Origin of the sequence: Vagococcus entomophilus, from assembly GCF_003987595.1 — a bacterium.
Taxonomy (GTDB): domain Bacteria; phylum Bacillota; class Bacilli; order Lactobacillales; family Vagococcaceae; genus Vagococcus_E; species Vagococcus_E entomophilus.
Genome location: NZ_NGJZ01000002.1, coordinates 1 through 57671, shown reverse-complemented (window position 1 = coordinate 57671; position 57671 = coordinate 1). Strand labels below are relative to the sequence as shown.

Below are 57671 nucleotides of genomic sequence, written 5' to 3'. Positions count from 1 at the left end.
TTTTTTTATCTATTATATTTGCGCCCAAACACTTTCTAAAACGTTTGTTTGATTCCGATCAGGACCGACAGAAAAAGTTGAGATTCGAACCCCTACAAGCTCAGAGATACGATACACGTAATTACGCGCATTCTCAGGGAGATCATTCAATGTTTTACATTTTGTAATATCTTCATCCCAACCAGGTAATTCTTCATAGATTGGCTTACATCTTGATAATTCTTTTAAGCTTGCCGGATAATGGTAGATTTTTTTACCGTCTAACTCATAAGCTGTGCAAATTTTTACTGTTTTTAATCCACTCAGTACATCGATTGAGTTTAGTGATAAGTTTGTGATACCTGAAACACGTCTTGAGTGACGCATGACCACGCTATCATACCAGCCGACACGTCTAGGACGTCCTGTTGTGGTGCCGTATTCACGTCCAACCTCACGGATTTGTTCGCCGTTCTCATCAAAGAGCTCTGTTGGAAATGGTCCGTCTCCAACACGTGAAGTGTAGGCTTTACACACACCCACAACTTTATTAATCTTAGATGGTCCAACGCCACTCCCAATCGTTACACCCCCTGCAACAGGATTTGAAGAAGTAACAAATGGATAGGTTCCTTGATCGATATCAAGCATCACACCCTGTGCACCTTCAAACAGAACCCGCTTTCCATTATCCAACGCATCATTTAAAATAACAGATGTATCTGTTACATATTTTTTGATTTGTTGTCCGTATTCGTAGTATTCTTCAAAGATATCTTCAAAATCAAGCGGCGTACTATCAAACATCTTAACAAACTGTCGATTTTTTTCTTCTAAGTTAATCTTTAAGCGTTCTTCAAAAATTTCTTTATCTAATAAATCCGCAATTCGAATTCCGACACGTGCTGCTTTATCCATGTAGGCAGGTCCAATTCCCTTGATCGTTGTACCAATTTTATTTTCTCCCTTTGAATCTTCTTGGAGCTGATCTAGTTTGATATGATAGGGTAAAATAACATGCGCACGATCTGAAATGCGTAAATTATCCGTCGCAACATTTTTTTCTTCTAAATAAGCAAGTTCTTTTACTAGCGATTTAGGATTCACAACGACACCGTTACCGATCACACTAATCTTGTCTTTGTAAAAAATCCCTGAAGGAATCAAATGTAACTTATAAGTAACCTCATCAAATTGAATCGTGTGGCCAGCGTTATCCCCGCCTTGATAACGTGCGATCACTTCAGCATTTTCACTTAGAAAGTCAGTGATTTTTCCTTTCCCTTCGTCTCCCCATTGCGTACCTACTACAACTACAGATGGCATATGAACACCTCGTCCTTATTTTTATCTCATACTTACTTATTTTATCAATATCTGCTAAGATATTCAATAAAAATCGAATATTATTCTAATTTAGATAAAAAATCCACCCCATAAGCGAATGATAACTTTATGTGATTAAAAAAAATCTTAAAAAGACGAACAATGTCTTCCAAGCTTTATTCTACTCGTGGTGACAATGATGAAAACTTATTATACTCTTTGATAAAGAGTAACTCTACTGTCCCACGCGCCCCACTTCTATTTTTTTCAATAATCACTTCAATTATATTGTTTGGTTCAGATGCCTCATGATCATCATCTTCCCCATTTTCTCGGTCATAATAGTCATCACGATATAAGAAAGCCACGATATCGGCATCTTGCTCAATAGATCCAGACTCACGAATATCACTTAGAACCGGTCTCTTATCTTGTCTTTGCTCAACTCCCCGTGACAATTGGGACAAGGCAATCACTGGAACTTTTAGCTCCTTTGCAAGCTTTTTAAGTTGTCGTGAAATTTCGGATACCTCTTGCTGTCTATTTTCTCGTCCAGTTCCTTCAATTAACTGTAAATAATCAATCAAGATTAAACCCAAGTTTCCTTTTTCTTGTGCTAGTTTCCGACACTTCGCCCGAATTTCAGTAATCTTAATCCCAGGAGTATCATCAATATAAATATTGGCTTTTGAAAGACTCCCCATTGCCACAATTAAGTTCGACCATTCTTCTTCAGAGAGTTGTCCCGTCCGCAAATGCGCTGCTTCAATTGACCCCTCTGCACAAAGCATACGATTTACCAGCGATTCTGCACCCATTTCAAGACTGAAAATTGCAACCGACTTATCTGTTTTCGTTCCAACATTTTGTGCGATATTCAAAGCAAAAGCTGTCTTCCCAACGGCCGGCCGTGCAGCCAAGATGATTAGTTCTTCTTGTTGTAAACCAGCGGTCATTTTATCAAGTGCACTATATCCAGTTGGCAAACCAGTGATTTCTTCATTTTGTTGTGACAATTGATCAATTTGAGTAATGGTTGTATTCAATACATCCGCTATCGAAAGAAAACCACTACGATTTCTTTTTTCAGAAACTTCGAGAATCCTTCGTTCTGCTTCATCCAAGATGGTTTCAACATCTTCACCTTGTTCAAACCCTTTTGACACAATCTCAGTGGCAGTTTGTATCAAATTTCTTAGTAAAGACTTTTGCTCCACTATTTTAGCGTAATACCCAACATTTGCAGCCGTCGGTACAGCTAACGCTAATTCAGAAAGATAACTAATACCACCAATGTCTTCTAGCAAATTTAATTGCTCTAAACTATCCTTTACTGTAATCACATCAACGGCTTCATTGCGATCATTTAGTGCAATCATCGTTTGAAAAATCAATTGATGCCCCCGACGATAAAAGTCTTTTGGCTCTATATATTCCAATGCTTCCACAACAGCATCCGCATCTAGAAACACTGAACCAAGAACGGCTTGTTCAGCTTCTATATTTTGTGGGGGCAAACGATCTGGCCAGATTTCACTCATGCATTTTCTCTCCTCATTCAGCTCACTTCTATAGACTTTATTAGTATCCATCATTTGAAAAGAAAGCAATTCTAGCCTTTCCTAACGTATTTGTTTTAGCTTCGTTACTTTCTTACTCTTCTACAACATGCACTTTTAATGTTGCTGTTACTTCTTGATGTAATTTAATTGGAACATTCGTAAAACCTAGCGCGCGGATTGGTTGGGCCAAATCCATTTTTCTCTTATCAACTTTAATTTTGTGTTGCTTAGTTAAAGCATCGGCTATTTGTTTGGAAGGAATTGAACCAAATAAGCGACCATCTTCGCCAGATTTTGCTTTTATTTCAACATTAAATCCTTCAGCTTCAATTTTTTCTTTTAACGTTTCAGCTTCTTGTTTGATTTCAGCTTCTTGTTTTTGCTGCGCTTTTTTTTGACCTTGTAATTCGCTCACACTACTTCTAGTTGCTTCTTTTGCGAGTCCATTTTTGATCAGATAATTTTGGGCATAACCTGAGGCTACCTCTTTGATATCCCCTTTTTTCCCTTTTCCTTTTACATCTGCTAAAAAAATAACTTTCATCATAACCTCTCCTTCATGACTACCTATCTATAAATTCTTGCTAATCTACTATCTAATTTTAACATAAAAAGACCCAAGTAGCGACTGATTTTAATTGTTTCACGTGAAACAAAAAAGGCTGCATAGATTTCTCTATACTGCCTTCTTCTATGTTTTTAAGCTTCTTCTCCAACGAATGGTAGTAAGCCCATAATACGTGAACGTTTAATTGCAATCGTTAATTTACGTTGATATTTTGCTGAAGTACCTGTTACACGACGAGGTAAAATCTTTCCTCTTTCTGAAACAAATCTTTTTAGCAATTCAACATCTTTGTAATCGATATGATCGATATGGTTAGAAGTAAAGTAACAAACCTTACGACGTTTTTTTCCGCCTCTTCTTTGTTGTGCCATCATTTTCCCTCCTTATCAAATTTTAAATTAGAATGGTAAATCATCATCTGAAATATCAATTTGAGAAGAATCTCCAAACGGATCTGAAGTATTTCTTTCAAAACTTGGCGTTTCATTTTTTGTTGATTGACCTGAAGTTGGGGCAAATGACTGATTGGTATTATTTGATTGTGGCGCACCAAAATTGGATTGTCCATAATCAGAATAACTATTATCAGAATGTTGACGTTGTTCACTAGCAGCTTTTGACTCTAGCAATTGGAAGTTATCGCAGACCACTTCAGTTACATATACTCTTTGGCCCTGTTGATTTTCATAGTTTCTAGTCTGAATACGACCAGTCGCTCCCATCAAGGTACCTTTTTTCGCAATATTTGCCATTGTTTCAGCTGGTTTTCTCCAAATCACACAATTGATGAAATCAGCATCTCTATTTCCATTTTGGTTAGTAAAATTTCTGTTTACAGCCAAAGTAAAAGTAGCCACAGCTGTACCGCTAGCAGTATATCGTAAATCAGGATCTTTTGTTAGTCTTCCTACTAATACAACGTTATTAATCATTTGTCCAGCTCCTTCCTCTACAATGTTTCATGTGAAACATTCGGTATATACATGAATCTTTTTATGCTTCTTCTTTCACAACCATGTGACGTAAAATGTCTTCGTTGATTTTAGCTAAACGATCAAATTCGTTAATTCCATCAGCATTTTCAGAAGAAACTTTTACGATATGGTAGATACCTTCGCGGAAATTATTAATTTCGTACGCTAAACGGCGTTTTTCCCAATCTTTTGATTCTAGGACTTCAGCACCGTTGTCTTTTAAGATAGTATCAAAACGTGTTACTAAAGCAGTTTTTGCTTCTTCATCAATGTTCGGACGAATAATGTACATGATTTCATATTTCGTTGCTTGACTCATTGATTTTCACCTCCTCGTGGACTTTGGCTCTTTCTTTTAAAGAGCAAGGAGAGCTTGTCTTTGTATAGACTACTCACAAATATAAATTATACTACATCTCTATCAAAATTGCAATAACATATTGAATCTACAACATTTTATAAACCTCTTTTTTTAAACTTATCCAATCTATTTTATGTGCTTTTTTTATAAAAAAAGCATCTAACCCATCTATCCACATGTGGATAGATGGGTTAATCGTTATTTTTCTTGCTTTATCCACAATAAAAAAGTAGAGACGACAGGACAATCCCTTACGTCTCTACTCTGTTTAAATTCACTTAGCCTTCAGTACTGTCTGTTTCTACCTCTTCCAAGGATTCTTCTGCAGCTACTTTAGCCATGGTTGATACAATACTTTCTTTTTCTAAACGAATGAGCCTTACTCCTTGAGTCGAGCGCCCTGTTTGTGAAACAGAGTCGATGCCAAAGCGTATAATCACACCTTCATTGGTTATCAGCAATATATCCTCGCTGCCATCAACGGTGGTTAAACCTGCTAGTGGTCCATTTTTATCGGTAATATTGGCTGTTTTTATTCCTTTACCACCCCGACCTTTGACAGGATACTCACTGGCTGCCGTACGTTTTCCATAACCTTTTTCTGTGATGATCAGGACTTCAGAATTTTCTTCCAAAATGTCCATTCCCACGACATAATCTTCTTCTCTTAGTCGAATCCCTCGGACTCCTGAAGCGTTTCTTCCCATATCTCTTACAGCTGTCTCTGAAAAAGTGACCGAATATCCTTTATGCGTTCCAATAATAATGTGTTTGTTCCCATCTGTCAGGGTCACATTCATCAACTCGTCGTCCTCTTTTAGTGCAATCGCTTTTAGACCATTGCTACGAATATTGGAGAAGGCAGTGACAGTTGTTCGTTTCACTGTCCCTTTACGCGTTGTAAAAAATAGATACTGACCTTCTTCTGAAAGTCCCTCTACATTTATAATCGCTTGGATCGTTTCACTAGAATCAATTCCTAAGAGATTAATCACTGGTATCCCTTTGGCTGTACGACCGTATTCTGGAATTTCATAGCCTTTTGCACGATAGACTTTCCCGTTATTTGTAAAGAATAGGAGCGTATCGTGGGTCGAACAAGATACTAAATTCTCAACAAAATCGCCATCATGAACGCCCATGCCTTGAACGCCACGACCACCGCGACGTTGTGAACGAAACTCAGAGCTTGCCAAACGCTTGATATAGCCGTTGTGCGTCAATGTGATGACCACATCTTCTTCTTCTATCAAGTCCTCATCCTCAAGGCTTAAAACTTCTCCTACAAGCAATTCTGTCCGGCGTTCGTCACCGAACTTGCTCTGAATCTCTCTTAACTCTGTCTCAATGATTTCTAAAATTCGATGATGATTTGCTAGAATATCTGTCAAATCAGCAATCAATTTCATCAATTCTTGATATTCTTTTTCGATTTTATCTCTTTCCAAACCAGTTAAACGACGCAAACGCATGTCTAAGATAGCTTGTGCTTGTCGATCAGAAAAAGTAAAGCGTTCAATCAAAGCTACCTTGGCGACATCATCGGACTCAGAACCACGGATAATAGCAATAATCTCATCGATATGATCCAAAGCAATCCTTAAGCCTTCCAAAATATGCGCACGAGCTTCAGCCTTTTGTTTGTCAAATTCCGTACGACGACGAATGACTTCTTCTTGATGTTCCAAATAATATTCTAAAATCGGCTTCAAGCCCAAAACCTTTGGTACACCTTTTACGATAGCCAACATATTGAATCCAAAAGAGGTTTGTAACGCAGTCATTTTGTATAAATTATTTAAAATAACCGAAGCACTCACATCTCTTCTTACATCAATCACAATTCGCATTCCTTCACGAGAAGATTCATCACGTAAGTCGGTAATTCCTTCAATTCTTTTGTCTCTGGCAAGTTCTGCGATTCGCTCAATGAGTTTGGCTTTATTAACCATGTAAGGAAGTTCCGTTACCAATATCCGTTCTTTCCCGTTCTTCATCTCGCTCACATCGACTTTAGCTCGAACAATAATCGAGCCTCTACCTGTTTCATAGGCACGACGAATGCCAGATTTCCCCATCACAAGTCCACCCGTTGGAAAATCAGGACCAGGGAGTACTTCCATCAGATCAGCCGTAGTTGCCTCTGGATTTTTCATCAATACATGAATTGCTTCGATGACTTCTCCTAAATTATGAGGAGGAATATTTGTTGCCATTCCGACTGCAATCCCTGTTGTACCATTGACTAGCAGGTTAGGGAAACGTGCTGGTAAAACGTCTGGTTCGCGTTCCGTTTCATCATAGTTGCTATGAAAATCCACTGTATTTTTATTAATATCTCGCAGCATTTCAAGAGCTATTTTACTCATTCTTGCTTCTGTATACCGCATTGCTGCAGCGCCATCACCATCGACTGACCCAAAGTTCCCATGACCATCTACGAGCATCTTACGGTAGCTAAAAGGTTGGGCCATTCTAACCATTGACTCATAAATCGCACTATCACCATGTGGATGATATTTACCCATAACGTCCCCGACAATCCGGGCTGATTTTTTATGTGGTTTGTCAGGTGTCACCCCTAACTCATTCATGCCATATAAGATTCTTCTGTGCACAGGTTTTAAACCATCACGCACATCTGGCAATGCCCGGGCAACAATTACACTCATCGCATAATCTATAAACGATTCGCGCATCTCACTGGACAAGTTGACATCTTGAATATTCTTTCTTACTTCGTCTGTCATGTCACCTACTCCTTCATTTTACTAGATATCTAAATTCTTAACGTAACGCGCATTTTCTTCGATAAAGAGTCTTCTCGGCTCTACTTTATCCCCCATTAGCATTTCAAAGACACGATCGGCTTCAATCGCATCATCAACTGTCACACGTGACATCAGTCGATTTTCTGGGTCCATTGTCGTTTCCCATAGTTGATGGTCATCCATTTCACCAAGACCTTTGTAACGCTGAATAGACGGTTTAGGCGACGTTGGTAACTCTTTAATCACACGAGCCAACTCTTCATCTGCATGCTTACCAGATTGCACATAGGTGATATTCTTCCCTTGTTTGACACCATACAAAGGAGGTTGTGCAATGTATACATATCCAGCTTCTACAATAGGACGCATATAACGATAAAAAAGTGTTAACAATAATGTACGAATATGCGCACCGTCAACATCGGCATCCGTCATAATCACAAGCTTATGGTATCTCGCCTTGGATACCTCAAAATCAGCACCAAATCCTGTTCCCATCGCTGTAAATAATGAACGAATCTCTTCATTTGCTAGTATCTTATCCATACTTGCTTTTTCAACATTGAGGATTTTTCCACGAATCGGCAAAATTGCTTGGAATTCCCGACTACGTCCTTGTTTGGCAGATCCTCCCGCAGAGTCTCCTTCGACAATAAATAATTCACATTTTTCTGGTTCACGGCTAGAACAATCTGCTAATTTACCAGGAAGGTTACTAATTTCTAGTGCACCTTTTCTACGTGTTACTTCTCTTGCACGCTTGGCTGCTTGTCTTGCTTTTGCTGCTAGTATCCCTTTTTCAACTACTTTTTTTCCAACTGTAGGATTTTCTAGTAAAAATTTATTAAAAGCCTCAGAAAACAAACGGTCAGTTACAGTCCTAACTTCAGAATTTCCAAGTTTTGTCTTTGTTTGACCTTCAAATTGCGGATTGGGATGCTTGATGGAGATCACGGCTGTTAGACCTTCACGAACATCTTCCCCACTTAGGTTTTCATCGTTATCTTTCATTATCTTTTGTTTTCGAGCATAATCGTTAATCACACGCGTCAACGCTGTTTTAAATCCTGATTCGTGCGTTCCACCTTCATAAGTGTGAATGTTATTGGCAAAACTCATCACATTCGTATGGTAGCCATCTGTATATTGAATCGCCACTTCTACCGAAATGTCTTGTTGCTCGCCTTCAATATAAATCGGTTCTTCAAACAAAACTGTTTTCGTGTCATTTAAGAACTGAACATAACTCTTAATTCCGCCTTCAAAATGAAACTCTTTTTTTATTGGTTCTTCACTACGTAAATCTTCAATTGTTATTTTCAACCCACGATTTAAAAATGATAACTCACGAATTCTTGTCGCTAGCTTTTCAAACTCAAATTCAACTGTTTCTTTAAAAATCTCGGGATCAGGAATAAAGTGAACCGTCGTTCCATGACGTTCTGTTTCTCCAATAACTTTTAAATCGGCTACAACTGCCCCTTGATGATACTCTTGGTAATAGATTTTACCCTCTTTGTACACCTTTACATCTAATTGGGTCGAAAGGGCATTTACAACCGAAGACCCTACACCATGCAAGCCTCCTGATACTTTGTATCCGCCACCGCCAAATTTCCCTCCTGCATGTAGCACAGTAAAAACAGTCTCTACAGCTGGCCGACCTGTTTTAGCCTGAGTGCCAACTGGAATTCCACGTCCGTTATCAATAACTGTGATACTATTATCTTTTTCGATAATGACATTGATTTCATCACAAAAACCCGCTAAGGCCTCATCGATAGCATTGTCGACAATTTCCCACACAAGGTGATGCAAGCCTTGACCACTGGTAGAACCAATATACATACCTGGACGTTTTCGAACAGCCTCTAGCCCCTCTAAAACTTGAATCTGACTCGCATCATATTCTTGTGCGCGTTCTTTTAAGTTCTTTTCTTCTGTCAAATTTATTCACTTTTCCTTTCTATCTTACCCTCTGAAACATGAAAAATGGCAGGTTTGCTTTTCATTTTATCTTCGATGTGCGCCAAACTCGTTGTGGTTAAAAATGTTTGAACTTTTCCTTCAATTGCCGCCATCAGATGAATTTGACGTTCATCATCAAGCTCACTGAGCACATCATCTAAAAGTAATATCGGATATTCTCCTATTTCAGCATTCATTAATTCGATCTCAGCAAGCTTGATACTCAAAGCTGCTGTTCGTTGTTGACCTTGTGAACCAAACGTTTGAACATTTTGCTGATTGACTAAAAAGAGTAAATCATCTCGGTGAGGTCCCACAGAGGTTGTCTGTTTCATTAGATCCCTTGCTTGATTTTTTTTCAAAGCTTCCAGAAAAACAGCTTTTAATTCTTCACGTTCCATTGATTCATCAACCTTAATGCTTGGTTCATAGCAAATTGCTAAGTCTTCTTTTTGTTGCGAAATCGTTTCATGAATTTCGTTTGCCCAATGCATTAGTTTCTTTAAAAATTGATAGCGGTAAAAAAGAACGAAGCTGCCAGACTCTGCCAGCTGTTCTGCTAAAACTTCTAAAAAAACCTCATCTTTTTTCTTTGTTTCATTGATTCTCCGCAGATATTGATTACGCTGTTTGAGCAGTGTTTGGTACTGAGACAGCTGATACAGATAATTGGGATTGACTTGTCCAAGCTCCATATCAATAAATCTTCGTCTTACCTGTGGCGAACCTTTTACCAAAGATAAATCTTCTGGTGCAAAAAGAATCACATTTAAGAACCCTATATAATCACTTAGCCTACGTTGTTCCAAGTGATTAATTTTGGTTTTTTTTCCTTTGGCCGAGATCGCCATCTCAAGCTTGACTGAACTATTCCTCTTTTGAACATTTCCTTCAATCCGTGCAATATCTTCTCCCCAACGAATAAACTCTTTTTCGTTGTTCGTTCTATGGCTTCTTGTCATAGCGAGTACATAGATACTCTCAAGTAAATTGGTTTTTCCTTGCGCGTTTTCTCCTAGAAAAATTGTTAAATTGGGAGAAAAATCAAGCGCTAATTGCTCGTAATTCCGGTAATTTTCAAGATGAATATCCGTTAATTTCATTACGCTTGATCCTTATGATCATTCACTGAGCTCTTTTTTTTCTCCATAAAAAAAGTACCTACTTCAGGTATTTCAATCATCATGTTTTCATATAATTTACGACCTCTGCGGTTTTCAAGCTCGCCATCTACAAAAACAGTTTGTTCTTGTAAATACCACTTCGCCATCCCTCCGCTTGAAATTTCATTGATTTCTTTTAAAAATTGGCCTAAAGTAATATATTCTTTATTTAGTTTAAATGTTTGTTTCAATTTTGCACCTTCTTATCCAAAAAACTATACTTATATTATACCGTTAATTTTGAAGAAAAACAAATTTATCTGCATATTTTTCCATATAGAGCTTTTCAGACACAAAACGACAAATTTATCATTTTTTACTGACTTGCGCTCTTATCGAATTTTAGATAGCTTAAAAAAGAGAGACCCAAATTTATATTTGAGTCTCTCTTTTGTTTTGACTGGATATTAATTTGTACGAACCGGAGTAATCAACTGAACAAAAGCTGTTTCAGTATCAGTTGGCTCAAGCGTGAATGGTCGAATCGCGGAGATAAACTTAACAACAATCTCCCCTTCACCAAAAGCTTTTAAGGCTGCTTTCATATAATCGGGGTTAAAAGAGATATCTAGTGCCTCACCTTGAACGTTTTTATAGCTTAAGGCTTCTTCAACATTCCCAATTTCTGGCGAATTCCCGTAAAGAATCACACTATCTGGTGAGATAGATAATTTTACGATATTATTGCGTCCTTCATGTGAAAGTAAAGATGCACGATCAATTGCTGAGAGTAATTCAGGGACTTGAAACTCAATTTCTGTATTGAAGGAAGTTGGAATTAAACGATTTGTATCAGGATAGTTTCCTTCAAGTAAGCGTGAGTAAAAGTACATATTAGCCGTTTTAAACAACACTTGATTTTCCATAATACTAATTTCAACCAACTCTTCTTCATCTTTAAAAGATTTAGAAAGTTCTAGCAAGCTTTTTCCGGGAATCACAATATTAAAATCTTCAATTGCTTGTTCTACTGGAATCACCCGTTGGCTCAAGCGATGACTATCTGTTGCAACTGCTAAGAGTTCAGACGAATTTAACACAAAGTGTACGCCAGTTAAGATGGGACGACTCTCATGCATAGAAACAGCAAAAGTGGTTTCATTAATCAATTTATTAAGTACACGAACAGGTAATTTTAATTGATTCTTTTCATCAATTACAGGTAAATGCGGATAGCTCTCTGCATCCAAACCATTTACAGTAAAAGCAGCTTTCCCAGAAGTAATCGAAACTTGATTGTTACTAAGAACTTCTAAAGAGAGATGATTTTCTGGTAGTTTTCGAATAATTTCATTGAAAAATCTTGCTTGGAGGACAATAGCACCTGTTGTTTCAATGTGCATTTCAGCTTTTTCATCGGTTACAGGCAAGAAAGTTTCAATTGAAATATCCGCATTACTACCTGTAAGGGCTAGCCCTTCATCTGACAATACAATTTTTACACCGGTTAGGATTGGAATAGTGGTTTTGGAAGAAATTGCTCTTTGGACAGTAGCTAATTCTGCTAAAAACGCATTTCGATTCAATGTGACTTTCATTTTTATGTGCTCCTTTTTGATTGTTTATTATTAATTAAATAAAATAATAGTAGTAGTAGGGACTGTGGAATCTGTGGATAAGTTCTTTGAACGAGTAAGACATAAGGAGTTATCCACTGTGGATAAGTTGTGGATAAATTTTCATTTCTTATCGATTTATCCACATCATGATAGTAAGTGATTTTTGATTTCAGTTACTTCTTTTTGGATGGTCATATCTTTGACCATTAATTGTTGAATTTTTTCATGTGCATGAATGACAGTTGTATGATCTTTTCCGCCAAATTCTGCACCAATTTTAGGCAATGAATTGTCCGTCAACTCACGAGCTAAAAACATGGAAATTTGTCGCGGAACGACAATACTTTTCACTCTTTTTTTTCCTTTGAGATCTTTCAGCTGAACATGATAATAATTGCAAACTTCTTCTTGGATCGTTAGGATGGACAATTGATTGTTTTGTGTAGCTGGTTTCAGCGTTTTGAGCGCGTCTGCCGCTAAACTCGTAGAGATATCGTTGCCTTGCATGGTTGCAAAAGCTTGCACGCGCACAAGTGCTCCTTCCAACTCTCGAATATTAGAATCAATCTGGCCAGCAATATAACTGAGCGTATCGTCGGGAATCTCTAGACGTTCGGCATCGGCTTTTTTCCTTAAAATAGCAATCCGTGTTTCTAAGTCTGGTGGTGTAATATCTACTGAAAGTCCCCAAGCGAAGCGGGAGACTAAACGCTCTTGTAGTTTCGGAATTTCATTTGGCAAACGATCACTGGTTAGGACAATCTGTCTTCCTTCATTATATAAAGAATTAAAAGTATGAAAGAATTCCTCTTGAGTCCCCTCTTTGTCAGCAAAGAATTGGATATCATCTACCAAAAGCAAGTCAACATTGCGATATTCTTGGCGAAAAGCCTCAGAAGTTCGATTTTGGATAGAATTAATAAAATCATTCGCAAACGATTCGCTACTGACATATTTGACTTTTGCAGAAGGGGTATTTACGAGCATTTGATGTCCAATTGCATGCATTAAATGAGTTTTTCCAAGGCCAACGCCCCCGTAAAAAAATAAAGGATTGTAGGTTGATCCAGGATCTTCGGCAACCACTAATGCTGCTGCATGAGCCATTTGGTTGCCCTTACCAATTACAAAGGTATCGAATGTATACTTTGGATTTAACAAAGCTTTTTTGCTATTTTGTTTGGTTATGTCAGATATGAGTGGTTCTTCTTTTTTTAATGGTTCGCTGGGAGAAGCAAGTTCGTTATGAATGATGAACTGCGGTGTAATTTCCTCACCAGTTAGTCGAAAACCAGTTTCGACGATTTTAGATGCCAAATTTTTTTCCCAATATTCTTTATGGAGTGTAGAGGGGACTTCAATGGTTAATTGATTGTTTTCTAGACTCACAGGTCGTGCTTGCTCAATCCAGGCATTAAAACTTGGGGTGGTCAGAATTGTACGGTAGCTATCTTCTAATTCTTTCCATATGTATTCAATATTGGGCACATGTGTTTCCTCCTTTTTAAAAATTTCGTCATGTACCATTTTAGCACTTATAAAAAAAGTTTTCCACTGAATTTGAAAACCTGTGGAAAAAAAATTAACAAAAGAATAACAACTTTTCCACAGGTCTGTGAATAAGAGTGCTTTTTCTTCTGTCACTTAAAGTTATACACAGAAACATGTTAGAAACAAGCCCTTTATTTAAAAGAGTTTAGAGCACTTATAAACAGATCAAAATCCTCTTGTGGATAACTTTGTAACACCCTGTTTTTTTGTGTATAAATCTGTGATAGATGAAAAGTAACTTTCAAAATAAAAAAAGCTATCCACAGGCTAATGCCAAATAAAATAGTTTGATTGTGGATAAAAAATCGATTTTGTAATTTTATTTCCAAAATTGTTCTTTAGCGTCTGCTGTAAAAACAACGAAGAAATTAGGAGAATCTTCGGGCTTCTATTGACAAAATCGTTCTTTATTCGGTATACTGTTAAAGTCTGTCCGACTAGTTATAGAGGATAACAAAGAATTTAGGAGGTGGATGAAGATGAAAAGAACTTACCAACCAAACAAACGTAAAAGACAAAAAGTTCACGGATTCCGTAAACGTATGAGCACAAAAAATGGTCGTCGTGTAGTAGCTGCAAGACGTCGTAAAGGAAGAAAAGTGATTTCTGCATAAGCCACACGAGTATTTCCAGTGGTTTTGCTTAGCGAGTGCAACAAAGGTTTCTAAGCAAAAATAATATGAGTGCTATTTTTACGATAGCGAATAGTCAAAGCAATGTGGAGCGTGTCGTTCATATTGCTTTTTTGTTTTGCTATAGGGTGCGTGCAATAAGGAAGATGTTTATAAACGCTATAAGAGCTTTTCAAAGCTGGGGGTGCTTGTTTGCATGAGCGGAGTTTTCCAAAAAAAGAACAAGATTCTTGCACACTTTTGTGCTATTATATACCGTGTGGGCATGCATCTAATAGATGATTAAAATGAAAGGGTTGTCTTATGAGAAAGTCGTATCGTATAAAAAAAGAACAAGAATTTCAAAAGATTATACAAACAAGGCAATCGTTTGCGAACCGGAATTTCGTTGTCTATATAATGAAGAAAAATGTGCAACCTCATTTTCGTGTTGGAATATCTGTGGGAAAAAAAGTGGGGAATGCTGTGAGACGAAACCGTGTTAAGCGACAAATTCGTCAAGCATTATTCGAGTTGAAGGAAGACATTTCGTCTGAGTATAATTTTGTGGTGATTGCCAGACCAGCAGTAATCCATTTAAATACGCGCGAAGTGAAACAAAATATCCGGCATGTCTTAAAGTTAGCCAAAGTAATGAATAAATAAGAGAGAGGGAATGTAAGTGAAGTTTAGATTAAAGAAAAAATATCTACTAGTTTTAATGATGCTTGGATTGGTCTTGGTTTTGACCGCATGTGGGCAAGGAGAGATTAGTAAAAATAGTACTGGGATTTGGGATCGATACATTGTGTATTATTTTGCAATGGCCATCAAGGGGTTATCTTTTGGTAATTCTGGAATTGGGATTATTCTATTTACACTGATTATTCGGGTTATCTTGTTGCCGCTTATGCACTTTCAAAATAAAAGTATGCGAAAGACGCAAGAACTGCAGCCTAAAATCAAGGCGCTTCAAGAGCAGTATGCTTCTAAAGATGCAGAAACAAAAAGAAAACTGCAAGAAGAACAGCAAAAACTCTACAGCGAACATAACGTGAACCCATTAGCTGGCTGTTTACCGCTGCTAGTTCAAATGCCTATTATGATGGCATTGTGGCAAGCAATATCGCGCGAACCTAGTTTGACCAAAGGACATTTTTTATGGCTAGAATTAGGGCAAAAAGATCCGTACTTTATCTTGCCAATATTAGCAGCCATCTTTACCTTTGCAAGTACGAAACTAACGAGCATGAGTCAAATTGAGACAAATAGTAGTTTAAAGATGATGAATTATATGATGCCGGCTTTAATCTTGTTTATGGGAGTTAATTTAGCCAGTGGACTTTCCTTGTATTGGGTAGTCTCAAATGCCTTCCAAACTGCTCAAACTTTGTTGCTAAACAATCCTTACAAGATAAAAAAAGAGCGAGAAGAAGAAGAACAAAAACGACGTGACTTAGAACGAGCACTTCGCAAAGCTCAAAATCCTAGGAAGAAAAAGAAAAAAGGCTAAAGATACTGAGGAGGTTTGGACCATGAAAAAATTCGTTGGAGAAACTGTTGAGTCAGCCATTAAAAATGGTTTAGAAACTTTAAATTTATCGGCAGAAGAAGTAGATATTTCTATTATTCAAGTTGGAAAAAAAGGCTTTTTTGGAATCGGACATAAAGAGGCAGTGGTCTCGATGAAACCAAAAAAACTCGAACCAATAAATGAGGAGCCAGCTGTTTTCGAAGAATCTTTTTCACTCAATAAAACCAAGCCTTCTCAAGACTTAGAGCAAACTATTGAGCAAAAATTGCAACAATACTTAGAAGCTGTTACAGAAAAAATGGGCCTACCAACAACGGTTCAAGTTGTCAAGGAGCAAGAAGTGTTGAACGTCCAAATGGAGGCGGAGTCCTTGGGATACTTAATTGGAAAACATGGACGTATGCTCAATGCTTTTCAACAAATTGCTCAAGCTTTCGTTCATCATTTACTAGTTGAAAATGTAAAAGTTGTGGTGAATATCGGGAATTACCGGGAAAAAAGAGCGATAATGTTGGAAAACTTAGCCATAAAAGCAGCGAGCGAAGCCATTGCAACCAAACAGCCAGTGTTTTTGGAACCGATGCCTGCGTTTGAAAGAAAACAAGTTCATGCCATATTGAGTAAAAACAGTGAAGTTGTGACTCATTCTGAGGGACGTGAGCCATATAGATATTTGGTTGTAGAGAAAAGAACCAGTAAAAATTGAGATAGTTTTCTAAATGGAGCAACTTGAGGAGCTTTCATTTAGAAAACTATCTTTGTTTGGCTGCATACGTGCGAGTAGTTAAATCATGAGTCGAAAGTCAATATGTGCTATAATTGATTAAAAAGTGGAGGGAACAAAGGATGAAAAAAAGACGGATGTTGTTAGTTACGGCCTGCATTTGGATATTGACTTGGTTTTAAGCGCTTGACTAAGTTTTATGAATACATACGGGTAAGGTTAGAGAGAGTGTATCATGTCTTTTGGTGATGCCAAAAAGAGTGTGCAACAAAAGGGAGTATCCTTTTTGTTGCATGCTCTTTTTTATGGAGTGAGAGTGAGCTGATTTTAGGTAATTATCACCAAAATCTATTTTTTGATTGTTCGTATTTGAGTTAAAAGCGTAAACAAGTAAATCAAACTCAAATAAATCAGGTGTCTTTGAATATAGGTATAATTTACTATAAATGATTTTTAGATAAATAACCTCGAATATTAGAAAGCGCTTTATATACGAACGTTTGTGAATAGAAAAGTAATTTGTATTAGAGATTTACCTTTCTTGGGTTTTTATGTATAATGGCAGTGAAGGTCGAGGAGGAATGCATCATGCGCATGGTCGATATCATCGAAAAAAAGCGAAATGGACAATCATTATCTAAACAGGAAATTGATGAGATTATTCAAGGCTATACACAAAATGAAATTCCAGATTATCAGATGAGTGCCTTATTGATGACAATCTTTTATGAAGATATGTCTGATCAAGAGATTACAGACTTAACCATTGCAATGGCCAACTCTGGGGATAAAATTGATTTGTCTATGATTAAAGGGATTAAAGTGGACAAACACTCCACTGGTGGTGTAGGGGATACAACAACCATTGTATTAGCACCGTTAGTAGCGAGTGTCGGTGTTGCGGTAGCCAAGATGTCAGGTAGAGGACTAGGGCATACGGGTGGAACAATTGATAAGTTAGAATCTATCCCAAAGTTTCACGTGGAACTTTCTAATCGTCAGTTTATAGAGCTAGTTAACGAAACAGGCATTGCAATTACGGGTCAATCAGGGGATTTGGCCCCAGCAGATAAGAAGATGTACGCTTTAAGAGACGTGACGGCAACAGTTGATTCTTTACCACTGATTGCAAGTTCTATTATGAGTAAGAAAATTGCTTCAGGAGCAGATGCGATAGTCTTAGATGTTACGACAGGTGCTGGTGCATTTATGAAAGAGTTGAGTGCAGCACGTCGTTTAGCCAAAACAATGGTGAAAATTGGTCAATTAGCCAACATCAAAACAATGGCCATCATATCAGACATGTCTCAACCTCTTGGTGAAGCGATAGGTAATGGTTTAGAAATTATCGAAGCTATTGAAACGTTGAATGGGAAAGGTCCTAAAGATTTACAAGAAATGGTGTATGTACTAGGAAGTCAGATGGTTGTCTTGGCGGAAAAAGCGGATACCTTGGATGAGGCAAGAGTTCTTTTAGAAGAATCTATAAAAAGTGGAAACGCGCTAAAAAAATTCAAAGAAATGATCCAAAATCAAGGGGGAGACGCTTCGATTGTGGATACGCCAGAACTGCTGGCTGATGTCCCATATAAAGTGGAATTACCAGCAAAATCAAAAGGGTTTGTCCAAGCAATGGATGCTGATAAAATTGGAATTGCGGCAATGATGCTTGGCGCAGGTAGAAAAACAAAAGAAGATACGATTGACTATAATGTAGGGATTAAATTGCATAAAAAAATTGGGAATCCAGTAGCAAAAGGAGAATCATTGCTTACGATTTATGCGAACCAAAATGACCTTGAAGAAGTGAAGCATTTGCTTTATCAAACCATTCATATTGGCGCAACGGGTGACGAACCAAAACTCATACAAGAAATTATTACAGAATAGAGGAAAAGATAGTGAACACGAAGCAAGAATGGATTGATAAAGCAAGAGTTGCCTATCAAAAGGCATATGTCCCGTATTCGCATTTTCCAGTCGGGGCCTGCTTGGTAGCAAAAGATGGGACGACATTTACAGGTGTAAATATTGAAAATGCTTCTTTTGGATTAACCAATTGTGCAGAACGTACGGCAGTTTTTAAAGCAGTATCAGAGGGATACACCGAATTTCAGCATATTATCATCGCAGGGGAAACAGAAGCGCCAATTGCACCGTGCGGCGCTTGTAGGCAAGTCTTGAGTGAGTTTTGCTCGGCAGATATGCCTGTTACATTAGTTAATAAAGATGGGAAACTAAAAGAGTTGACTTTAGGTGAGTTATTGCCTTACTCATTTGCAACTTTAGATTAAACGGGGTTGTCACAGCTGTTCGTTAGCTGTTAAACATAAAAAGAAAATCATAGGGGGATTTTAAAACGATGAAAGCATCGAAAAAATTGGGTTTAGGGATAGTGTCTTTAGTAGCAGTTATGAGTTTGGCTGCATGTGGAGGAAGTACTAAATCAAGTTCTACAGGTAAGACGGATGCTGCACATTCTGCCGCACTGATTACAGATACAAACGGTGTGGATGATAAATCCTTTAACCAATCAGCTTGGGAAGGAATGAAAAAGTGGGGGAAATCTGAGGGGTTGAAAGAAGGAAAAGGTGGGTATGCTTATTTTTCTTCAAGTAGCGAGTCAGATTATAAACCAAACGTAGACCAAGCGGTAGCAGCTGGTTTTAAAACAATTTATGGTGTGGGCTATTTATTAAAAAATACTATTGAAGAAAGTGCTTCAAAGAATGCAGATACGAATTTTGTTATCATTGATGATGTGATTACCGGTAAGAAGAATGTTGTTTCAGCAACGTTTAAAGATAACGAATCTGCTTATTTAGCAGGAATTGCAGCAGCTAAGTCAACAAAAACAAAACAAGTTGGCTTTATTGGTGGGATTGAAGGAGAAGTTATTGACCGTTTTGAAGCAGGATTCAAAGCAGGAGTCAAGTCAGTAGATGCTTCAATTACTGTCAAATCACAATATGCAGGATCTTTTGGGGCTCCTGATAAAGGAAAAACGATTGCAGCAGCCATGTACCAATCAGGTTCAGATATTATCTATCAAGCCGCTGGTGCAACTGGAGCTGGGGTTTTCTCAGAGGCAAAAGCAATCAACACACAAGGAGACAAAACGGTGTGGGTGATTGGGGTTGACCGCGATCAACAAGCAGATGGAAGCTATACCGCAAAAGATGGAAAAAAAGCCAACTTTACCCTTACTTCTACGGTAAAAGGCGTAAATCAAGCAGTTGTAGATATCAATACTCAAGCTAAAAAAGATCAATTTCCTGGTGGCAAACATTTGGTTTATGGATTGAAAGAAAATGGTGTGAGTTTAACAGATGGTCAACTATCTGATACAGTCAAGGCAGCAGTGAAAGAAGCAAAAGAAAAGATTATTAGTGGAGCAATTACCGTTCCAGAAAAACCTTAATTACATCTAAAGAAGCTGGGTTTTATTTTACCCAGCTATTCTTTTATTAAAAATTTTCAAGAAAGATCGTTAGGGTAGTGCTTAATTATCTTTCTTGAAAACTTTCATCAAAAAATAGAAGAAAAGCAATGAAGGAGGATACTCTTGGAAAACGAAAAATATGTCATTGAGATGAAACAGATAACAAAAAAATTCGGGAATTTCAAAGCAAATGATGGGATTAACTTGCAAGTTCGACCAGGAGAAATCCATGCATTATTAGGCGAAAATGGTGCTGGAAAATCGACTCTGATGAATATTTTATCCGGTCTACTACAACCGACGTCAGGTGAAATCTATCTTTCAGGAAAAAAAGTAATAATTGAAAATCCAACCACAGCCAATCAATTGGGGATTGGAATGGTTCATCAACATTTTATGTTAATTGATGCCTTTACAGTTAGTGAAAATATTGTACTAGGAAGCGAACCCACCAAAAATGGTGTGTTGAAAAAGCGACAAGCAGAAAAAGAAATCGAACAATTGTCACAAAATTATGGATTGAAAATTGATCCTAAGGTGCTTGTACAGGATATTTCAATTGGGATGCAACAGCGAGTAGAAATTTTGAAGACGTTATATCGAGGAGCCAATATATTGATTTTTGATGAACCAACTGCCGTATTGACACCTCAAGAAATTAAAGAACTTATCAAAATAATGCGTGAACTTGTGAAAGAGGGAAAATCAATCATCTTAATCACACACAAGTTGGATGAAATCAAAGAAGTAGCGGATCGTTGCACGGTAATTAGAAGAGGGAAAAGTATTCAAACTGTTGATGTGAAAGATGTTTCCTCTCAAGATTTAGCAGAGATGATGGTAGGTAGATCCGTGTCATTTCGGACGGAAAAGACGAAAGCAAAGCCTGCAGGAGAGGTTTTGTCGATAAAAGATTTGGTTGTCAAAGAAAATCGTGGCGTGGAGGTGGTCAAATCTTTAAATTTATCCATTCGTGCAGGAGAAGTTGTCGGGATTGCGGGCATTGATGGGAATGGGCAATCTGAACTGATACAAGCTTTGACTGGTCTTAGAAAATGTGAAAGTGGCAAAATCTATCTGCATGGAAAAGAAATTACCAACCAAATGCCAAGATCTATTACAAATCAAGGGGTAGGGCATGTGCCAGAAGATCGACACCGGGATGGACTCATCCTTGAGCTGACATTAGCTGAAAATATGGCGTTACAAACCTACTACAAAGCTCCTATGAGTCAGCACGGGGTTTTGAGTTATCAAAATATTAACCAAAAATCCCGAGAGCTGATTCAAGAGTATGATGTCCGGACTCAAAGTGAACTAGTTCCTGCAAAAGCGTTATCTGGAGGCAACCAGCAAAAAGCAATTATTGCCCGTGAAATCGATCGGAATCCTGACGTGTTGATTGTATCACAGCCAACACGAGGGCTAGATGTAGGAGCAATTGAATATATTCATAAGCGGTTGATTGAGCAACGAAGTAAAGGAAAAGCAGTACTTCTTGTGAGTTTTGAGCTCGATGAAATCTTGAATGTTTCGGATCGAATTGCTGTGATTCATGATGGACAAATTGTTGGAATCGTTAATACCGATGAAACAAACGAACAAGAGTTGGGATTACTGATGGCTGGCAGTAAAAAAAGCAGCCTAAAAGAAATGAAAGTGGGGAATAAGAGTGACGCTTAAAAAAGAGTTGCGTAAAACAGTAGCGGTCTCATTACTCTCAGTTGTTTTTGGATTTATTCTTGGTGCGGTGATTATGCTGGTTTTTGGTTATGATCCGATTGCGGGATACACCTCAATGATTCGTTCTTCTCTAGGAACAACGAGAACGATTGGAGAAACCGTTAGTCAAGCAACGCCGCTGATTTTAACAGCATTGGGCTTTTCGGTCGCGAATTCTGCAGGCTTTTTCAATATTGGGCTTTCAGGACAAGCACTTTGTGGCTGGGTAGCTAGTGTATGGGTAGCCTTGGCATTCAATTCTTTGCCTGCGATTGTGTTAATTCCTCTTGCGATTTTTGTTGGTGCACTGGCAGGGGCTTTTGCCGCAGCGATTCCGGGTGTTTTAAGAGCATATTTTGGCACGAGTGAAGTGATTGTTACGATTATGCTGAATTATATTTTCTTATATCTCAGTACGTATATTGTGCACAATTCAATGGCAAAATCGATGCTTTCTAGTAAAGATAGTACCATTCAGGTTGGAAGTCATGCATCTCTTAGGATTAGTGCGTTGAGTGATTGGACCATGAATTCTAGTATCAATGGAGGAATCATTATTGCCTGTATTGCTCTATTTTTGATGTGGTTCGTGATGAAGAAAACGACTTTAGGTTTTGAAATCCGTTCAGTGGGTTTGAATCCTTTTGCCTCTGATTATGCAGGGATTAGTAGTAAGCGCACCATTATTGTTTCTATGATTTTGTCAGGTGCACTTGCAGGTCTTGCAGGAGTTGTCCAAGGGCTTGGAACCTATCAGAACTTTTTTGTTCAGGGTGGTTCTTTGTCCATTGGGTTTGACGGCATGGCAGTATCTCTTCTTGGTGCAGGAAGTGCAGTTGGAATTTTCTTTTCTGCTATATTGTTTAGTATTTTAAAGGTTGGAGGACTGGGTATGCCCCTAGATGCAGGGGTGCCCTTTGAACTTGTAAACATTGTCATTGCGAGCATTATTTTCTTTGTTGGAGTCAATTATCTGATTCGTTTGCTGCTAACAAGAAAAAAAAGGCGAGAAATAGTCGCCCAAGTGGATAGTCAGTCTAGGGAAGATGGACAAAATAAGCAAGAAGGAGGCATCCTATAATGAGTATTGTTGCAACGATTGCCTTAGTGGTTTCGTCGACACTGATCTATTCTACACCGCTGATTTTTACCGCACTTGGTGGAACTTTTTCTGAGCGTGGGGGAGTGGTCAATGTTGGATTAGAAGGAATCATGGTTATGGGAGCCTTCAGCTCAGTTGTCTTTAATTTGTCATTTAGTCAACAGTTGGGTGTATGGACGCCTTGGATTGGATGTTTTGTCGGTGGAATGATTGGACTGATTTTTTCATTGTTGCATGCGGTAGCGACAATCCATTTGCGCGCAGATCACATTATTAGCGGAACGGTTATCAATTTGATGGCACCTGCGCTAAGCGTCTTTTTGATAAAAGTGCTATATGGAAAAGGTCAAACGGACAACATTTCAGAATCTTTTGGCTACTTTAACTTTCCAATTCTTGCACGTATCCCAGTTCTTGGTCCAATCTTTTTTAAGAATACTTCGAGTGTCGCTTATGTCGCGATTGTGATTGCTATTTTATCTTGGTGTGTATTATACAAAACAAAGTTTGGTCTTCGTTTGCGTTCGGTAGGGGAAAATCCCCAAGCTGCTGATACGCTTGGAATTAATGTCTTGGGCATGAAGTATGCGGGAGTTTTAATTTCCGGTTTTCTTGGTGGCGTTGGCGGAGCAGTATTTGCACAATCAATCTCGGTTAATTTTTCTGCTTCTACAATTGCAGGTCAAGGGTTTATTGCAATGGCCGCTATGATTTTTGGGAAATGGAATCCACTAGGAGCTATGGGTGCTGCTTTGTTCTTTGGCTTTGCTCAGTGCTTAAGTATTATTAGTGCTCAGTTGCCACTAATTAACCGTATTCCAAATGAATTACTCCAAAGTGCTCCGTATCTCTTGACGATTTTGGTGTTAGTAGTTTTCTTTAGTAAAGCAAGAGGTCCCAAAGCGAATGGGCAGGTTTATGTGAAATCCAAATAGTCAAGCGAATGTAAAAGTCTAAATTTCTCAAGAGAAATTTAGACTTTTTTAAACTGATTAAGAGTATAGCAAGTTTGCGGAGTAGAAAGGATTAAATTTGACTAAGCAAACCTATCGTAAGACAGTTTTTTTTAGTATAATGAAGAAGAAGCGTCATGCACGATTAACGCTCATTCTAATGCGAATAAAAAGAAGAAAGAGGGATCATTATGTTTAAGCGTGTTCACTTAATAGTTATGGATTCTGTTGGGATTGGCGAAGCACCTGATGCAGAAAAATTTGGAGATGTAGGGAGCCATACATTAGGTCATATAGCTGAAAAAGCGGGTCTAACTATTCCGAATTTAGAAGAATTAGGCTTAGGTACGGTTGAGCCATTAAAAGGAGTAGCCGCTATCAAAGAGCAGCAAGGATATGCGACAAAATTAGAGGAAGTTTCAGTTGGTAAAGATACGATGACCGGTCATTGGGAAATTATGGGACTAAATATTCAAACGCCATTTCGTGTTTTCCCAGAAGGATTCCCCAAAGAACTGCTTCAAAAAATTGAAGAGTTTTCTGGACGTAAAATAGTTTGTAACTTACCGTATAGTGGAACAAAGGTTATTGATGACTTCGGCAAGCACCAGATGGAAACTGGAGATTTGATTGTCTATACATCCGCAGATCCTGTGCTCCAAATTGCCGCTCATGAAGAAATTATTCCATTAGAAGAATTGTATCGTATCTGTGAATACGTTCGTGAAATAACCAAAGATGATCCGTATATGATTGGACGCATCATTGCACGTCCGTATTTAGGTGAGCCAGGAAACTTTACAAGAACAAGTAACCGTCACGATTATGCGCTTGATCCATTTGGCAAAACAGTACTAGATTCTTTAAAAGAAGCTGGAAAAGACGTGTTGGCTGTAGGGAAAATCAATGATATTTTCAATGGTCAAGGAATCACTGAAACTGTTCGTACCAAGAGCAATATGGACGGAGTAGATAAATTATTAGAATTGATGAAGAAAGATTTTACTGGTCTTAGTTTTACAAACTTGGTAGATTTTGATGCATTATTTGGTCATCGTCGAGATGTGGAGGGCTATGCTCATGCAATTGAAGAGTTTGATGCACGCTTGCCTGAAATCTATGCAGCAATGGCAGAGGATGACTTACTACTGATTACAGCAGATCATGGGAACGACCCAACTTTTCCAGGAACAGATCATACAAGAGAGTATGTGCCATTGCTTGCTTTTAGCAAAAAATGTGTAGAAAATGGTGCACTACCACAAGGTCATTACGCAGATATTTCTGCTACCATTGCGGAAAACTTTGGAGTAGCTGCAACTGAAAATGGAAAAAGCTTCTTAAGTCTTTTAAAATAAAAGGAGAAACGTGATGACACAGACATTGAGCGAACAATTAAAAGAAACAGCAACATTTATTCAAAGCAAAGGAATAAAAGAAGTTGAATTTGGATTAATCTTAGGTTCGGGACTTGGTGAATTAGCAGACGAAATTGAAAATCCAATCAAAATTGCCTATGAAGACATCCCTCATTTTCCAGTATCTACGGTGGTAGGGCATGCAGGACAGCTCGTATATGGCGAATTGTCTGGAAGAAAAGTCTTAGCGATGCAAGGACGCTTTCACTACTATGAAGGTTACTCAATGCAAACAGTGGTCTTTCCAGTGCGTGTCATGCATGCTTTGGGTGCAGAATCAATGATTGTTACAAATGCTGCTGGCGGTGTAAATGAAAGCTTTACCCCAGGGAACTTGATGTTAATTACGGATCATATCAATTTTACTGGAAATCACCCATTGATTGGTACAAATGACGAAAATCTTGGACCACGTTTTCCTGATATGAGTAATGCCTATACAAAAGCATACGGCGAGGTAGCCAAATCAGTTGCAAGTAAGTTAGCGATTCCTCTGCAACAAGGTGTCTATATGGGCTTTAGCGGACCAACATATGAAACTCCTGCAGAAATTCGTTTTGCTAGAGTGATTGGTGCGGATGCTGTTGGGATGTCCACGGTAGCCGAAGTCATCGCAGCTGCACATATGGGGATGAAGGTCCTAGGCATTTCATGTATCACCAACTTGGCAGCAGGAATGCAAGCAGACCTAAACCATAAAGAAGTGGTTGAAACTACTGAGCGTGTGAAAGTGGAATTTAAAACGTTAATCAAACAAGTATTAGCTGAATTATAAGGAGGAAATGAAGTGAGTATTCATATTGAAGCAAAAGCAGGCGAAATTGCAGAAACAATTTTGTTACCAGGGGATCCTTTGCGCGCCAAATATATTGCTGAAACTTTTTTAGAAAATGTCACACAATTTAACCAAGTTCGTGGAATGCTTGGATTTACGGGAGAGTATAAAGGAAAGAAAGTTTCTGTTATGGGAACAGGAATGGGTATGCCTTCTATCTCGATTTATGTCAATGAATTGATTCAAAGTTATGATGTGAAAAATTTGATTCGTGTGGGAACCATGGGAGGAATGCAGGCAGACGTGCATGTTCGAGATGTAGTTTTAGCACAAGCTGCTTCGACGGACTCTTCTATGAATCAACAAGCTTTTGGTATCGATTTTGCACCTGTAGCTGATTTTGGTTTACTAAAAACAGCACATGATATTTGTTCAGAAAAAGGAATGGCTGTCAAAGTTGGGAACGTCCTTTCAGCAGACCGTTTTTATAATGAAGAGTTGGATAAAAAGAAATTGGCAAATTATGGAGTACTTGGTGTAGAGATGGAAGCAGCAGCTTTATATACAATTGCTCAAAAATATGGGCGTCACGCACTAGCAGTATTAACAGTTAGCGATCATATTTTTACAGGTGAGGAAACAACTGCAAAAGAAAGACAAACAACCTTCAATGATATGATTGAAGTCGCACTTGAAACCGCACTTGCAATGAAATAAAAGAATAAGGCACATCCAAATGCTTTTTATGCATTTGAGTGTGCCTTTACTTATTTATAATCTAAATACTATTTAGGAGTAGCAAAACCAATAATAGTGCAAATCAATTTTCTCTTCTCTTTTTTTGAGGTATGCTACAGGTACAAACAAGAAAGGATGAGTAGAGTGGATAACTTTCAATTTTTCGCACCAACAAAAATATTATTTGGGGAAAACCAAATTGAGGCATTGCCTCAAGAACTCAGCCAGTTAGGAAAAACCGTTTTACTAGCTTACGGTGGCGGTAGTATCAAGAAAAATGGAATTTATCAGACGGTAAAATCATTGCTTGAAGAGCACTCCTTTCAAGTTATTGAATTAGCAGGAATTGAACCGAACCCACGAGTTGAAACTGTACGAAAAGGAGCAAAACTTTGTCATGAGCATCAAGTAGAAGTGATTTTGGCAGTAGGTGGTGGGTCAACCATTGATTGTGCAAAAGCGATTGCGGCTGCTTATTATTATGACGGAGATCCTTGGGAATTTACCAAAGATCGCTCGTTAATCAAAAAGGCATTACCAGTAGCGACGGTTTTGACAATGGCTGCAACAGGTTCTGAGATGAATGCGGGAGCGGTTATTACTAATTTAGCAACGAATGAGAAACTTGGAACGGGTGCAGCTTGCATGAAACCAAAAGTATCAGTTCTAGATCCAACTTATACCTATTCGGTGCCGCGCTATCAAACGGCAGCTGGGTCGGCGGATATGTTGAGCCATCTCATTGAAAATTATTTCAGTCCTACGACATCAGCTACTTTACAAGATCACCTTGCAGAAGGCATCATGAAAACGGTGATTGAATACTGTCCAAAAGCGCTTAAAGTACCAGAGGATTACGAGGCTCGGGCGAATTTGATGTGGTCTAGTTCGCTTGCTTTAAATGGCTTGACGGGTAGCGGTAAAGCAGGCAGTTGGTCTTGTCATCCAATCGAGCATGAGCTTAGTGCTTACTATGATATTACTCACGGTATTGGCTTAGCCATTATTACCCCGCGCTGGATGGAGTACGTTTTGAATGACCAAACAGTGGACAAATTTGTCCAGTTTGCGACAAATGTCTGGGGAATCCCCTACAACAAGAATAAATTTGAAGTAGCTAAGAAAGGGATACAAGCGCTTTATGATTGCTTTGTTTCATGGGGAATTCCAATGACGTTGCCGGAAGTTGGGATTGATCAAAGCCAACTTAAACTCATGTCGGAGCAAGCGATTCAACATAGTCAACTCAATCGAACGGCGTATGTTCGACTCGAAGCAAAAGATGTCGAAGCCATTTTAATGAATTGCTTTTAGTGGTGAAAGAAAAAAGAGGGTCAAAGAGCAAGCGATTAGTCGTTTGCTCTTTGACCCTCTAAAGTTTCATCCAGTGTGAACAATAGTTATTACTTATTATTTATAACTAAATTATAAGTAATATTTTTTAGATAATGATAAGTCATCGTTCAATTCATAAACAAGTGGTTGACCTGTTGGAATTTCAAGTCCCATAATATCATCATCAGAGATGTTTTCGATATGTTTTGCAAGTGCACGTAAAGAGTTACCATGTGCTGCAACTAAAACTGTTTTGCTATCTAATAAAGCAGGAGCAATTTGATCTTCCCAGAAAGGTAAAGCTCTTTCTAACGTTACTTTAAGGTTTTCACCACCAGGAACGGCGCGGCGATCTAAGTTTGCGTAACGACGATCATTCAAAGCAGAGGCTGGATCTGTTTCATCTAATAATGGAGGTAACGTATCATAAGAACGTCTCCATAATTGGACTTGATCTGCACCATATTTTTCAGCAGTTTCTTGTTTGTTTAATCCTTGTAACGCACCATAATGACGTTCATTTAAGCGCCAAGATTTAATTTGTGGAACCCATAGTTGGTCAGATTCTTCTAATACAAAGTTACATGTCTTGATGGCACGTTTTAGTACAGAAGTAAAAGCAACATCAAATTCAATGCCTGCTTCTTTAACTTTACGTCCTGCTTCTTGAGCTTCTTTCATACCTGTTTCGCTTAGATTAACATCTACCCAACCTGTAAATTGGTTTAAGGCATTCCATTCACTTTGACCATGACGTACAAATACTAATTTTAACATGAGAATCGCTCCTTCATTTAATGGTTTCGAATATTTTGAAACATTACATGTAACATTCTACACCTAACTCATTTTTTTTCAAAGGGTTATCTTGAAATAATCAGAAAATCATCAGTTCTTTTCTTTTTTTACATCTGTTGTAATAATATGATGACCTTTTGCAATGATTGTTTTGGTGACAAAATCAGAAAAAATCCCATGTTCTACTACGCCAGTAAGTTGGCTTAACCAATGACCAAAAGCTTTAGGATCGTCGATTTGTCCAAGATGTAAGTCAATAATATAGTGCCCACTATCAGTAAGGAGAATCTCCCCATCTTGCCTTTGCCGCAATGTGGGTGCCATTTTTTTTTGAGCAAAGAAATGCAGCAACTGTTTACTCCCATAAGGAATGACTTCAATAGGAAGTGGAAATTTCCCCAACTTTTCGACAAGCTTGCTTTCATCGGCAATCCAGATGACTTCTTTAGAGTAGGTCGCCACAATCTTTTCATATAAGAGGGCTGCTCCGCCACCTTTTATCCCGTGATGGTCTGCGCTAATTTCATCTGCGCCATCAATGGTTAAATCAACATATGGGACATCATCAATACTTTTGAGCGGAATATTGAGTTTTTGTGCTTGTACTTTTGATTGCAGAGAAGTGGTCACTCCTGTGATGTGTAAATGTTCTTCTCTTACTCGTCGCCCAAGCTCTTCAATCATGAAAAATGCGGTACTTCCAGTTCCAAGTCCAACAATCATTCCGTCTGACACATAGGATGCTGCTTCAATCCCGACTAATTGCTTTTGATTCATTGCTTTATACCCCCACTTTATTTATAGAGTTATCTTTATTGTAACGGCTTTTCGGTAAAATAGAAAGAGTTGCATACGTTTTCTTTGATGCTGAAGGAGAAGCAGTAAAGACTGATAAGCTAGCAAAGATTGCGATTGATTTAAAGATATGATATGATAAAAAGGAATTGAATATGATAGCAGTCAAAGTGCTTATCCACCAGATGATAGAGGGGTGGAGTAGGTGCTTTTTTTCATGTATACACAACTCCATGATGAAAAAGAAAGGAACTCGGTTATGACAATGTTAACAGAATTTGATACGATTGCAGCCATCTCAACGCCACCTGGTGAAGGAGCCATCAGTATTGTTAGGATGAGCGGAGATCAAGCCGTTGCAATTGCGGCCAAAGTGTACCGCAGTGGGGCTAAAAATCTGAATGAGGTACCTACCCATACCATCCATTATGGGCATATTATTGATCCAAAAACAATGGGTATTGTAGATGAAGTAATGGTTTCAATTCTTCGTGCACCTAAGACGTTTACGCGTGAAGATGTGGTGGAAATCAATTGCCACGGAGGGATTGTTGTGGTCAATCAATTGTTACAATTGCTGATACGTGAAGGTGCTCGTCTAGCGGAACCGGGTGAATTTACCAAGCGCGCTTTTTTAAATGGGCGAATGGACTTATCGCAAGCAGAAGCAGTGATGGATTTAATCCGTGCTAAGACGGATAAAGCTATGCAAGTGGCTTTACACCAATTAGATGGAAATTTATCTACCTTGATTCGAACACTTCGACAAGAAATTTTGCAGACACTTGCCCAAGTAGAGGTCAACATCGATTATCCAGAATATGATGATGTTGAGGAATTGACCACTAAGCTACTACTTGAAAAGGCCAAAGAGGTTCAAACACAAATCAAGCAACTACTGCAAACGGCTAAACAAGGGAAGATTCTTAGAGAAGGTCTTTCAACAGCGATTATTGGACGACCAAATGTGGGCAAGTCTAGTCTGTTGAACCATCTTTTACAAGAAGAAAAAGCGATTGTGACTGACATTGCTGGCACAACGCGTGATGTGATAGAAGAGTACGTCAACGTACGTGGAGTTCCATTGAAGTTGGTAGATACCGCAGGAATTCGGGAAACAGAAGATATTGTGGAAAAAATTGGCGTTGAAAGAAGCCGTAAAGCACTTGCGGAGGCGGACCTTGTACTTCTGGTACTCAATCAAAGTGAAGAGTTGACCGATTCGGATAAAGAATTATTAACACTGACAGAAGGCATGAATCGTCTTGTTTTGATGAATAAGATGGACTTAGAAAGTCGCCTAGACCGAAAAGAGCTGGCTCAATATGTCGCAGCTGAACAGGTTTTAGGTGTTTCGATTTTGACAAGTGCCGGAATTGACCAGTTAGAAGAAAAAATTGCGTCACTCTTTTTTGGGGGAGAAACTGGGGATAAAGATGCGACGTATGTCTCCAATACACGCCATATTGCTTTGCTTGAAGAAGCGGAGCAAGCGCTATCTGAGGTGCAAAGTGGTATTCAAGCAGGGATGCCAGTTGACCTAGTCCAAATTGATATGACAAAATGTTGGGATTTACTCGGTGATATTGTGGGTGATAGCGTCCAAGATGAATTAATTACACAGTTATTTAGCCAATTTTGTTTAGGAAAATAGGAGGAGAAAAAATGCAAACCTATCAAGCAGAAAGTTATGATGTCATTGTTGTCGGAGCTGGCCATGCAGGCTCAGAAGCAGCACTCGCAGCGGCACGTATGGGCTGTAAGACGATGCTGTTAACCATTAATTTAGATATGGTCGCGTTTATGCCGTGTAATCCCTCAGTGGGGGGACCAGCAAAAGGTGTAGTTGTGCGAGAAATTGATGCTCTAGGTGGTCAAATGGGGCGCAATATCGACAAGACTTACATTCAAATGAGAATGTTGAATACCGGAAAAGGACCTGCTGTCCGGGCACTAAGAGCGCAAGCAGATAAGCATGCCTATGCCTCTGAGATGAAACACACGATTGAACAAGAAGAAAATTTGGTCTTGCGGCAAGGGATAGCTGAGGAAATTCTTGTCGAAGAGGGGGTTTGTAAAGGAGTCGTGACCTCAACTGGCGCGATTTATCCAAGTAAAGCTGTTGTGATTACAGCTGGAACCGCTCTTCGTGGGGAAATTATCATTGGCGAATTGAAATATTCATCCGGTCCGAATAATTCGCAGCCTGCTGTGAAATTAGCAGATAGTCTGAAAAAACTTGGTTTTGAAATCGCTCGTTTTAAAACAGGAACACCACCAAGAGTCAAATCAAGTACGATTGATTATACCGTAACAGAAGAGCAGCCAGGAGATACCGCGCCCAACCATTTTAGTTTTTTAACACCAGATAGCGCGTATAATTTAGAACAACGACCTTGTTGGCTGACCTACACCAATGAGCTGACCCATACTATTATTCAAAAAAACTTACATCGGGCACCCATGTTTACAGGGATCGTTGAAGGGGTTGGCGCTAGATATTGCCCATCAATTGAAGATAAAATTGTTCGTTTTAGTGATAAACCAAGGCATCAACTGTTCTTAGAACCAGAAGGTCTTCATACAGAGGAAGTCTATGTTCAAGGACTTTCAACCTCCATGCCAGAAGATGTACAACAAGACATGGTTCACTCCATTGCAGGGCTTGAAAAAGCAGAGATGATGAGGACTGGTTACGCGATTGAGTATGATGTGGTTGTCCCACACCAACTGCGTCCGACACTCGAAACGAAAAAAGTGAAAAACCTTTTTACAGCAGGACAAACCAATGGTACTAGTGGCTACGAAGAGGCGGCGGGGCAAGGACTGATTGCAGGGATTAATGCGGCGCAAAATGTTCTAGGAAAAGAACCATTTGTCATGAAGCGTAGTGATGGCTATATTGGTGTGATGATTGACGATTTGGTCACTAAGGGAACGAATGAACCGTACCGCTTGTTGACCTCTCGGGCAGAATATCGCTTGATTTTAAGACATGACAATGCAGATCTGCGCTTAACAGAACTTGGCCATGAGTTGGGCTTAGTAAAAGAACGGCAATACGAGGCTTTCAAGCTCAAAAAAGTAGCTATTGAAGCAGAAATCAAACGTTTAGAGAGTGTTCGTCTAAAACCAACCAAGGAAATTCAGTTGTATCTAGAAGAAAAAGGCTCTGCTCCTTTAAAAGATGGGATTTTAGCCTCAGACTTTTTGAAACGACCAGAAGTCAGCTATCAAGAATTGACCACATTTTTACCACAGCTTGAAGTGCCTTTAGATCGCCGAGTGGTGGAACAAGTAGAAGTTCAAATCAAATATGAAGGATATATCAAAAAAGCGCAAGAAAAAGTCGACAAAATGAAGCGGATGGAAGCCAAAAAAATTCCAACTAACATTGACTACCAAGCAATCCATGGTCTTGCGACAGAAGCACGTCAAAAACTAGAAAAGATTCAACCCGAAACCCTTGCTCAGGCAAGCCGAATTAGTGGTGTCAACCCAGCCGATATGAGTATTCTGATGGTCTATATCGAACAAGGGAAGATTGCGAAAGTCAAAGAGTAAAAGGCTTGGTATCAAGCCTTTTTTCTTTGTCCTTATTCACGCATATTTTCAGTGAATGCCATACAAGCTAAAATACCCTATACTTCTCGAATTGTCCCGCTTTTTTATTCTGTTTCGATTCGGTTACTTTGATATAAATATCGGTTGTGACCATTGTAGACTTATGACCTAACTTTTTAGAAGCGTCTTTGATATTAGCCCTGCTTTCAAAAAGCAATAAAGCATTGGTTTTTCTGAAATTATGAACTTTGATGATCTTCATATCGGGAAAATGCTCTTTGACCTTTTTCATCACGTTGTTATGAAGATTTACAAAAGATTGGATTCAAGCATTCTTCTAAGTTAAAGAAATCGTTAGGAACATTAGTTAATATTCAGAATGATGAAAAATATGTGTTTGATTCCAAAGGATTGCTAAAATCATATAGTAATAATGGGAATGTGGAATACATTGGAGCAAAGGCAAATGATAAGTATCAACCCAATACAACCAGCCGGACTATGCGAAGGCATTTATGAACCTAGAAGATTATATGCAAGAAGTAGTAGCTAAAGCAAACATTAAAGGAGGTAAGTAGATGAATGCGATTGAACTTGCCACAGTACAGCGTAAAGTGTTAAGCCCTGTATGGAAATATACATTCAAGCATGCTTAGTATGGCAAAAGGGCAGAGAGTGGTAGAATAAACATGTATAAAAAAGGCTAGATAAAAGGAGAAAATGAGACATGGCACGCATTAAATTAACTCCAGATGAATTACGTACATAGAACAGACCGACCAAGATATCGCTTCTCAAATCGGGTAAGATTCGTTACAATGAGCATGAGAATCGGCAGAAAGTAGGTAAGTGATTATCTGCTTTTTTTTATAAAAGGAGTAACCAAATGAAAAAAAAAACCAAAGTTATTACCATTATTGTAGGAGTGATTATTCTAGTTGTTGCAGGTATTGGAGGGAAAATGTATATGGATCACCAGAAGAATGAAGAGAAATTGATAGGCTATCAAAAGATAGCTGCTAAACAAATCAAAAATACATTTGCAGATGTTGAAAAAATTGAATTTGATAAAGATAGTATTGATAGAAATAAACTATCAGGAGATATTGGAATTGATGTTTACATTACTACAAAAAAAGAGAAAGGTCACATTATCCTTACTTTACCTGTAGATAAAAATGACTATAAACTTACTTCATATATTGGAGATTCGCCAAAAGAAGGTAAAACGCAGGAGACTATGAAAGTGTATTTCACCGATAAGACTTCTGAGGAAATGTGATATGTATACAGATAAAGAATTAATTGAATTCAATAGAAGAGTTTATTATGTTGATAAAGGAAAAGGCTCCTATGTGCTACGTGCTAATCCTAAAAAAAGAATGAAACGAATATTATCACTCTGGGTGAGCATAAGTATAAGGTATTAAAAACGAAAGATGACGCTTCAGGAACGGGATTTCAAGGGATGGCAGTTGCCCCCATTACCAAAGAATTCCCCAATGGAGATCCGACACAAGTTGTTGTGGTAGCAGCTGGTACGGAGCCATCTATACGAACCGCAAATGATTTGGTGGGGGCAGCCGAAGGAAAGTTTTTCAAAGAAGGTTCAGGGCAAGTAAAAGCGGCAAATCAGTTTGTAGAAGATGTTCAAAAACAATACTCAATTTCCCAATTAAGTGGCTATTCACAATCTTCTTATATGTTAAAAATGGGAGCAAAGCATGGGATTCCGACAACCGTATTTAATGGCTGGTTTAAATATGACACCTTAAATCAGGAAGAAAAAGATTTTATGGCAAAGCATTCAGACATGTTCATTAATTATCGGCGCAAAAATGATAAAGTTGTAAAGTGGAATGATGGAAATGTTCCATCGAAATACGGGAAAAGCTACGGCACAATTGTTTGGGCTGAAGGAAAAGATCATGATTTATCTGCTTGGAAGGTAGACAAGTCAGGGAATTTAACAGAAGTTGCCCTTCCAGCAAGTCAAAAAGTAGCATATGTTATTGAGGAAGCCAAATCACGGTTAAAAGCAGTTGCATTTTTACGGAAGAAGTTGACTAAAAGTGGAGGGAAGCTTTCTGCAGCCGAACAAATTTATTTGGATAGTGAACAAGCGTCAATCGTGGCAGCAATGTCTTGTGACAAATCGCGAACTTGCGCCCAGTTTAAGTGATGCGGAGATTTTAAGTTTAATGAATGAACGTGGCGCCACCGAAAAAATATTGCGACGGATCCAAAAGAACAATTAGAGAGTTTAGAAAAAACCATATCTAGTGGCAAGAAAGAGTTTAAGGCTTTAGTTAACCAAATTCAAGCGGGAATTGCCAAGCAATTAGAAGCCGATACAGATTTAGCCAATCAGTTGAGGGAATAAGATGGATGACAAAAAGAAAATTTTGCAGAAACAAACAAAATTAGAACAAGAATACGTAAGAGAAAAACGATTATTCGAGCAAAAAATGGAACAGTTAGATGATTATCGTCATCAAGGAATGAATTCCTTAGAAGAACATGCTGAACGAAATCAGTTCTATTTTCGACAAGCTGAACTAGATCAAGAATATTTGAATGAAAGCATGGCTATTTTACGTTATCAAGAAGAAGAGCTAATGGACACATTTCGAGAGTATCAAAAAAGGGCAGAAGAAGCTTTTGAAGATGTAACTCTGACGTATCAGCAAGAGGCCAGGAAATTGGAGGAGGCATACGATGGCAGCAATAGGAAATAGTAGTGCTTTTACTGGACTAGAAGATCCCTTAACAAAGCAGCTAAAAGAAATGCAAAAAGAGCGAGAACGGCAAGCCGTTCGGTCTTCAAGCAGTGGTTTTGTTACGAAAAGTACTACTCTGGTAACAAAAGAAGCAGAAAAAGTAAAAACTGGTATGGCCAGTGTAACAGCGGATCTTGTGAATGTGAAAAAAGAATTTTCATCGATTTTAAAAGGCTCTTGGGGAGAAAAAGTAAATACGCAAGTCGATAAAAGTACTCAAGAATTCAAACAATTAGGTGAGAGTTTATAACAAGATGGTCGAATTACTAGCTAAATAAAGTTTTAGTCGAGAAGTAACGAGATTGTTTTTTTTAGGGTCTATAAAAAACGACACTCGTTTGGATTACCCATAATTGCTTATCGCGGTATTGGATATGAGCATAGTGGAATCATTATGAAACAGCACTTGGCTATGATAAGATGAGGTAACAAACCAGAAATGGTCATTCCACTAATTAACAAAAGAAGAGCGTTGCAACTAATGTCTAAAGCTCAACGAATGATGGGTATAGCTGCTGTTACTGCTCCCGAAATAACTAAAGTACAATTGGAGTGGTGGCTTTTTTGTTTTGTATAGAAAAAATGCTGTTAGCTCTGTATTAAAGGGATTTTGTTAGTATATGTAGCTGTTTTTTTGGATGATGAATAAGATTGGAAAAGAGTATATTATCTTGTAAGGGACATTGAAAGTTTGCATCCATCTTTAATCGCTTGATTATCGTTGATATGAAAGCTTTTTTGATGATTTGGCGTGATTGTCCCAAGTTATGAGTGAAAATAAAGTTAATTTTGTAGTTTTTCTCAAGTAAAAGCCTGAAAAAGAGTAAGCGATGTGTTTTTCCATCTGGAAGGGGAGACTTGTCTTACTTTTCAGATTTCTTGACTAAATGATTTGACGAATCGCAAAACTAGGCGTAAACTAACATTAAGAATTGATTAAAAACGAATGAAATAATAGATGTTGAAGAGAAGAGTAGCGAACAAATACAGGAAAGAGAACCCGGATGGTGAAAAAGGGAACTGGATGAAGTCGTGAAGATGAGCTCTGAGTATTCAAGGGATTCACGTTGCTTGAACGGTAGTGACCGTTATCTCACCAGGTATCCCAGTCAATTGGTGTACCGTTGAGGTATTGTCTGTAAGGATGATACAAATGAGGGTGGTAACGCGAAAGCATTCGTCCCTTTGTTTATCGGCTAAACGATAGGCAAAGGGACGGATGCTTTTTACATTAAAAATTATTGGAGGAATATGTGATGACAAACACGGTACAAGCATTTACTAAAAGAAAGACCTCTCCTTTTCGTTATGATATTGTAGGGAGTTACTTACGCCCAGAGGCTTTAAAAGAAGCACGAGTGGCTTATGAAGCTGGAAAAATTGATGCAGCAGCCCTTAAAAAAGTTGAAGATACTGAAATTATTCGCTTAATTCAAAAACAAGAAAAAGCTGGCTTAAAGGCTGTGACAGATGGTGAGTTTCGTCGTAGTTGGTGGCACTTAGATTTCTTTTGGGGATTGCAAGGGATTGCGTTTCATGTACCAGAAAAAGGCTATCAATTTCACGGAGAAGAGACACGTCCAGGAACCGTAACGATTACTGGAAAAATATCTGGAGAAAATCATCCATTTGTGGAGCATTTTAAATTTACACAAGCGCATACCTCAAAAGAAGTAGAGGTAAAACAAACAATTCCAGCGCCAGCCCAGTTACTTGTGGAATTATTGCGTCCAGATAATATTGAAAATGTCCGCAAATTTTATCCGACAGACGAAGCCTTATTTGCAGATATTACCAGCGCGTATCAACAAGTTATCTTTGACTTATACAAAGCGGGAGCACGCACGATTCAATTGGATGACTGTACGTGGGGCGTTTTAGTAGCACCGTTACCAGAAGGTTTTATTGATGATGACGGGAAAGATGAAAAGGAAGTTCGCAAAGAGCTTAAACAGTTGTATCTTTCTATTAACAATGCAGCGATTAGTGTTTTACCAAAAGATTTAACCATCAATACACATGTATGTCGTGGAAATTATCATTCTACATGGGCGGCAGCTGGTGGCTATGAAGATGTTGCGACTCCTTTGTTTACGGATGAAAAAGTTCATGCCTACTATTTAGAGTATGATAGTGATCGTTCGGGTGGTTTTGAACCATTGCAATACGTATCCGAAGATAAATTGGTAGTGCTTGGTCTAGTAACGTCTAAGTCAGGAACCTTAGAAAATCGTCAAGCTGTGATTGATAGAATACATGAAGCAGCGCAGTATGTGCCGCTTGATCGCCTATGTTTGAGCACTCAATGTGGGTTTGCATCCACTGAGGAGGGAAATATCTTGACGGAAGCACAACAATGGGGCAAAATTGAATTTGTAAAATCCATTGCTGAAGAAGTATGGGGAAAAGAATAAAAAAGAGGAGTGTGTCAGAATGGCAGAAGTCGAAAGTTTCACTTTAGACCATACCAAAGTAAAAGCACCGTATGTCCGTTTAATTTCAGAAGAAAAAGGAAAAAGTGGCGACGTTATTTCAAATTATGATTTACGCTTTGTTCAACCAAATGAAAATGCAATTCCTACAGCAGGTTTACATACAATTGAACATTTATTAGCAGATTTATTACGTGACGAAATGTCAGGAATTATTGATTGTTCTCCTTTTGGATGCCGTACTGGTTTCCATTTGATTACATGGGGAGAGCACTCGACAACTGAAATCGCAGTAGCGCTAAAAAAGGCCTTGAAAAAAATTGCCGATGAAATTGAATGGGAAGATGTTCAAGGAACAGATATCGTGAGCTGCGGAAATTACCGCGATCACTCTTTATTTTCTGCAAAAGAATGGGCAAGAAAAATAGTGGAAGATGGGATTAGTGACCAACCATTTGAACGTCACGTCGTATAACTATGAATAATCGCTAGGAGAGCTAGTGGTAAATAACAGTTTGTATCACAAAGTCCTGTAAATATGGAAAAAATAAAAAAAGAAGGTTGAGGGTCCATGTCAATTTATGAGTATCAAGTGCAAAACGTTGAAAGACAAACGGTTTCGTTAGAGCGCTATAAGGGAAACGTGCTTTTAATTGTCAACACGGCTACTGGTTGTGGTTTTACCCCTCAATATGAAAGCTTGGAAGGCTTATATGAAAGGTATCAAGAGCAAGGGTTTGATATTTTAGATTTTCCTTGTAATCAGTTTGGGCATCAAGCGCCAGGTACTGACCAAGAAATCACACAATTTTGTCAGTTAAAGTACCATACAACATTTGAAACCTTTGCTAAAATTGAAGTGAATGGCCCCAATGAAAGTCCATTATATACATTCTTAAAAAAAGAAAAAAGTGGTCTGCTCGGTGGAAAAATAAAATGGAATTTCACCAAATTTTTAGTAGATCAAAGTGGTGCTGTAGTGAAACGTTATGCGCCCAATGTAGATCCGTTGAAAATTGAAAAAGATATTCAAAAACTCTTATAAAAATCAAGTAGATGCAAAACAAAAGCGTGTATTGCTTTTGTTTTGCATTTTTTTAATAGCGGATTTGTCTTTTTGGGGATTGTTTTGTATACTTATATGTAAACGGTTTCTCGGGAAGGAAAGCAGATATGCGAATAGAAAAAATTCAATTAGATCAGATAAGAAATACAGAATTGACGGTTTATTTACAAGAGGAATCGGTAGAATTGGCTGCGATAAAAAAACGTCCAGGAATGCTTATCTTTCCTGGAGGAGGCTATGAATTTTGTAGTGATCGAGAAGCAGAGCCAATCGCGCTGCAGTTTTTAGCAGAAGGATACCAAACCTTTGTTTTACGGTATAGTGTCGGAAAGTTTAAAAATTTCGAGCAAGCATTTTTAGAAGCAGAACAAGCACTTGCTTTAATGCACAAGCAAGCGGATAGCTGGCACCTTGATACAGAAAAAATTGGTGTGATTGGCTTTTCTGCGGGAGGACATCTGGCAGCTGCTTTAGCTAATCTGGGGAGGATTCGTCCTAGTGCTGCTATTTTGGGCTATGCAGCACTCTTACCAACAATGGCTGAGCAGATGGGGCTTCAAGCTCCCAATCTATTAGCAGCTATTAGTCCTAAAACCCCACCTACTTTTTTATTTGCTACCGATGAAGATTCGCTAGTCCCGATTGAAAATACAATTATATGCCAAAAGGAGCTTGCAGCAAATGCGGTTCCTTTTGAAGCGCATATTTTCCAGAAAGGAGGCCACGGACTCTCATTAGGAAAGCCTGTGACAGCAAATGGAACAAACACGAATGTGGCGACTTTCCGATAAGGGCGGAGATTCCTCCGAAAAGATAGTGGTGCAGCTTGTCTTATTGGCACTATAAGATTAATGGATGGGGAACGAGGGGCTGATGTTTTGACAGCTTGTTCGTTCAACCATTTGGACCGGTAATTCAATTTTTAGTGGAATATCTTGTCCATTTTCAATTTGGTCCAGTAGTATTTTGATCGAAATTTTTCCTAATTGTTGAGTAGGTATTTTACAAGTAGTAAGACTGGGTAAAAAGTATGCTGCTTGTTCATTTTCTTCTAAGCATAGTACTGAGAGGTCTTGTGGAACAGAAATATTGTGCTCATTTAAAATCTTGAGTGCGCCTAGTGCTATTGGAAGATTTTCACAAACGATTGCGGAAAAAGGCAGACTGTTACATACTATTTTTTCTTTTAGTGCTTCATAAGCACTGGCGGCATCTGCTTGACACTCGATACTAAATTCATTCAGTGTGTCAGTGCCAAATTTTTCTTTGATGTTTGGCGCGTAAACTTGCTTATACGAGGCGTTTTCCACTGTTCCCAAATAAGCAATTTTTTTATGTCCGTTTGCATGGAGATAACGTAGTGCCTTTGTTGTAGCGGTAGTAAGCAAACTTATAACTTGGTTGTAGGCATCCTCAACGGGAGTCAGACCTGTACAAACGAGTAAGGGAATTTGTTTTTGGATGGCAGCAAGTGTGTCAGGAGTGAAGTTTCCTAGCACAATCGCACCTAGACTATTTTCTTGTAAGAAACGCTCTTGAAGCTCGTCGTCCGTTTCTGTATTTTTAACTAATAGGGTTGCAAATGTGTAATCAGTATGCGCTAATGTCTCTTTTAATGAAAGGCGGATAGAATTAAAAAAGGTTTGTGCCAAGGGACTAGCGCAATCTTCCATAATGCAGAGAATTTTGTTTGTTTGTTTTGCTCTCTTTGCGGGCGTGGTACTAGCCATTTTTAAAGACCGGGCTACAGGGTTGGGAACATAGTTGTATTTTTTGACTAACGCCCAAATTTTTTCTTGTACTTGAGGACTAGCGGCATTTTTTTGTGTCCGATTGACAACTCTAGAAACTGTGGAAACTGCAACACCAGCCTCTTTAGCGATATCTTTTAATGTAATTTGTCTTTCCATGATATGTTTCACTCCATTCAGTTCATTTATTATTATAAAGGAAAATCCATTTTAAAGCAATCGTTTGCGTAAATGTTACACGTGAAACAATTTTTGAAAAAAAGATTAAAAATTGAAGTTGATGTTGATTATTTTTCGATACTTCTATATCGTTTAACTGTAAGGAAAAATGGGGGGAGAATATGAAAAATAGGATTTTTTGGGGAATGTTGGGGTTTATAGTCCTTGTTTTAGGGTTTGGGACCTACGGGTTTGTGAAAATTCATCAGGATAAAAATGCACATATTAAAAAAGAGACAGACGAAAAAAAGGTTGTTGCGAATCGGCAGCAAGAACAAAAGGTGTCTGACTTGTTAAATCAGTCAAACTTGCTTTCAAAGCAGTATAACTATGAAAAAGCTGTTCAGCTTTTAGAAACGAGTAAACTACTAACTAACGAGAAGGTCACACAAAGACTTAGTCAGCTGAAGGAAGAACAAGCAAGTTTGAAGACTTGGCAGGATAACTTGAAAATTTCTCATTTGTTTTTTCATTCGTTGATAAAAGACACTAAAAAGGCTTTTGACGGTGATAGTAAGCAAAATGGGTATAACGAATATATGGCAACCATTTCGGAGTTTAATCATTCGTTAGAACAGCTCTATGCTAATCAATATGTGCTTGTAAACATGCATGATATTGCAGAAGTAAAGGATGGGAAAATGATTTGTAAGGAAATCCGTTTGCCCGAGGGGAAAAAGCCGTTAGTCTTATCTCAAGATGATGTTAGTTACTATGAATATATGAAAGGAGACGGGTTTGCCGCAAATTTAACCATCAGTAAAGAAAATAAAATCACGAATACCTATACCGACGACGAGAAAGTAGAGTACGGCTCATTTGATATGGTGCCACTCTTAGATGATTTTGTTGCAGCACATCCTGACTTCTCTTATAAAGGTGCCAAAGGGATTATTGCTCTGACGGGTTATAATGGTGTCCTGGGCTACCGAACATCTGTTAGCGAGTATGGTGACAACGAAAAAACCAAGACAGAGATCGAACAAGCGAAGAAAGTTGCGACTTTTTTAAGGGAAGATGGTTGGGAATTTGCTTCACATACTTGGGGACATCTTAATGCTGGGAAGGTTTCAATGGAACAACTAAAAGCTGACACCGAACGCTGGGAAAATGAAGTGAAACCAGTTATAGGAAACACAGATATTTTAATTTATCCATTTGGAAGCGATGTAGGAGACTGGCAAAGTTATGCAGGGAATCCTAAGTTTGATTATTTACATAGTAAAGGGTTTAATTTCTTTTGCAACGTTGATGGGTCTACACCTTATTGGATGCAACTTGGAGACAATTACTTAAGACAAGCTAGAATTAACATAGATGGGATTAAGTTGCAAGCTCAGATGACAAATAAAATCAATGTATTGAGCCCATTTATAGATGCGGCAAAAACGTGGGATCCAGCACGGCCTAAGTTACAGGAATGATGATTGAGACAGAATAAGGATTGAGTCTGGAACATAACCTTTGAGTTACGTTCCAGACCTTTTTTTATTTTGCGTAGAAGTACGAAAATTGATACACTGTAGGGAAAGAAGTAGAAAGAAGCGATTTTTGGTGGGAAAAGAAGAAAATTATGCAGCCTATAAGTTAAACCCTAACCGAGCCTTGACACAAGCACAGCAACGATTAAAACAAGAGATTTTAGATTTTTGCCAAGAAGATCCTGCTGAAGAGCAAACGGTTTTGTTGGTTGAAGGAGCTGCGGGAACAGGTAAAAGTGTCTTACTCAGCTCGGCTTTTTTTGAATTGCAAAAAAGGACTAAAACAGAGAGAAAAGTTACCCAAGATAACGCTAAAAATTATCTTTTAGTGAATCATCCAGAAATGTTAAAAGCGTATAAAAATGTAGCAGAAACGACGCCGTATTTACTAAAGAAAGACTTTGAACGGCCGACAACATTCATTAATAGATTACACAAAATGCAGCAACAAGCAGCTGTTGTTTTTGTAGATGAGGCACATTTGTTGTTATCTAAGAAAGATTCCTACAATCACTTTCAACAAGAAAACCAATTAGAAGAAATCTTAAAGCTCAGTCAGAGAGTGGTATTAATCTACGACAACACACAAGTTTTAAAGTTTAAAAGTTTTTGGGATGAGCAACGTCTCGCAAAAGTATTAGAAGCGCGTGTTTGTAAGAAAATTCAATTGCAGCAGCAGTTTCGTATTGAAGCGCATGCGGATGTGTATGAATGGATTGATGCATTTTGTCAACGACAATTAAAAAAATGGCCGCAAAATCAATCCTTTGAATTGCGCGTCTATCAAGATGCGGGTCAGATGTACCAAGAGATCTGCAAAAAAAATAAAGAAGAAGGTCTGAGTCGTATTCTTGCAACTTATGACTTTCCTTATCGTTTGGACGGGCAAGAGTACTTTGTAACAGCTAATCATTTTAAGCTGCGATGGGATATGAGTAAACCGCAAGAAAAATTTGCATGGGCGGAAAGGGCGGACACAATAGATGAAGTGGGATCGGTTTATACAGTTCAAGGATTTGATCTCAACTATGCGGGAATTATTATTGGACCGTCCATTACCTATAATGAAGCGCTCGATCGGTTGGAAGTTTTACCCGAAAAGTATGAGGATCAAGCTGCTTTTATGGGAAGTCAAAACGTCCCGAATGCTAGTCAAGCCAAACAGCAATTAATGCTAAATGCCCTGTATGTAATCATGACCCGTGCTAGAAAAGGGTTGTTTCTACATGCTGTTGACGAAAAATTGCAAAATAAGTTGCAACAATTAGCGCAGGAGTAATAATAGAAATAAAAGGTGGTGGCTTGATGTCTGTACGTCTAATCAAACGCACAAAAATAAAATAAAATAAAATAGGAAAGAATGGGAAAAAGTGATTCGAAAAATAGAGCAGCTAACAGCAAATGAACTAGAACAAATAGAGCGAATCTGGTTAGAGGGCAACATCCAAACACATCATTATATAGAAACAGCATATTGGGAGGGAAATCGCGGAGAATTACGTGTACAACTGCCCCAAGCTACTTTATATGTAGCACAGAAAAAAGAAAAAATTATTGGCTTTACCGGTGTAGTAGAAAACTATATTGCAGGGATATTTGTTTTACAAGAGTTTCAAGGATGTGGCATTGGCACGGAATTATTAAGATATGCTAAAATTCAGCAGGATCAGTTAAGCCTTTGTGTTTATTGTCAAAATAAACGGGCGATTGGTTTCTATCAAAAGGAAGGCTTTGAAATAAAAGCCCAAAGGTTAGATAAAGAGACCAATCAGCTTGAGTACCAAATGGAGTGGCAAACAAAAGTCAGTTCCTAATAGACAAACGTAAGCTTTTCCGCTAGTAGGCGAGGAAAGCTTATTTTTAAAAATATGCTAAAAAGTAAAGATTCGACTAAATAATCGAGAGAATTTTTGGAAAAGGATTGCGTAACCAGTTTTTTTGCGATACAGTAAACAAAGAAGTGTGAAACAATTTTGTGTTTCACGAAAAAAGGAGAAGTTTTCATGAATGTTGAACAATTTAAAGAAGAATTAGCTAGGCAAGGCTATCCTTTAACTGAACGTCAAGTGGAACAATTCCGCTGTTATTTTGAACGATTGGTAGAGTGGAATGAAAAAATAAATTTGACGGCGATAACAGAAAAAGAGGAAGTCTATTTGAAGCATTTCTATGATTCGATTACCGTGGCTTTTTCACATTCGCTATCAGATAAAGCCTATCATCTATGTGATGTGGGATCTGGGGCAGGCTTTCCTAGTATTCCGCTTAAAATTCTATTTCCAAGTTTAAAAGTAACGATTGTGGATTCTTTAAATAAACGCATTAAATTTTTGGAATTATTGGTGGAGGAATTAGAGTTAGAGGATGTTTCCTTGTATCATGATCGGGCGGAAAGCTTTGGTCAAAATGCACAATTTAGAGAGTCTTATGATTTTGTGACAGCACGTGCTGTCGCCAGATTAAATGTTTTGGCAGAACTGTGCTTGCCATTAGTAAAAGAATCGGGTTATTTTTTAGCGATGAAGGCCATGCGCGCAGACGAAGAAGTGACAGAGGCTAAAAAAGCAATCAATTTACTAGGTGGTAAGTGGATTGAAGATACTGAAATTCATTTGCCAGAAACAAAAGATGAGCGTCATATTTTAGTGATACAAAAAGTCAAAAAAACTCCCAAAAAATATCCAAGAAAGCCCGGAACACCCAATAAACAACCGCTTCATTAGGGGAATCAACACAGAAAGTTTGTTCGTTTTGTGTTATAATAGAAGAGATTGTAACGAGATAAAAGATTGGTTATTTATATCAGTAGAGAATCGGAGGAAAAAGCATGGCACGGATTATTTCAGTGGCGAATCAAAAAGGCGGAGTGGGTAAAACCACAACGACAGTGAACTTAGGCGCTTGTTTAGCATTTTTAGGAAGCAAAGTGTTGTTGATTGATATAGACGCACAAGGTAATGCGACCAGTGGGATTGGGATTCGTAAATCAGATGTTTCCAAAGATGTCTATGACGTTTTGGTAAATGAATACCCAATTGCTGATGTGATTCACCATACTACGAGAGAAAACTTAGACATCGTCCCGGCGACCATTCAATTAGCAGGAGCAGAAATTGAACTGACTCCGATGATGGCAAGAGAATCTAGGTTAAAAAGTGCGATTAAGGATGTTGAGCCATTATATGACTATATTTTGATTGATTGTCCTCCTTCTTTGGGTCATTTAACGATTAATGCCTTTACAGCCAGCGATTCGATTTTGATTCCAGTTCAGTGTGAGTATTATGCATTGGAAGGATTGAGTCAATTGCTTAATACGGTTCGTTTGGTCCAAAAGCATTTTAATCCAGAACTTCGAATTGAAGGAGTGCTGTTGACCATGTATGATGCGCGGACCAATCTGGGTTCTGAGGTGGTTGAGGATGTTAGAAAATATTTCCGTGAACGCGTTTATGATACGATTATTCCAAGAAATGTTCGGCTTTCCGAAGCACCAAGTCATGGGTTATCCATTATTGATTACGATCCACGTTCTAGAGGAGCAGAGGTTTATCAAGCACTAGCGAAGGAAGTGTTAGCGAATGAGTAAAAACAGTAAAGGTTTAGGCCGCGGCATCGATGCACTTTTTCAAGATTTTTCAACTTTAGAAGAGGTGGACGTAAAAAAAGAAGAGGTAAGAGCACTACCATTAACTGATTTACGCCCCAATCCGTACCAGCCAAGAAAGACCTTTGATGAAGAGGCACTAAATGAATTGGCTAAATCAATTGCTCAATCAGGCGTTTTCCAACCGATTATTGTGCGGAAGTCGGCCGTAAAAGGATACGAAATCATCGCAGGAGAACGTAGATTTAGAGCATCTAAGCTAGCTGGAAAGGAGACCGTTCCAGCCATTGTGCGAGAGTTTGATGAAGAAGCGATGATGCAGATAGCGGTGTTAGAAAATTTACAACGTGAAGATTTAGGTGCTTTAGAAGAAGCTGAGGCTTATGACATGCTTATGAAAAATTTGAAGCTGACACAAGCAGAACTTTCTGAACGTTTAGGAAAAAGTCGCCCCTATATTGCTAATTACTTGCGCTTGTTGACACTTCCGAAACTCGTAAAGGATTTGGTCCAAAATGAAAGCTTATCTATGGGGCAGGCCAGAACGCTGTTAGGATTAAAAAATCGCAAACAGATGCTATCACTTGCTAATCGCGCGGTAAAAGAAAATTTGACAGTACGTCAGTTAGAGCAGATGGTCAATCAACTAAATGACAATAAAGCTGCGACAAAAAAGAGTACCAAAGAAAAAGAAAAAAAACCGTATTATATTCGTGAAAGCGAAGACCGGTTGATGGACAAATTTGGAACAAGTGTATCAATTCAAGAAAAATCAGGTAAGGGAAAGATTGAGATTGAGTACCTATCTGAAAAAGATTTAACTCGTATTTTGGATATCTTAGATATTCAGTTTGATGAGAAATAAGAAGGAGGGCCCAACAGGTGAACTATGATCTAGGCGATATTGTCGAAATGAAGAAACCACATGCTTGTCAAACAAATCGTTGGGAAATTGTTCGGATGGGAATGGACATAAAGATTAAGTGTGTTCATTGTGCACATATTGTGATGCTTTCTAGACGTGACTTCGAAAAAAAATTAAAAAAAATATTAGAAAAAAAAGGAGAGGAATAGCCTCTCCCTTTTACTGAAAAAAATAAGAAAGAGTGAAGAAATTATGGCATTAACAGCTGGAATTGTTGGATTACCAAATGTAGGGAAGTCCACACTTTTCAACGCAATTACAAAAGCAGGAGCAGAGGCTGCTAATTACCCTTTTGCAACAATTGATCCAAACGTAGGAATGGTAGAAGTTCCAGATTACCGTTTACAAAAGTTAACGGAATTAGTCGATCCTAAGAAAACAGTTCCAACTACATTTGAATTTACGGATATTGCTGGGATTGTACGAGGCGCAAGTAAAGGCGAGGGCTTGGGCAACAAATTTTTGAGTCATATCCGACAAGTCGATGCTATCTGTCACGTTGTACGTTGTTTTGATGATGACAATATTACGCATGTAGAGGGTCGTGTCGATCCTTTATCAGATATTGAAACCATCAACCTAGAGTTAGTTCTAGCGGATTTGGAGTCTATTGACAAGCGTTATGCACGTGTAGCCAAAGTTGCTAAGACAAAAGACAAAGAAGCAGTAGCAGAACTAGCAGTTCTTGATAAGATTAAACCTGTTTTAGAAGCAGGAAAATCTGCAAGAAGCATTGAGTTTACGGAGGAGGAAATGCCTTTAGTAAAAAGTTTGTTTTTGCTGACGACAAAACCAGTGTTATATGTGGCAAATGTGTCAGAGGACGAGATAGCAGATGCTTCCAATAATCCCTATGTGAAAAAAGTAAAAGAATTTGCTGCGGAAGAAAATGCAGAAGTTATCGTGATTTGTGCTCGTGCCGAAGAAGAAATCGCTGAGTTGGATGAGGAAGATAAAGTCGAATTTTTAGAAGATCTAGGAATCGAAGAATCTGGTTTGGATCAACTGATTCGTGCGGCTTATCATTTGCTGGGACTCGCTACTTATTTCACAGCGGGTGTTCAAGAAGTACGTGCCTGGACATTTAAACAAGGCATGAAAGCACCACAATGTGCAGGGGTCATCCATAGTGACTTTGAGCGTGGTTTTATCCGTGCTGAAACCGTCTCCTATGAAGATTTGCTTCAATATGGGAGTATGCATGCAGCAAAAGAAGCAGGAAAAGTTCGCCTTGAAGGAAAAGAATATGTTGTACAAGATGGCGATATTATGCTATTTCGTTTCAATGTCTAAACCAGTAGACTACATTACAAAACATAAGGAGGAGTCTTTGTGGCGGTAGAAGAAAAAAATGTGACTTCGGTAGCTCCAAAAGAGTCAATTGAAGCGTTGGAAAAGCAATTAACGAAAAGAAATGAACAGTATGTATTTGACTTGAAAAAAAAGCTACAAGAGTCTGCTCTAAATGAAACGACCATCAAGGCAACGGTTTATGAGGTTGTATCTGTGCTTGTGAAAGAGCAAAAAAAGGGAACAACGGCACGCCAATTGTTTGGTACACCTTCGGAATATGTGTCAAAATTAGCGAATCGACCAGCTCCTGTGAAAGCAAACAAGCTGTGGGAAATTTGGCTTGATAATTCCTTACTTTTATTGGTCTTTTTAGCTGGCATGGGAGGCGTAATCAATCTCATCTCTAAAACCAGCCAATCTGTCAGTTCATTTGGACTGATTACGATGATTTTAGCGGCGTTTTCTGGAGGCTATGTTTTCTATATCATGGATAAATATGTCTATAGATATGCTAGAGAAAATATACCGAAAGAAAAACGTCCCGGCTTAATCAAGTCAACAGCCATTATGATGCTGATTTTACTTGCGTGGTTTGCGGTATTTTCTTTTGCAGCATTTATCCCAGCGTCAATCAATCCTCAGTTAGATCCAGTTGTAAACTTGATTCTTGCTGGAGTAACATTTGGCGTACGCTATTTGTTGAAAAAACGATTTGGCATTCAAGGAACCATCTTGCGTCCAAACTAATAAGTGGTGAAAAAGAAAGAGATGGGACAGAAGTTTTGACTCTGAAGAATAAAAAGAAATTCAGGAAAAAATTCGATCAAATTTTTGTGAAGGTTAGTGTATTTTTAAGGGAGTTACTTCTGCCCCCCCTCGTTTATTCGAATAGTAAGAGCATGAAAGATCACTTTCGAGTGATCTCTCATGCTCTTTTCGAAAATATAAAGTGCGTGAAAATGAAATTTTAATGTGAAAAATGGTTTTTTGATGACGAGATGATTGACTAATTGTGGTTTGTTTGTTATTTTTGTAATTAAAAATAAATAAGAGGAGAGGTTGTCGACAATGTCCAATTGGGAAACAAAATTTGCAAAAAAAGGATTTACGTTTGATGATGTATTGCTGATTCCAGCAGAAAGTCACGTACTACCAAATGAAGTAGAAATGGGTGTTCAACTTGCCCAAAATATCAAATTGAATATTCCTTTTATCAGTGCAAGTATGGATACGGTAACAGATAGCAAAATGGCGATTTCAATGGCCCGTCAAGGTGGATTAGGTGTTATACATAAAAATATGAGTATTGCACAACAAGCAGACGAGGTAAGAAAAGTAAAACGCTCAGAGAGTGGCGTTATCATTGATCCGTTCTTCCTAACTCCCACACATCTAGTGGCAGATGCGGAACAATTGATGTCCAAATATCGTATTAGTGGTGTACCCGTTGTCGAAACTCTAGAAAATCGTCAGTTAGTGGGGATTTTAACAAATCGTGATTTGCGTTTTGTAACCGACTATCAAGTTCCGATTAAAGAGGTGATGACCAAAGAAAAATTGGTCACTGCACCCGTGGGAACCTCTTTAAAAGATGCAGAAAAAATCTTACAAAAACATAAAATTGAAAAATTACCAATTGTAGATGAAGCTGGTAAATTAAGCGGGCTGATCACTATCAAGGATATTGAAAAGGTAATTGAATTCCCTAATGCAGCAAAAGACGAACATGGGCGATTATTAGTTGCAGCTGCCGTAGGTGTAACGAGTGACACTTTTGAACGCTCAGAAGCATTGTTAGATGCCGGTGCCGATGCAATTATCATAGATACTGCACATGGACATAGTGCGGGTGTGATTCGTAAAATTAAAGAAATCCGTAAGACGTTTCCTAAAGCTACTTTAATCGCTGGAAATATTGCCACAGCCGAGGGTGCACGCGCTTTATTTGAAGTTGGGGTAGATGTTGTAAAAGTTGGGATTGGTCCTGGTTCTATTTGTACGACTCGTGTGGTGGCAGGAGTTGGAGTGCCGCAGCTTACAGCAATCTATGATGCAGCTTCTGTAGCACGTGAATTCGGCAAACCAATCATTGCCGATGGCGGGATTAAGTATTCTGGCGATGTTGTAAAAGCTCTTGCTGCGGGTGGGCATGCAGTAATGTTAGGAAGCATGCTTGCTGGAACGGATGAATCTCCTGGTGAATTTGAAATATTCCAAGGACGTCGTTTCAAAACGTATCGAGGTATGGGCTCTTTAGGTGCGATGGAAAAAGGATCAAGTGATCGTTACTTCCAAAGTGGTGTTAACGAGGCCAACAAATTGGTCCCAGAAGGAATTGAAGGTCGTGTTGCATACAAAGGAAGTGCAGCGGATATTTTATTCCAATTGGTTGGTGGCTTAAAAGCGGGCATGGGCTACGTAGGAGCTGGAAACTTAAAACAATTAAGAGAAGAAGCACAATTTGTCCAAATGAGTGGAGCGGGATTACGTGAATCTCATCCGCACGATGTACAAATTACCAAAGAAGCACCTAATTATTCTTTTGAATCTTAAAACTAAAAAAAGAGGTTGGATCAAAACGAACGTTTCGTTTTGATCCAACCTTTTTTAGTTAAATTAGCGGATAACGGTTGTGCCACCCATGTAAGGGACTAAAGCTTCAGGGATTGTGACACTACCATCTTCATTTTGGTAGTTTTCCAAAATAGCAGCAACTGTTCGACCCACAGCAAGACCAGATCCATTTAGTGTGTGTGCATAATGAATTTTGTCTTCTGCATCACGGTATCGAATTTTGGCACGGCGAGCTTGGAAATCTTCGCAGTTTGAACAAGAGCTAATCTCACGGAACGTCTCTTGTGCTGGAATCCAGACCTCTAAATCATAGGTTTTAGCAGCAGAAAAGCCCATGTCTCCCGTACATAAGGTGATTACTCGGTAGGGTAAGTTTAGCTTTTGCAAGATATCCTCAGCATTTGTCACCATTTTTTCAAGTTCATCGTAGGAAGTTTGCTCGTCTGTAAATTTCACCATCTCCACTTTGTTGAATTGATGCAAACGAATTAGGCCACGAGTGTCACGACCTGCACTTCCTGCTTCTGAACGAAAAGCGGGGCTAAGTGCCGTGAAATAAATAGGTAAATCCTGGTTTTTAAGAATTTCATCGCGGTAATAGTTAGTAAGTGGTACTTCTGCAGTTGGAATTAATGTTAGATTTGTGTTTTCAAGTTGGAAAACATCTTCCTTAAATTTAGGGAATTGTCCCGTACCAAACATTGAATCATCGTTTACGATATAAGGCGTCATCATTTCGGTATAACCGTGTTCATAGATGTGTGTATCTAGCATTAAATTGTAAACGGCTCGTTCTAGTCGGGCACCTAGTCCCTTATAAAATACAAAACGACTACCTGTTACTTTTGAGCCACGTTCGAAATCTAAAATCCCTAGATTTTCAGCAACCTCCCAGTGCGGTTTTGGCGTAAAATGAAAGTCTTTAGGTGTAGACCAGCGTCTTACTTCTACGTTTTCTTCTTCATCTTTTCCAACAGGTACCGCTTCATTGGGTAAGTTGGGTAGCGTATAAGAAATTTGTGTGATTTCTTCCTCAATTTCTACTAGTTGAGCATCTAACTCTTTAATCTTTGCGCCAACAAGCTTCATTTCGTTAATTTTGTCCTCAGCTGGTTCTTTGGCTTTTTTTAATTGAGCAATTTCACTTGAAACATCGTTACGGTGTTTTTTTAGACTTTCAACTTCGACCAGCAATGTACGGCGTTGCTCATCTAAAGAGACAAACGTATTTAAAATCTCTTCTTTTACACCACGTGTCAATAGTTTTTCTTTTACAGTATCAAAATTTTGTCGAATCATTTTTACATCTAACATGATAGTTCCTCCTTTGTATAATAAAAAACCCCTTATCCCTAGAGCAAAAGCTCAGTTGGGACGAAGAGGTTTGGTTCATTTAGAAATGGACTCGCGGTGCCACCCAAATTCAACATAAAAATGTTGCACTTGATTTTGATAACGGTAGAATACCGAGAAGACTTACCGCAAAAGCGTTTGCCTGCTACTTATTTGAATGGGTGGATTCACGGATGCTTTTGTTAGCTTGCACCAGACCGCTAACTCTCTGGAAAAAACACAATCGCTACTATTCCCTAAGAATACAACTGTTAAATTACTGTTAGCATACAAAATTTTTAGTGTACTGTCAAATGTTATTTTGAAAAAAAGCTTTTGATTGAACGGCCTAGCAACACGAAAAAGTTGGCTTTTTCGACTTTTTGTTTCGTAACAAGTGTGTAAGTTGGTGCCTTTTGAGTACCAATATAGCCTAATGTATCTTCTTTTAGTTGGATCGTTCCGGTTTTAACCACTGTGTTTTTTCCAAGTGGGGCAGTCAGTTCCTTAGTTGTTTCTTTGAACTGGCTCTTGACATTTTTTATGTCCATCCCTTTGCGAGTAAAAAGTGTGACATCTTCCTTTAGAACAAGTGGAACGGAAGTATTTTTTCCTTTATTTACCGTAACTTTTTTGTCTGTTGGCAATGTACTTCCTTTTTTATATAGTATTTTTTTCTCCCAGTTGTCATACGTATAGTCCATCAGTTTTCCAGTTTCTACAAATCTAGCACCAGCATCCGTTTGGGCATTAGTTGCATTCATCACTACTGTAATAATTCGCCAGTTATTTTTGGTGATTGTCCCAGCAAAACATTCTCCAGCTAAGTCAGTAGTCCCAGTTTTTAACCCATCAACCCCTTCTTTGTAATACTGACCACCAGGCAGCATCCAGTCCCAAGTCGTCATCTCTGTTTGGCTAGGTGTACCTGCTGCAAAGACTTTACTAGTGGTTTTTGTTACTTCTAAAATTTCAGGGTAGTCGGTGATTAAGTGTTGGGCAATCAATGCGACAGATTTGGCAGATAATTTATTTTCGTCATTTGCAGCGCTCCCAGGATAGATATGAGTACCTAGATCTTCATTGTTTAGACCAGAAGCAGAGATAATATGTGGATCTTTGACACCCCAGGAGAGTAATTTTTTACGCATCAAATCTACGAATCCACTCTCACTACCAGAAACTTTTGTCGCTAGTGCGATTGCAGCAGCATTGGCAGAATAAATCGCGGAGGCATCAAATAATTCTTTAACAGTATAGTTTGTTCCTTTTACTAGAGGAACATTTGAAAGAGCTGTATCTGTGCTTAACTCGTATAAGTAATCTTCAATTGGTACCGTGTCATTCCAGGAAAGTTTTTTTTCTTTGACTGCTTCTAATACGAGATAAAGCGTCAACATTTTTGTCATTGAAGCAATAGGTAGTACTTCGTCGGCATTTTGATCAAATAAAACTTTCCCAGTAGTAGCATCCACTGAAACAGCAGCTTTGGCAGCAACTTGAAAATTCTCGGCAGCTAAAGCTTTTGAACCAAATGGAAAAAGTAGGGTATTAAAAAGTAAAATTAAGACAAAAAAAAGTGCAAAAATCTTTGGTTTCTTCATTATAAGATAAGTCTCCCTTTTTTAGAATCATCACGTTCAGTTTAACGAATAAAAAGATGCGATGCAATAGATTGCTCGCATTCTTTTTAGTCTTTTTGATAGTTTTTGGTTTTGAGAGGTAAATGGAAAACAAATGAGGTCCATTCCTTGTCTGAATTAGCGTAAATATAGCCTCCGTGCAAGGTCACGATACTTTGAGCAATTGCCAGTCCTAAGCCAGTTCCACCCGTTTCTTGTGAGCGAGATTCCTCTACACGATAAAAACGATCAAACAGTTGATCTAGAGATTTTTTGGGAATAGAAGGCCCATCATTTTTCACAATAATGAGTGCTTCACTTCCAATTTTTTCAGCAGAAATCACAATTTTTTTTCCACCCTTGCCGTATTTGATTGCATTGGAGATAAGGTTATCAAAAACGCGAACCAACTTCTCAGAGTCTCCTTCCATCATAAAAGGACTGGGCGAGACGAGGACTTCAATTTTGATATTCTTTTTACTAGCTGCTAACTCAAAGTCCACTGCAATTTGTTCAATCAGTTGTTCCATATCAAAGGTAATCGAATTGAGCGGAGTGCTAGGTTGCCGTACTTTGGTATATTCAAATAAATCATCTACTAATACTTTCATCTGTTTTGCTTTTAAGTAAGCAGTGTGCGTGTAGTGAAGCAACTCTTCATTAGAATGAAATTGTCTTTCTTCAATCAATCCCAAATATCCAATAATAGAAGTCAGTGGCGTACGAATATCATGGCTGACATTTGTAATCAGTTCGTCTTTTGACTTCTCAATTTTTCGTTCTTCCTCAATAGCATCCACTGTACTATCTACTAAACCGTTAATACTATCAATCACACGACCCACATCCCCATTGATTTCAAACGGAATGCGGTGATCATAGTGACCACTTGCGATGTAATGCAGTTCACTGATAATATGGCGAAGCTGCATTTGGTTGTATCTGCGAATTAGTCGCCAGTATAGGATAATGGTATCAATAATCCCCAAAATGAGAAATGATGGAGTAGACCAAGAGGCAAAAGCACGATTGTTAAAAGTTTGTGTCATGATCATTTTAATACGATAAATCATTTCACCCAAGGATTGATGATAACTGATCACTTGGCCTAAAATGACAATAATGGCAATATTTAATAGTAACAATAGAATGATGGTGATAAAACCTTCGACAATCAACTCACTCTTTTCTTTAGAGGTAAGAACAATGCGTGTATTTTTTTCTGGAATATGTCTAGTGTGCTTCAATTTTATATCCGACTCCCCAAACTGTTTGAATCACTTTCTGTCCACCAGTCGCTTCTTCAATTTTATCACGTAAATGGCTCACATGGACCATTACGGTTTTGGCAGAAACCAAACTTTCTTGTTGCCAGACGCGTTCAAAAATTTCGTCTGCGCTAAAAACGCGGTTAGGGTGACTTGCAAGTAAGTATAAAATACCAAATTCAAGTGCAGTTAATTGAATTTCTTTTCCGGTGTCAGTTTGAACTTCATGCGAATCTTTCCGGATAATCAAAGGCCCAATCTCTAAGCTATCTGGTTCATTTGCTGCAACTTGAAAATTACTACGTCTCATTAAAGATTTTACCCGAGCCATGACCTCAAGAGGATTGAAGGGCTTTGTCACATAATCGTCTGCTCCAGCAATCAACCCTTGGATCTTATCCATATCAGAAATTTTTGCAGTCAGCATAATAATTGGAATTTGTGATTCTTTTCGTAACTGTTTTACAACTTGCATGCCATCCATATTAGGCATCATAATATCCAAAATCATTAGATCAATATCTGGTGTGGTCATAATTTTTGTGATTGCTTCTTTTCCATCGTAAGCTTGGACAACATCATAGCCTTCATTGTGAATATAAATAGTCAGCAATTCCACAATTTCTTTATCATCGTCTACAACAAGTATTTTCATTTAATTTTCCTCCATGATTTGATCAAATTTCATTATTCATTATATTGTAACAAAAATAAGGAGAAAGGATAAATAAATAGAAAGGAAGTTAATTGAAATTTATAAAATACGCTAGAAAGCGTTGAAATTTTCATGTAATTTGTCATAATGAATACTATAGAAGAAAGGAAGAGCATATTGAAACTTTATTTTATTAGACATGGTCAAACACAGTACAACATAGAAAGAAAGCTTCAAGGAAATACTGTAGATTCTCCTCTGACACAAGAAGGAATAGAAGGGGCTAAAAAAGTTGGAGAAAGACTTTCCAACGTAAAATTTGACTGCATCTATAGCAGCCCTTTAAAAAGAACGTTAGATACCACCGCGTATATTATGGAAAAAAACCAATATGGCGGCAAGTTAAAGCCATTAGATGGACTAAAAGAAATGGGCTTTGGTGACTGGGAAGGCAAGACATTAGCTTCCGTTTCAGACAGTTCTGAAATTGAGAACTTAAGAAAGTATCCTGATAAGTATGATCCAAGTAGTTTTTCGGGGGAAAGTTACCGAGATGTGATTAAAAGAGGAAAGCAAACAGTTGAGACAATTGTGAAAGAGAATCCAAATGCAAAAAATATATTAGTCGTATCGCATGGAGCATATCTAACAAGTGTCATACAAACTTTAGTTGGAGTTCCGCTTCAAGACATCAGAAAAAAAGGAATTTTAGACAATACTTCTATTAGTATTTTACAATGTGAGGGCCCTAACTCTGAGTTTAAACTGCTGTCTTATAATAAATAACGAAATATAATTAGTTAAAATAGTAAAAAGAGTCATATTATTCCTTTAAAAACGAATGATATGGCTTTTTTAACAGTTTTATTTCAGATAAAAATAAAATCAAAAAAAATGTAAAATTATGTTGACGAAATGGCTTTCTCTTGGTATATTAATACATGTCGCTAAGACAGCTAAACCTTTTTAAATCAACGAAAAAAACTTTTTTAGAAAAGTGTTGACAAGAACATTCTTGTTATGTTATTCTACTAAAGTTGAAAGAAACAACTCGTGCAAACGACTGATTTCATTCAAAAAGATTTAAAAAAAAATCAAAAAAGAGGTTGACAAACATTTCACTTCTTGTTATGATATATGAGTTGCTAAAACGCAACGAAGTAGACCTTTGAAAACTGAACAAAGTAAGACAAACCAAATGTGTAGGGCGTTTTTACATCTTGTAAAAACAACAAACATTTTTAATTTTAGTGAAGTCAATTCGCTAGCAAACAACAATGAGCTAAATGTCGCAAGACATTATCATAACTTTTAATGAGAGTTTGATCCTGGCTCAGGACGAACGCTGGCGGCGTGCCTAATACATGCAAGTC

At 38.3% G+C, this 57671-nt stretch carries 54 protein-coding genes, 1 rRNA gene and 1 other annotated feature; of the genes, 36 read left to right on the top strand and 19 right to left on the bottom strand.

The window, feature by feature from the left end; genetic code table 11:
• Nucleotides 1–12: 12 nt before the first annotated feature.
• The 12 genes from CBF30_RS06300 to dnaA all read right to left on the bottom strand — a co-directional run bounded on the left by CBF30_RS06300 (nt 13) and on the right by dnaA (nt 13758).
• Nucleotides 13–1305 (bottom strand): adenylosuccinate synthase, encoded by a 1293-nt coding sequence (locus tag CBF30_RS06300; protein WP_126823927.1) that lies wholly within the window; start codon nt 1303–1305, stop codon nt 13–15.
• A gap of 176 nt (nt 1306–1481) precedes the next feature.
• On the bottom strand, nt 1482–2846 hold the full coding sequence (gene dnaB / locus CBF30_RS06295) for a replicative DNA helicase (RefSeq protein WP_126823925.1): 1365 nt from the start codon (nt 2844–2846) through the stop codon (nt 1482–1484).
• Between the two features lie 112 nt (nt 2847–2958).
• The gene (rplI, locus tag CBF30_RS06290; protein ID WP_126823923.1) at nt 2959–3411 is read right to left on the bottom strand and encodes a 50S ribosomal protein L9; all 453 of its coding nucleotides are present in this window, start codon (nt 3409–3411) and stop codon (nt 2959–2961) included.
• A 155-nt stretch (nt 3412–3566) separates the two neighbouring features.
• Entirely contained in the window at nt 3567–3806 is a 240-nt protein-coding gene (gene rpsR / locus CBF30_RS06285) for a 30S ribosomal protein S18 (RefSeq protein WP_126823921.1), read from the bottom strand.
• Nucleotides 3807–3833: 27 nt separating this feature from the next.
• Nucleotides 3834–4367, bottom strand: coding sequence for a single-stranded DNA-binding protein (ssb, locus tag CBF30_RS06280; protein ID WP_126823919.1), 534 nt, complete (start codon nt 4365–4367; stop codon nt 3834–3836).
• 61 nt (nt 4368–4428) lie between these two features.
• The gene (gene rpsF, locus CBF30_RS06275) at nt 4429–4728 is read right to left on the bottom strand and encodes a 30S ribosomal protein S6 (protein ID WP_126823917.1); all 300 of its coding nucleotides are present in this window, start codon (nt 4726–4728) and stop codon (nt 4429–4431) included.
• A 320-nt stretch (nt 4729–5048) separates the two neighbouring features.
• The gene (gyrA, locus tag CBF30_RS06270; protein WP_126823915.1) at nt 5049–7520 is read right to left on the bottom strand and encodes a DNA gyrase subunit A; all 2472 of its coding nucleotides are present in this window, start codon (nt 7518–7520) and stop codon (nt 5049–5051) included.
• Nucleotides 7521–7541: 21 nt separating this feature from the next.
• Nucleotides 7542–9488 (bottom strand): DNA topoisomerase (ATP-hydrolyzing) subunit B, encoded by a 1947-nt coding sequence (gyrB, locus tag CBF30_RS06265; protein ID WP_126823913.1) that lies wholly within the window; start codon nt 9486–9488, stop codon nt 7542–7544.
• Between the two features lie 2 nt (nt 9489–9490).
• On the bottom strand, nt 9491–10612 hold the full coding sequence (gene recF / locus CBF30_RS06260) for a DNA replication/repair protein RecF (RefSeq protein WP_126823911.1): 1122 nt from the start codon (nt 10610–10612) through the stop codon (nt 9491–9493).
• A complete protein-coding gene (gene yaaA, locus CBF30_RS06255; protein ID WP_126823909.1) occupies nt 10612–10863 on the bottom strand; it encodes a S4 domain-containing protein YaaA in 252 nt (83 codons plus the stop codon). The genes recF and yaaA overlap by 1 nt, the downstream gene beginning before the upstream one ends.
• A 216-nt stretch (nt 10864–11079) precedes the next feature.
• Nucleotides 11080–12210, bottom strand: a complete 1131-nt coding sequence (gene dnaN, locus CBF30_RS06250) for a DNA polymerase III subunit beta (protein WP_126823906.1) — start codon at nt 12208–12210, stop codon at nt 11080–11082.
• Between the two features lie 165 nt (nt 12211–12375).
• The gene (gene dnaA, locus CBF30_RS06245) at nt 12376–13758 is read right to left on the bottom strand and encodes a chromosomal replication initiator protein DnaA (protein WP_425469870.1); all 1383 of its coding nucleotides are present in this window, start codon (nt 13756–13758) and stop codon (nt 12376–12378) included.
• A gap of 503 nt (nt 13759–14261) precedes the next feature.
• On the opposite strand from dnaA, the gene rpmH reads away from it, so the two are divergent.
• The 14 genes from rpmH to CBF30_RS06175 all read left to right on the top strand — a co-directional run bounded on the left by rpmH (nt 14262) and on the right by CBF30_RS06175 (nt 28115).
• Complete coding sequence (rpmH, locus tag CBF30_RS06240) at nt 14262–14396, top strand: 50S ribosomal protein L34 (protein ID WP_126825512.1); 135 nt, start codon at nt 14262–14264, stop codon at nt 14394–14396.
• A 321-nt stretch (nt 14397–14717) separates the two neighbouring features.
• The gene (rnpA, locus tag CBF30_RS06235; protein WP_126823902.1) at nt 14718–15059 is read left to right on the top strand and encodes a ribonuclease P protein component; all 342 of its coding nucleotides are present in this window, start codon (nt 14718–14720) and stop codon (nt 15057–15059) included.
• A gap of 55 nt (nt 15060–15114) precedes the next feature.
• Nucleotides 15115–15906: a YidC/Oxa1 family membrane protein insertase gene (locus CBF30_RS06230; protein ID WP_126825509.1), complete on the top strand. Its 792-nt coding sequence runs from the start codon at nt 15115–15117 to the stop codon at nt 15904–15906.
• Between the two features lie 22 nt (nt 15907–15928).
• Nucleotides 15929–16633 carry an RNA-binding cell elongation regulator Jag/EloR gene (gene jag, locus CBF30_RS06225; protein WP_126823900.1) on the top strand — a complete coding sequence of 235 codons (705 nt, stop codon included), beginning with the start codon at nt 15929–15931 and terminating at the stop codon, nt 16631–16633.
• Nucleotides 16634–17239: 606 nt separating this feature from the next.
• On the top strand, nt 17240–18541 hold the full coding sequence (locus CBF30_RS06220) for a pyrimidine-nucleoside phosphorylase (RefSeq protein ID WP_126823898.1): 1302 nt from the start codon (nt 17240–17242) through the stop codon (nt 18539–18541).
• Between the two features lie 11 nt (nt 18542–18552).
• Nucleotides 18553–18945: a cytidine deaminase gene (locus tag CBF30_RS06215; RefSeq protein WP_126823896.1), complete on the top strand. Its 393-nt coding sequence runs from the start codon at nt 18553–18555 to the stop codon at nt 18943–18945.
• A gap of 68 nt (nt 18946–19013) precedes the next feature.
• Nucleotides 19014–20072: a BMP family lipoprotein gene (locus CBF30_RS06210; RefSeq protein WP_126823894.1), complete on the top strand. Its 1059-nt coding sequence runs from the start codon at nt 19014–19016 to the stop codon at nt 20070–20072.
• 144 nt (nt 20073–20216) lie between these two features.
• On the top strand, nt 20217–21776 hold the full coding sequence (locus tag CBF30_RS06205) for an ABC transporter ATP-binding protein (RefSeq protein WP_126823892.1): 1560 nt from the start codon (nt 20217–20219) through the stop codon (nt 21774–21776).
• Nucleotides 21766–22896 (top strand): ABC transporter permease, encoded by a 1131-nt coding sequence (locus CBF30_RS06200; RefSeq protein ID WP_281273589.1) that lies wholly within the window; start codon nt 21766–21768, stop codon nt 22894–22896. Before CBF30_RS06205 ends, CBF30_RS06200 begins: the two co-directional genes overlap by 11 nt.
• A complete protein-coding gene (locus CBF30_RS06195) occupies nt 22896–23852 on the top strand; it encodes an ABC transporter permease (RefSeq protein WP_126823890.1) in 957 nt (318 codons plus the stop codon). The genes CBF30_RS06200 and CBF30_RS06195 overlap by 1 nt, the downstream gene beginning before the upstream one ends.
• Before the next feature lie 209 nt (nt 23853–24061).
• Nucleotides 24062–25228, top strand: coding sequence for a phosphopentomutase (deoB, locus tag CBF30_RS06190; RefSeq protein WP_126823888.1), 1167 nt, complete (start codon nt 24062–24064; stop codon nt 25226–25228).
• A 13-nt stretch (nt 25229–25241) separates the two neighbouring features.
• Nucleotides 25242–26063, top strand: coding sequence for a purine-nucleoside phosphorylase (locus tag CBF30_RS06185; protein WP_126823886.1), 822 nt, complete (start codon nt 25242–25244; stop codon nt 26061–26063).
• Between the two features lie 12 nt (nt 26064–26075).
• Nucleotides 26076–26780 carry a purine-nucleoside phosphorylase gene (gene deoD / locus CBF30_RS06180; RefSeq protein ID WP_126823884.1) on the top strand — a complete coding sequence of 235 codons (705 nt, stop codon included), beginning with the start codon at nt 26076–26078 and terminating at the stop codon, nt 26778–26780.
• Between the two features lie 165 nt (nt 26781–26945).
• Nucleotides 26946–28115 (top strand): iron-containing alcohol dehydrogenase, encoded by a 1170-nt coding sequence (locus CBF30_RS06175; protein WP_126823882.1) that lies wholly within the window; start codon nt 26946–26948, stop codon nt 28113–28115.
• A gap of 111 nt (nt 28116–28226) precedes the next feature.
• On the opposite strand, the gene gpmA is transcribed toward CBF30_RS06175, so the two are convergent.
• Together gpmA and rpiA are read right to left on the bottom strand one after the other, a co-directional pair.
• Nucleotides 28227–28913, bottom strand: a complete 687-nt coding sequence (gpmA, locus tag CBF30_RS06170) for a 2,3-diphosphoglycerate-dependent phosphoglycerate mutase (protein WP_126823880.1) — start codon at nt 28911–28913, stop codon at nt 28227–28229.
• A gap of 111 nt (nt 28914–29024) precedes the next feature.
• On the bottom strand, nt 29025–29711 hold the full coding sequence (gene rpiA, locus CBF30_RS06165) for a ribose-5-phosphate isomerase RpiA (RefSeq protein ID WP_126823878.1): 687 nt from the start codon (nt 29709–29711) through the stop codon (nt 29025–29027).
• A 277-nt stretch (nt 29712–29988) separates the two neighbouring features.
• Here rpiA and mnmE point away from each other — a divergent pair, with 277 nt between their 5' ends.
• The 10 genes from mnmE (at nt 29989) to CBF30_RS06105 (ending at nt 40362) form a co-directional block, all read left to right on the top strand.
• A complete protein-coding gene (gene mnmE / locus CBF30_RS06160; protein ID WP_126825503.1) occupies nt 29989–31383 on the top strand; it encodes a tRNA uridine-5-carboxymethylaminomethyl(34) synthesis GTPase MnmE in 1395 nt (464 codons plus the stop codon).
• A gap of 11 nt (nt 31384–31394) precedes the next feature.
• Nucleotides 31395–33293 (top strand): tRNA uridine-5-carboxymethylaminomethyl(34) synthesis enzyme MnmG, encoded by a 1899-nt coding sequence (mnmG, locus tag CBF30_RS06155; RefSeq protein WP_126823876.1) that lies wholly within the window; start codon nt 31395–31397, stop codon nt 33291–33293.
• 886 nt (nt 33294–34179) lie between these two features.
• Complete coding sequence (locus CBF30_RS06145; RefSeq protein ID WP_126823872.1) at nt 34180–34575, top strand: hypothetical protein; 396 nt, start codon at nt 34180–34182, stop codon at nt 34573–34575.
• A gap of 186 nt (nt 34576–34761) precedes the next feature.
• Nucleotides 34762–35475, top strand: coding sequence for a hypothetical protein (locus tag CBF30_RS11965; RefSeq protein WP_245975033.1), 714 nt, complete (start codon nt 34762–34764; stop codon nt 35473–35475).
• 202 nt (nt 35476–35677) lie between these two features.
• Nucleotides 35678–36031 carry a hypothetical protein gene (locus tag CBF30_RS06130; RefSeq protein ID WP_126823864.1) on the top strand — a complete coding sequence of 118 codons (354 nt, stop codon included), beginning with the start codon at nt 35678–35680 and terminating at the stop codon, nt 36029–36031.
• Entirely contained in the window at nt 36012–36323 is a 312-nt protein-coding gene (locus tag CBF30_RS06125) for a hypothetical protein (RefSeq protein ID WP_126823862.1), read from the top strand. The genes CBF30_RS06130 and CBF30_RS06125 overlap by 20 nt, the downstream gene beginning before the upstream one ends.
• 1006 nt (nt 36324–37329) lie before the next feature.
• Nucleotides 37330–38487: a 5-methyltetrahydropteroyltriglutamate--homocysteine S-methyltransferase gene (locus CBF30_RS06120; protein WP_126823860.1), complete on the top strand. Its 1158-nt coding sequence runs from the start codon at nt 37330–37332 to the stop codon at nt 38485–38487.
• A 19-nt stretch (nt 38488–38506) separates the two neighbouring features.
• Nucleotides 38507–38980, top strand: coding sequence for an S-ribosylhomocysteine lyase (locus CBF30_RS06115; protein ID WP_126823858.1), 474 nt, complete (start codon nt 38507–38509; stop codon nt 38978–38980).
• A gap of 96 nt (nt 38981–39076) precedes the next feature.
• Nucleotides 39077–39550 (top strand): glutathione peroxidase, encoded by a 474-nt coding sequence (locus CBF30_RS06110; RefSeq protein WP_126823856.1) that lies wholly within the window; start codon nt 39077–39079, stop codon nt 39548–39550.
• A gap of 128 nt (nt 39551–39678) precedes the next feature.
• Nucleotides 39679–40362: an alpha/beta hydrolase gene (locus tag CBF30_RS06105; protein WP_126823854.1), complete on the top strand. Its 684-nt coding sequence runs from the start codon at nt 39679–39681 to the stop codon at nt 40360–40362.
• 57 nt (nt 40363–40419) lie between these two features.
• Here CBF30_RS06105 and CBF30_RS06100 read toward each other — a convergent pair whose 3' ends face one another.
• Nucleotides 40420–41481, bottom strand: coding sequence for a LacI family DNA-binding transcriptional regulator (locus CBF30_RS06100; RefSeq protein ID WP_126823852.1), 1062 nt, complete (start codon nt 41479–41481; stop codon nt 40420–40422).
• Between the two features lie 182 nt (nt 41482–41663).
• On the opposite strand from CBF30_RS06100, the gene CBF30_RS06095 reads away from it, so the two are divergent.
• The 10 genes from CBF30_RS06095 (at nt 41664) to guaB (ending at nt 51400) form a co-directional block, all read left to right on the top strand.
• Nucleotides 41664–42965 (top strand): polysaccharide deacetylase family protein, encoded by a 1302-nt coding sequence (locus CBF30_RS06095; RefSeq protein WP_126823850.1) that lies wholly within the window; start codon nt 41664–41666, stop codon nt 42963–42965.
• Between the two features lie 130 nt (nt 42966–43095).
• Nucleotides 43096–44301 (top strand): DUF2075 domain-containing protein, encoded by a 1206-nt coding sequence (locus CBF30_RS06090; protein ID WP_211340485.1) that lies wholly within the window; start codon nt 43096–43098, stop codon nt 44299–44301.
• Nucleotides 44302–44392: 91 nt separating this feature from the next.
• Nucleotides 44393–44836 carry a GNAT family N-acetyltransferase gene (locus CBF30_RS06085; protein WP_126823848.1) on the top strand — a complete coding sequence of 148 codons (444 nt, stop codon included), beginning with the start codon at nt 44393–44395 and terminating at the stop codon, nt 44834–44836.
• A 189-nt stretch (nt 44837–45025) separates the two neighbouring features.
• Nucleotides 45026–45745 (top strand): 16S rRNA (guanine(527)-N(7))-methyltransferase RsmG, encoded by a 720-nt coding sequence (rsmG, locus tag CBF30_RS06080; protein ID WP_126823847.1) that lies wholly within the window; start codon nt 45026–45028, stop codon nt 45743–45745.
• A 104-nt stretch (nt 45746–45849) separates the two neighbouring features.
• Complete coding sequence (locus CBF30_RS06075; protein ID WP_126823845.1) at nt 45850–46611, top strand: ParA family protein; 762 nt, start codon at nt 45850–45852, stop codon at nt 46609–46611.
• Nucleotides 46604–47494 (top strand): ParB/RepB/Spo0J family partition protein, encoded by an 891-nt coding sequence (locus tag CBF30_RS06070; protein WP_126823843.1) that lies wholly within the window; start codon nt 46604–46606, stop codon nt 47492–47494. The genes CBF30_RS06075 and CBF30_RS06070 overlap by 8 nt, the downstream gene beginning before the upstream one ends.
• A 17-nt stretch (nt 47495–47511) precedes the next feature.
• Nucleotides 47512–47703, top strand: a complete 192-nt coding sequence (locus CBF30_RS06065) for a DUF951 domain-containing protein (RefSeq protein WP_281273588.1) — start codon at nt 47512–47514, stop codon at nt 47701–47703.
• A gap of 43 nt (nt 47704–47746) precedes the next feature.
• Nucleotides 47747–48847: a redox-regulated ATPase YchF gene (gene ychF / locus CBF30_RS06060; protein WP_126823841.1), complete on the top strand. Its 1101-nt coding sequence runs from the start codon at nt 47747–47749 to the stop codon at nt 48845–48847.
• A 39-nt stretch (nt 48848–48886) separates the two neighbouring features.
• A complete protein-coding gene (locus CBF30_RS06055) occupies nt 48887–49594 on the top strand; it encodes a DUF1129 domain-containing protein (protein ID WP_126823839.1) in 708 nt (235 codons plus the stop codon).
• Between the two features lie 321 nt (nt 49595–49915).
• The gene (guaB, locus tag CBF30_RS06045) at nt 49916–51400 is read left to right on the top strand and encodes an IMP dehydrogenase (protein ID WP_126823837.1); all 1485 of its coding nucleotides are present in this window, start codon (nt 49916–49918) and stop codon (nt 51398–51400) included.
• Nucleotides 51401–51463: 63 nt separating this feature from the next.
• Here guaB and serS read toward each other — a convergent pair whose 3' ends face one another.
• From serS to croR, 4 genes are all read right to left on the bottom strand, one after another.
• The gene (gene serS, locus CBF30_RS06040) at nt 51464–52735 is read right to left on the bottom strand and encodes a serine--tRNA ligase (protein WP_126823835.1); all 1272 of its coding nucleotides are present in this window, start codon (nt 52733–52735) and stop codon (nt 51464–51466) included.
• Between the two features lie 53 nt (nt 52736–52788).
• Nucleotides 52789–53026, bottom strand: a binding site (T-box leader).
• Nucleotides 53027–53070: 44 nt separating this feature from the next.
• The gene (locus CBF30_RS06035; protein ID WP_126823833.1) at nt 53071–54357 is read right to left on the bottom strand and encodes a serine hydrolase; all 1287 of its coding nucleotides are present in this window, start codon (nt 54355–54357) and stop codon (nt 53071–53073) included.
• 86 nt (nt 54358–54443) lie between these two features.
• Nucleotides 54444–55622: a sensor histidine kinase gene (locus CBF30_RS06030; RefSeq protein WP_126823831.1), complete on the bottom strand. Its 1179-nt coding sequence runs from the start codon at nt 55620–55622 to the stop codon at nt 54444–54446.
• Complete coding sequence (gene croR / locus CBF30_RS06025; RefSeq protein WP_126823829.1) at nt 55609–56298, bottom strand: response regulator transcription factor CroR; 690 nt, start codon at nt 56296–56298, stop codon at nt 55609–55611. Before croR ends, CBF30_RS06030 begins: the two co-directional genes overlap by 14 nt.
• 177 nt (nt 56299–56475) lie before the next feature.
• Between croR and CBF30_RS06020 the strand changes: the two genes are divergently transcribed.
• Together CBF30_RS06020 and CBF30_RS06015 are read left to right on the top strand one after the other, a co-directional pair.
• Complete coding sequence (locus CBF30_RS06020; RefSeq protein ID WP_170168963.1) at nt 56476–57084, top strand: histidine phosphatase family protein; 609 nt, start codon at nt 56476–56478, stop codon at nt 57082–57084.
• Between the two features lie 524 nt (nt 57085–57608).
• Nucleotides 57609–57671: ribosomal RNA gene (locus CBF30_RS06015) — 16S ribosomal RNA — on the top strand; the annotation flags it as partial.

Bases quoted from the DNA above. Each gene is read 5' to 3' on its own strand.
- CBF30_RS06300 (WP_126823927.1), bottom strand. From the start codon at position 1,305: ATGCCATCTGTAGTTGTAGTAGGTACGCAATGGGGAGACGAAGGGAAA.
- dnaB (WP_126823925.1), bottom strand. From the start codon at position 2,846: ATGAGTGAAATCTGGCCAGATCGTTTGCCCCCACAAAATATAGAAGCT.
- rplI (WP_126823923.1), bottom strand. From the start codon at position 3,411: ATGAAAGTTATTTTTTTAGCAGATGTAAAAGGAAAAGGGAAAAAAGGG.
- rpsR (WP_126823921.1), bottom strand. From the start codon at position 3,806: ATGGCACAACAAAGAAGAGGCGGAAAAAAACGTCGTAAGGTTTGTTAC.
- ssb (WP_126823919.1), bottom strand. From the start codon at position 4,367: ATGATTAATAACGTTGTATTAGTAGGAAGACTAACAAAAGATCCTGAT.
- rpsF (WP_126823917.1), bottom strand. From the start codon at position 4,728: ATGAGTCAAGCAACGAAATATGAAATCATGTACATTATTCGTCCGAAC.
- gyrA (WP_126823915.1), bottom strand. From the start codon at position 7,520: ATGACAGACGAAGTAAGAAAGAATATTCAAGATGTCAACTTGTCCAGT.
- recF (WP_126823911.1), bottom strand. From the start codon at position 10,612: ATGAAATTAACGGATATTCATCTTGAAAATTACCGGAATTACGAGCAA.
- dnaN (WP_126823906.1), bottom strand. From the start codon at position 12,210: ATGAAAGTCACATTGAATCGAAATGCGTTTTTAGCAGAATTAGCTACT.
- dnaA (WP_425469870.1), bottom strand. From the start codon at position 13,758: ATGGTACATGACGAAATTTTTAAAAAGGAGGAAACACATGTGCCCAAT.
- rpmH (WP_126825512.1), top strand. From the start codon at position 14,262: ATGAAAAGAACTTACCAACCAAACAAACGTAAAAGACAAAAAGTTCAC.
- rnpA (WP_126823902.1), top strand. From the start codon at position 14,718: ATGAGAAAGTCGTATCGTATAAAAAAAGAACAAGAATTTCAAAAGATT.
- CBF30_RS06230 (WP_126825509.1), top strand. From the start codon at position 15,115: ATGATGCTTGGATTGGTCTTGGTTTTGACCGCATGTGGGCAAGGAGAG.
- jag (WP_126823900.1), top strand. From the start codon at position 15,929: ATGAAAAAATTCGTTGGAGAAACTGTTGAGTCAGCCATTAAAAATGGT.
- CBF30_RS06220 (WP_126823898.1), top strand. From the start codon at position 17,240: ATGCGCATGGTCGATATCATCGAAAAAAAGCGAAATGGACAATCATTA.
- CBF30_RS06210 (WP_126823894.1), top strand. From the start codon at position 19,014: ATGAAAGCATCGAAAAAATTGGGTTTAGGGATAGTGTCTTTAGTAGCA.
- CBF30_RS06195 (WP_126823890.1), top strand. From the start codon at position 22,896: ATGAGTATTGTTGCAACGATTGCCTTAGTGGTTTCGTCGACACTGATC.
- deoB (WP_126823888.1), top strand. From the start codon at position 24,062: ATGTTTAAGCGTGTTCACTTAATAGTTATGGATTCTGTTGGGATTGGC.
- CBF30_RS06185 (WP_126823886.1), top strand. From the start codon at position 25,242: ATGACACAGACATTGAGCGAACAATTAAAAGAAACAGCAACATTTATT.
- gpmA (WP_126823880.1), bottom strand. From the start codon at position 28,913: ATGTTAAAATTAGTATTTGTACGTCATGGTCAAAGTGAATGGAATGCC.
- rpiA (WP_126823878.1), bottom strand. From the start codon at position 29,711: ATGAATCAAAAGCAATTAGTCGGGATTGAAGCAGCATCCTATGTGTCA.
- mnmE (WP_126825503.1), top strand. From the start codon at position 29,989: ATGACAATGTTAACAGAATTTGATACGATTGCAGCCATCTCAACGCCA.
- mnmG (WP_126823876.1), top strand. From the start codon at position 31,395: ATGCAAACCTATCAAGCAGAAAGTTATGATGTCATTGTTGTCGGAGCT.
- CBF30_RS06145 (WP_126823872.1), top strand. From the start codon at position 34,180: ATGAAAAAAAAAACCAAAGTTATTACCATTATTGTAGGAGTGATTATT.
- CBF30_RS11965 (WP_245975033.1), top strand. From the start codon at position 34,762: ATGGCAGTTGCCCCCATTACCAAAGAATTCCCCAATGGAGATCCGACA.
- CBF30_RS06130 (WP_126823864.1), top strand. From the start codon at position 35,678: ATGGATGACAAAAAGAAAATTTTGCAGAAACAAACAAAATTAGAACAA.
- CBF30_RS06125 (WP_126823862.1), top strand. From the start codon at position 36,012: ATGGCAGCAATAGGAAATAGTAGTGCTTTTACTGGACTAGAAGATCCC.
- CBF30_RS06120 (WP_126823860.1), top strand. From the start codon at position 37,330: ATGACAAACACGGTACAAGCATTTACTAAAAGAAAGACCTCTCCTTTT.
- CBF30_RS06115 (WP_126823858.1), top strand. From the start codon at position 38,507: ATGGCAGAAGTCGAAAGTTTCACTTTAGACCATACCAAAGTAAAAGCA.
- CBF30_RS06110 (WP_126823856.1), top strand. From the start codon at position 39,077: ATGTCAATTTATGAGTATCAAGTGCAAAACGTTGAAAGACAAACGGTT.
- CBF30_RS06105 (WP_126823854.1), top strand. From the start codon at position 39,679: ATGCGAATAGAAAAAATTCAATTAGATCAGATAAGAAATACAGAATTG.
- CBF30_RS06100 (WP_126823852.1), bottom strand. From the start codon at position 41,481: ATGGAAAGACAAATTACATTAAAAGATATCGCTAAAGAGGCTGGTGTT.
- CBF30_RS06095 (WP_126823850.1), top strand. From the start codon at position 41,664: ATGAAAAATAGGATTTTTTGGGGAATGTTGGGGTTTATAGTCCTTGTT.
- rsmG (WP_126823847.1), top strand. From the start codon at position 45,026: ATGAATGTTGAACAATTTAAAGAAGAATTAGCTAGGCAAGGCTATCCT.
- CBF30_RS06075 (WP_126823845.1), top strand. From the start codon at position 45,850: ATGGCACGGATTATTTCAGTGGCGAATCAAAAAGGCGGAGTGGGTAAA.
- CBF30_RS06070 (WP_126823843.1), top strand. From the start codon at position 46,604: ATGAGTAAAAACAGTAAAGGTTTAGGCCGCGGCATCGATGCACTTTTT.
- ychF (WP_126823841.1), top strand. From the start codon at position 47,747: ATGGCATTAACAGCTGGAATTGTTGGATTACCAAATGTAGGGAAGTCC.
- guaB (WP_126823837.1), top strand. From the start codon at position 49,916: ATGTCCAATTGGGAAACAAAATTTGCAAAAAAAGGATTTACGTTTGAT.
- serS (WP_126823835.1), bottom strand. From the start codon at position 52,735: ATGTTAGATGTAAAAATGATTCGACAAAATTTTGATACTGTAAAAGAA.
- CBF30_RS06035 (WP_126823833.1), bottom strand. From the start codon at position 54,357: ATGAAGAAACCAAAGATTTTTGCACTTTTTTTTGTCTTAATTTTACTT.
- croR (WP_126823829.1), bottom strand. From the start codon at position 56,298: ATGAAAATACTTGTTGTAGACGATGATAAAGAAATTGTGGAATTGCTG.